The organism is Streptomyces sp. NPDC044704 (assembly GCF_056433525.1).
Window position 1 is genome coordinate 11,881 of record NZ_JBWKGY010000025.1, and the last position, 57,671, is coordinate 69,551.

The window sequence follows — 57,671 nt, forward strand, 5'->3', positions numbered from 1 at the left end:
ATGGCGCCTTGTCCGGAGCGTCTTGTCGGGCGGGGCAGGGCGCCAACAAATCACGTTTTAGCCCCGGCCGACCCCCCACCCCGTCCCCGCCCCCGGCCCGGGACGGTTTTGCGCCGATGGGGCATTCCGGCCCCGTCGGGCCAGATCCAGCCTCGCCGGCGTTTGAGGCGCGGGGTCTGGGTCGGAGCCCCAGGGGGCCCGGCCCCGCTGGGCAACCCCCGGCCGTCTCAGCCCCGCCGGCGTTTGAGGCGCGGGGGTTCGGGGGCGGAGCCGCCGGGGGCTTGGTCTGAGCCGCGCCGGCAGCTGAGGCGGGAACGGGGGAAGGGCGGGTAGGGGAACGGCCCGCGCAGCGGCACCCCCCCCGGGTCGGGCGGGTAGGCCCCAACGGCTCGCGCAGCGGCACACCCCCGGGTCGGGTGGGCAGGCCCGAACGGCTCGAGTAGCGGGACAGCCTCGGGTCGGGTGGGCAGGCGCGGGGTGCGCTCGGGTGGGGGTGGTCAGGGGGACGAGAGGGTGGCGCCCAGGCAGGCCGCGGCCACCATCAGGCAGGCCACCAGTTCCACCAGCACGCTCGTCCCCACCCCCCGCATCACCGCGCGGACCGACGCCCACGCCTCCCCGTGCGTGCCCAGCCGGCGGCGTTCGTGGAGGTAGATGCCGCCCATGAAACCCGGGACCGACCCCACCACCGGTACCAGGACGAAGCCGAGGACCGCGCCGCCGCCCGCGTACGCCGCCATCCGGCGGGTGACGCCCAGCCCCTGGACCCGCCTCGGCGGCAGCAGCCACTTCACGACCTGCACCACCAGCAGCAGGGCCGTCGACGCGACCAGCACCGCCCACGCCGTGGCCGACCGCAGGTGGAGCGCCCACCACAGCACGCCCGCCCAGACCAGCCAGGTTCCCGGGACGCCCGGGACCATCACCCCGAGCACCCCGAGCAGCAGCACCAGCCCCACCAGGAGCAGCTGAGGCAGATCCATCTGCCCAGCCTGACCGACCTGCGGCTATCGGGCCACCCAGCCCCGCTCGTACGCGTGCCAGCCGAGCTGGAGGCGTGTCGTGACCCCGGCCAGCTCCATGAGCCCCTTCACCCGCCGCTGTACCGTCCGCAGCCCCAGTTCCAGGTGCTTGGCGACGCTCGCGTCCGTCATCCCGGCCAGCAGCAGGGACAGGATCTCCAGGTCGGTGGTGTCGGGGCCGCCGTCGCCCTCCTCCGCGCAGCCCGTCGAGCCCAGCCGCAGCGGCAGCGACTCCCGCCAGACCGCCTCGAACAGGCCGCGCAGGGATTCCAGCAGCCCCGACGCGTGGACGACCAGTGCCGCCGGCTCCGCGCCGCGCGCCGTCAGCGGGACCATCGCCAGCGTCCGGTCGGCGATCACCAGCTTCGTCGGGACCTCGCCCGTCACCCGGATCCGCTCCCCGCGGGCCAGGGCCGTCGAGGCCTCGCGGATGCCGCTGGGCAGGGTCAGCACCTGGCGTTCGATGACCACGCGGTACTCCACGCCGCGGACGGAGGCCCGTTCCTCGGCCTCGTTGTCCGTTCCCGTCACCACCTGGGGCCGGCCGCTGACCAGCGCGCACACCTCTTCCGTCGCGCCCAGCTGGAGCTGGTGGAAGCGGTGCGCCACCGCGCTGGCCCCCGTCACCACCTCCACCAGGTCGTGGACGTCCGGCTCGGCGGCCTCGGCCCGGTACTCCTCCGCCAGCAGGACCGCCGCCAGCTCCGCCTGCTCCAGCTCGTGCCGCTGCTGGGTCAGGAGCGCGCCCAGTGCCACCCCGGGCGGCGCGGCCACCCACCGGCCCGGCCGCGCCGACGACTGGGCGGCCAGACCGTGGCGTTCCAGGTGCCGCAGCGCCCGTTCGGTCTGCGGCACCGGCAGCGTCAGCCGGTGCGCGAGGTCCGGTACCTCCGCCGCCCCCAGTGCCACCAGCGCGCGGTACGCCGACTCCTGCCCCTCGTCCAGGCCTATCGCACCCAGCAACCCGTCCACCCCACTCTCTGCGCCGTTCCTGGCGGGAAGCGGCCACGGCGCAAACCCGCCGCCGACATCATCGCCGCACCTTCCGCCTCTCTGCCAAGGTGACGCCACCGCAGCACCAACATCCGCCGGTCAGAAGCCATTTCCGCGGCAGCTATGCCGTGCAATGCAGCGGTTGGCCGGAATTCACCTGGGGAGAGCGATGCGCCCGATATCGCGCACGGCACTCGGGGCGGCCACAGCGGCCGTCCTCGCCGTCACCGCCGTCGGCCCGTCCGCGGCACAGCCGAGCGGCGGAGCGCCGGGACAGAGACCACTCGTCGGGAGCGGGGCGGCGGGCGGGCAGCCCACGGCGCCCGTCACCGTCACCCTCGTCACCGGAGACCGGATCCTGGTCTCCACGGACACCGCCGGACGCACCGCCGCCACCGCGATGCCCCGCGAGAACGGCTCCCAGCCGGTCGTGCAGACCCGTCAGAGCGGCGAGGACCTCTACGTCTACCCCGAGGGAGCCGTCAAGGCGCTCGCCGCGGGCAAGGTCGACGAGGAACTCTTCAACGTCACCGGCCTGATCCGGCAGGGCTACGACGACGCCCACAGCAAGAAGCTGCCGCTGATCGCCGTGTACGACGGCTCCGTCAGCGTCGCGCGCAACACCCCGCCCGCACCCCGCGGCGCCGAGCGTTCACTGGTCCTGGACTCCATCGGCGGTGTGGCCCTCGCCGCCGACAAGGAGCGGGCCGCCGACTTCTGGGCGGACATCTCGGCGGGCGGCACCTCCCGGGCCGCGGGCGGACTGAAGAAGCTGTGGCTGGACGGGAAGGTCCGGGCGAACCTGGAACGCTCCACCCGGCAGGTGAACGCCAACGCCGCCTGGGCCGCCGGACTCGACGGCGCCGGCACCAAGGTCGCCGTCCTCGACACGGGCACCGACCTCGACCACCCCGACCTCAAGGGCCGCGTCGCCGGGTCGAAGAACTTCACCGACTCCGACACGGACGCCGACCGCCAGGGCCACGGCACCCACACCATCTCCACCGTCGGCGGATCCGGAGCCGAGAGCGGCGGCGCCAAGAAGGGCGTCGCGCCCGGCGCCGAACTGCTCAGCGGCAAGGTCCTCAACGACCAGGGCTACGGCCTCGATTCGTGGATCATCGCCGGTATGGAGTGGGCCGTCGAGAGCAAGGCCGACGTGGTCTCCATGAGCCTCGGCGACCCTTCCCAGACCGCCTGCGACGACCCGCTCGCCGCCGCCGCCGAACGGCTCTCGCAGCAGGGCCCGCTCTTCGTCATCGCGGCCGGGAACTCCGGTCCGGGCAACAACACGGTCTCCTCGCCCGGTTGCGCGCCCAGCGCGCTGACCGTCGGCGCCGTCGACCGTGACGACAGCACGGCCTCCTTCTCCAGCCGCGGCCCCGCCGGGCTCGCGCACACCCTGAAGCCCGAGATCGCCGCCCCCGGCGTCGGGATCTCCGCCGCCGCGGCGGGCGGCCGCGGGGTGTACGCGTACCAGTCGATGTCCGGGACCTCGATGGCCACCCCGCACGTCGCGGGCGCCGCGGCCATCGTCAAGCAGCGTCACCCCGACTGGAACGGACAGCAGGTCAAGGCCGCCCTCGTCGGCTCCGCGAACACCAAGGTCCCGGGGGACGTACGGGAGACCGGAGGCGGCCGGCTCGACGTGAGGGCCGCCCTCGACGCCACCGTCACCGGCGCCCCCGCCGTCCAGGGCGGTACGTACAACTGGCCGCAGGACCGCAGCGACCGCACGAGCGTCGAGGTCCCGTACACGAACACGGGCACCCGGCCCGTCACCCTGGACCTCGCCGTCGAGACGGTCACGGGCAACGACGGCTCCGCCGTCCGCTCCCAGGTGGCCCGCCTCGACCGGCGTACGGTCACCGTCCCCGCCGGCGCCACCGTCAAGGTGCCGCTCCACCTCGACCCGGCCGCGAAGCTGGAGCGTTCCCAGTACGGGGACGTCACCGGCCGCGTCGTCGCCACCGCCGGCGGGGTGCGGGTCTCCACCCCCTTCTCCCTGTACGTCGAGCCGGAGACCGTCACCCTGCGCGTCAAGCTGATCGACCGCGCCGGCCGCCCGGCCGCCGGACCCTCCTCGCTGGACGTCATCGGCACCGACGACGCGAGCGGCGAGCGCCGCTTCAACGAGGGCTCCGTCGACCAGGTCTACCGGGTCCGCCCGGGCTCCTACTTCCTCTCCGCCTTCGTCGGCACCCCCGACGCGGGCGAGGGCGCCGAGCTGATCGACTCCCTCACCTACCTGGGGCGCCCGCAGACCGAGGTGAAGAAGGACACGACCGTCGTCCTCGACGCCCGCAAGGCCGGACGCCTGGCCGTCGAGGCCGACAAGCCCGTCGAATCCCGCAACACCACCCTCGGCTTCGCCCGCAGCTGGGACGACACCTGGCTGCACGCGGGCACCGCCATGGGCGGCCGGACGATCCGGGGCTACTACGCCTCCGTCGAAGGCCGCGCCAAGGAAGGGGAGTTCGAGTTCGGCAGCTACTGGCGGGCGGGCGCGCCCGTACTCGCCGAGCTGAAGGTGGCCGGCGGTCCGGTACTGCACCCGATCACCGCCTCCACCGGCAGCGACAACCTCGACGGAACCGGCAGCGCCCCCCTGGTCGACGCGGGTTCCGGCACCCCCGAAGAGCTCGCCGCGGCGGGCGCCAAGGGTGCGATCGCCTTGGTGAAGACCACGGACGGGGCCCTGTACGAGGTGGCGCAGGCCGCCAAGGACGCCGGGGCCAAGGCGGTCCTCGCCCACCGCGACGCCCCCGGCCGCTGGGTCGCGTTCACCGGCTACGCGGGCGGCACCCTGCCGGCCCTGGCCATCGAGTCCGGGGAGGGGAAGGCGCTCCTGGCCCGGCTCGCGGCGGGCAAGGTCACGCTGGCCTGGAAGGGCACCGCGAAGAGCCCGTACGTCTACACCCTGGCCTTCCCCGAGACCGGCGAGGTCACGTCGGGGCACACCTACCGGGTGCGCGACCGCGACCTCGGGCAGGTCGACGCCACCTACAACTCCATGGGCGTGGCAGCCGACTTCATCGACATCGCCGGGGCCTACCGGCCGATCGGCAGCGCCGTCTTCTTCGGCGGGATCGAGACCGTCGCGGCTCCGGGCCGGCGCACCGAGTTCTACTCCGCCGGGGACACCGCCTGGGACCAGCTGCTGTCCAGCAGCTTCCCCTGGGGCGAGTTCATGACGGGTGAGCAGCGGACGTACGTCAAGGGCCGCAAGACCGCAGTGAGTTGGTACGACGGGGTGACCGGGCCGGTCGCGCCCCGCGACACGGCCGGCAAGGAGACCCTGGCCGCCGAACGGCAGGGCAACCTGATCGGCTTCGCCCCCGCCATGTGGGGGGACGGCGGCCACTTCGCGCAGCCGGGCTCGTTCGGCGACATCGGCGGACTCCAGCTCAAGCGGGACGGCGAGGTCATCGGCGAGAGCTGGTACCCGTTCGGGGTGTTCGAGGTCCCGGCGGAGGCGGGCCGCTACGAACTGACCCAGTCCATCGAGAAGATCGGGCCGCCCGCCCGTACCTGGCAGCGCTCCACGGCGGTGTCGACGACCTGGGGCTTCACCTCGAAGCTCGACGCGGCGGCCTACTCGCAGGGACTGCCGGTCCTCTTCCCGCGGTACGCGGCCCCGCTGGACGGCATGAAGACGGTCGCGGCGGCGAACGGCCAGAGCATCGGGCTGAGCGTCACCGGGCACGCGGGGTACGCGCCGGGCGCGCTGAAGTCGGCGAAGCTCTCCTACTCCTACGACGGAGAGAACTGGACGCAGGCGCGGACCACCGAGCGCGGCGGCCGGTGGACGGCCGTCGTCGACCACGCGGGAGCCTCCGGCAAGGCGGTGTCGCTGAAGGTCGAACTCGCCGACGCGAACGGCGCCACGGTCACCCAGACGGTCACTCGGGCGTACGAAGTCCGTTAGTCCGTACGGGTAGAGCGGGGAGGGTCCACCGGGCGGCGGCCCGGTGGACCCTTTTCGCGCGTTCGGGGTTTTCCGCCGCCCGACTGGGCCGACAATGAGGGCATGAGTCAGCAGGGCGACGAGGACTGGTGGCAGAAGCTCTACGAGGATCCGGAAGCGGGACCCGAGCCCGATCCGGGGGACACCCTGGACCACCGGTTCCGCTCGGCGTCGGTCCTGGTGACCGACCCGGGGCCGCCCGCCCCCACCCGGATCCCGCCCCCAGCCCGGCCCCCGGACGCCGCACCACCCGGCGCCCCCCTGCCGTCACCCCGCTCGGCCCGGCCCCCGTCGGCACCGGCCGCCGACGCCCCGTCGGCCCCGCCCCGGCCGCCGGGGACCCCGGACGGGTCCGCTTCGGCCACCCCGGCCACCCCGGACGGGTCCGCTTACCCGGCCCCGGACCGGGCCGCTTCGGCCTCCCCGGCCCCGGACCGGGCGGCTTCGGCCTCCCCGGCCCCGGAGGTGGGGTCCGCTCCGGGCGGATCGGCCCCGCCTCCGGGTGCGGGGGAACCGCTGCTGCCGGGGCCCCGCCGGGCTCCGGCCGGTCCTCTCGCACCACGACCTCCCGCACCGCCGGCCGCGCCGCCCGTGGTGCGGGATCCCCGGGTGGCGGGGGCGACCGGGTACGCCCAGGGCGATGTGACGGTGCCCCCGGCCCTTCCGGACGAACCGCCCGCCCCGCCAGAACCGCCCGCCCCGCCCGGCGCCTTCGCGCCACCGCCCACCGGGCCCTCCCGGCGCCTCGCCGGCGACCCCGCCCCGGCCCCCGGGCGTGCCGACAGCCCGACGGCCGGCCCCGCCTCAGGTCTGGGCACCGATGGCTCCGCCGGGCCCGGCTCCGGCTCGGGCCCCGCCCAGGCACCCGCCTCCGGGGGCGGCAACGAGCTGCCAACCTGGCAGGGAAGTGCCCCGTCCGCCCCGCAGGCCCCGCCCGCCCCGCCCGCGGGGCCCGACGTTCCGCAGGCCCCGCTGCCGCTCCGGGCGACCGCCCCGTCTCCCGCGACCCCGCCGTCCGCACCGGCCGTACCGCCCGCCCCGCCGGTCGGGCCGCCCCCGCCTCCGGCCCCGGGAGCGGTACCCCCGCCCCCGCCGGTCGCACCGGCCGCACCACCCGCCCCGTCCGCCGCGGCGGTGCCACCGGCCGCGCCCGTCGGGGTGCCCGGGCCGGGCGCCCCAGAGGAGTCCCGTCAGGGGTCCGGCGGGCGGCCCGTGGTCAGCCATCTCGGGGACCGGGCCCCCACCTACGCCGCCGAGCCGGGCGCGCTGCCCGCCGCCGACCCGGCCGCGCTCGACGACCTGACCCCCGACACCGTGCTGGAGGGGGCCCGCTACGGGGCCTACACCCTGCGCGCCGCCTCCCTGCGCGGGGACTCCGCCCGCTACCGGGGCGAGGCCCGCCGGGACTGCCTGCTCACCGCCCGCTTCGGCAGCGGCGACGACGCCCTGGTCCTGGTGGTCCTCGCCGGCGGGGACCGGGCCGCCCCCGGAGCCCGGGAAGCCGCCGCCGACCTGTGCCACACCGTCGCGGCGGCCGTCGGGCGCAGCCGGGAACGGCTGGCCGACGACATCCGGGCCGGCCGCCGCGAGGCCCTCCGGTCGGGGCTCCAGCGGCTCACCGACCGGGGCTACGGACGCCTGCGCGCCCGCGCGGCCGAGCTCGGGCTCCCCGAGGAGGCCTGTACGGCCGGGCTGCGCGGCCTGCTCTTGCCCCTGGACCCGCAGTGCGCCCACCGGGTGTGCTTCGGCGCGGGCCCGGGCGGGGTGTTCCGGCTCCGGGCGGGCCGGTGGCAGGACCTGGAGCCGGGCGCGGCTCCCGGCCCGGGGACCGGCGCACTGACCCCGGCGGTCGCTCCCGCCCCGGCCGCCCCGTCCGGCACCGACCCCGCCTCCGGCAGCGGCAGCCTCACCGGCGGTTTCCGGTTCCGGGCCTCCGTGGCCCGTCCGGGCGACACCCTCCTGTTGTGCACCGGAGGGCTCGCGGAGCCGATGCGGGAGGAGGCCCTGCTCCCGGCCGAGCTCGCGGCCCGCTGGTCGCAGGAGGAGCCGCCCGGCCTCGCGGCGTTCCTCGCCGACACCCAGCTCCGCCTCAAGGGGTACGCCGACGACCGGACGGCCGCCGCGGTCTGGGAGGCGTAACGGCGGGGAACGTGCATGGATGGGAGCCGGACCCGGCAGAGCCGAACCGGAAAGGGCGCCCCCTTCATGGCGAAGCAGAACGTGGCGGAGCAGTTCGTGGACATCCTCGTGCGCGCGGGCGTGCGGCGGATGTACGGAGTCGTCGGCGACAGCCTGAACCCCGTCGTCGACGCCATCCGCCGGACCGGCGGCATCGAGTGGATCCAGGTCCGGCACGAGGAGACGGCCGCCTTCGCGGCGGGCGCCGAGGCCCAGGTCACCGGCAGGCTCGCCGCCTGCGCGGGCTCCTGCGGCCCCGGCAACCTGCACCTGATCAACGGCCTCTACGACGCCCACCGCTCGATGGCCCCGGTCCTCGCGCTCGCCTCGCACATCCCCTCCAGCGAGATCGGCCTCGGCTACTTCCAGGAGACCCACCCCGACCAGCTGTTCCGCGAGTGCAGCCACTACAGCGAGCTGATCTCCAATCCGAAGCAGATGCCCCGGCTGCTCCAGACCGCCGTCCAGCACGCCGTCGGCCGCAGCGGGGTCAGCGTCGTCGCCCTGCCCGGGGACATCGCCTCCCTGCCCGCCCCGGAGAAGGCGGTGGAGCACGCCCTGGTGACCGCGCGGCCCACCGTACGGCCCGGGGACGGGGAGATCGAGAAGCTGGTGCGGCTGATCGACGAGGCCGAGAAGGTCACGCTCTTCTGCGGCAGCGGCACCGCCGGCGCGCACGCCGAGGTGATGGAGTTCGCGGGCCGGGTCAAGGCCCCGGTCGGGCACGCGCTGCGCGGCAAGGAATGGATCCAGTACGACAACCCGTACGACGTCGGCATGAGCGGACTGCTCGGCTACGGCGCTGCCTACGAGGCCACCCACGAGTGCGACCTGCTGATCCTGCTCGGCACGGACTTCCCGTACAACGCCTTCCTCCCCGACGACGTGAAGATCGTCCAGGTGGACATCCGTCCCGAACACCTCGGCCGGCGCTCGCAGTTGGACCTCGCGGTGTGGGGGGACGCGCGGGAGACCCTGCGCGCCCTGAACACCCGGGTGAAGGCCAAGACCGACCGCCGTTTCCTGGACCGGATGCTGAAGAAGCACGCGGACGCCCTGGAGGGGGTGGTGAAGGCGTACACGCGCAAGGTGGAGAAGCACACGCCGATCCACCCCGAGTACGTGGCGTCCGTACTCGACGAACTCGCCGACGAGGACGCCGTGTTCACTGTCGACACCGGCATGTGCAACGTGTGGGCGGCGCGCTATCTTTCCCCGAACGGAAAGCGGCGCATCATCGGCTCCTTCAGCCACGGCTCCATGGCCAACGCCCTTCCCCAGGCCATCGGGGCGCAGTTCACCGACCGCAATCGTCAAGTGGTCTCGATGTCCGGTGACGGCGGCTTCTCGATGCTGATGGGAGATTTCCTCACCCTGGTGCAGTACGACCTGCCCGTCAAAGTGGTCCTCTTCAACAACTCATCCCTCGGAATGGTCGAGTTGGAGATGCTGGTTTCCGGCCTGCCCTCGTACGGAACGACGAACCGGAACCCGGACTTCGCCGCGATCGCCCGCGCGGCGGGCGCTTTCGGGGTCCGCGTCGAGAAGCCCAAGCAGCTCACGGGGGCTCTCAAGGACGCGTTCCGGCACAAGGGGCCCGCTCTGGTGGACGTGGTGACCGACCCCAACGCCCTGTCGATTCCGCCGAGGATCAGCGCCGAGATGGTGACCGGTTTCGCACTGTCCGCCAGCAAGATCGTGCTCGACGGCGGGGTGGGGCGCATGCTCCAAATGGCTCGATCCAACCTGCGCAACGTACCGCGCCCGTAAGTCCGCAGGAGTGCGGATTGCCCCGGGGGGCATGCATTCCGTAGACCTGTTCGAGAGTTGTGGATGCGGGGGAGGTACATCGCCGTGCGGGTGGGGGCGAATACCGGAAAGCTGTGGAAGAGAGGACGGCCGGTGCCGCGCGAACCGTCCGCCGGGGGCGGGGGGAGCACGGTGGGAAGCGCGCTGCGGATCCGGCGGAGCGTCGACCGGGCGGACCTGAAGGCCATCGGCGAGGTCCGGCGGTCCCTGCGGGAACTGCTGCGCCACCGGTGCCGGACGGAGGCCGCCGACGTCGCGGAGCTGTTGATCACCGAACTGGTCACGAACGCCCTCGTGCACACCGACCACGGTGCGGAGGTGTCCGCGAGCCTCGACGCCGCCACGTTACGGGTCGAGGTCCGCGACTACACCGCGCGCCGCCCCCGGCCGTACGTACCGTCCGCCGACGACGGTACGCACGGGAGGGGACTGGTTCTGGTGCAGGCGCTCGCCGACGCCTGGGGTGTGGACCCGCTGGCGCTGGGCCGCGGCAAGGTCGTCTGGTTCGAGCTGAACGCCGGGTAACCGGAGATCGCCGGACGGCGGGACGTGGACGTGGACGTGACGACGGGGCGGCCGCCCCCGGGATTCCCCGCGGACGGCCGCCCCGCCGTGTCGTGCGAACGGGTCCGGGCTAGCCGAACTGCTGCTCCAGATCCTTCAGTTTGCGCTCCAGTGAGTCGAGCCGGGGAATGGTCTGGGTGTCGTCCTCGGCGGTGAGGTCGACCGTCCGGGCACCGGACGGTTCAAGGGGTTCGGTTCCGTTGACGGCCTGGAGGGAGGGCCGGCGGCGCAGGGGCAGCTGTCCCGCTTCCGGTATGGCCGGCTCCGCGCCGACCGGCGCGGAGCCCGTCCCGGGGTTCAGCCCCGGCATGTCGACCTGCCGCGCCCGGGCCCGCCCGAACGCCCGGTTCTGCCGGCCCAGCGCCTTGATGTGCGCCCGGTCCAGCCGGTGTTGCTCCCGCCTGCGGTGGCGGTCCTGTTCCTTCTCCTTCTTGTCCTCGCGCACCTCGTCCACGGCCTCGTCGAGGGTGCGCACCCCCTCCAGCAGCATGAGCGACCACGCGCCGAAGGTCTCGCGCGGGGCCCGCAGCCAGCGGACCATGCGGATCTGCGGCAACGGCCGCGGGATCAGGCCCTGTTCGCGCAGCGCGGCCCGGCGCGTCTGCTTGAGGGCACGGTCGAACAGCACGGCGGCCGACAGCGACATCCCGGCGAAGAACTGGGGGGCGCCGTCGTGGCCGAGGCCGCGGGGCGCGTGCACCCAGTTGAACCAGGCGGCCGCGCCCGCGAACAGCCAGACCAGCAGGCGGGATCCGAGCGCCGCGTCGCCGTGGCTCGCCTCGCGCACGGCCAGCACCGAGCAGAACATCGCCGCGCCGTCGAGGCCGAAGGGAACGAGGTACTCCCAGCCCCCGGAGAGGTTCAGGTTCTGCCGGCCGAAGCCGACGAGCCCGTGGAAGGAGAGCGCCGCGGCGACGGCCGCACAGCAGAAGAGCAGGACGTACGAGGCGGTCCCGTAGACGGCTTCCTTGCGCCGTCGCCGTTCCTCGCTGCGTTCCCAGCTGTCCTCGGCCGCGGCCTTCTCGCCCTCCCGCTTGCCCCGGGCCAGTACCGCCACTGCCGCAAGTACGCCCAGGATCAACAGGCTGCCGGGCAGCAGCCAGTCCAGCGATATGTCGGTCAGTCTCATGCGGATGTCCCTTGCCTCGCGTATGCGGCTTTCCGGGCGCCATAGTGACGCAGCCGGTCCGTGGTGCACGCGGGTTTCGGGGCAAGTGGACGCCATCGGGGGGCGGGGCCCGTCGGATAGGGTGTTGTGACTCGAACTGCCGCTCGTGGCAGCGGGGTTGCGTTCGAATCCGCTTCATCCCTGGGGGTGGGTTCAGTCGGCGGCGGCCTCCGCCACGAGCCGGGCCACGCGTTCCGCGTCGCAAGTACGCGGGCAGGTCGCGCAGGTGTCCTCCGGCCGGATCGTGTAGAAGAAGCAGCAGCCGGCCCGGTCGCGGGTCTTCAGTTCCTCGCCGCCGGGGCCGCGCAGCGTACGGAAGCCCGCGCTCCCGGTGTAGGGGGCGGTCGAGCCGGGCAGCAGGAGCTCCAGCTCCCGCATCGCCCGCTGTTCCTCGCCCAGCAGCTCCCCGAGGTACCACAGGCCCTCGACGACGTCGTCGGTCGCCATCGCCCACAGGGCCCGGCGGCCGCGCCGCGTCCGCGGGCCGAAACCCTCCAGCAGCGGTCCGAGGTGCTGGGACACCGCTGCCCGCACCTCCTCGCGCAGGGACTCCTCGTCGGGCACGACACGGGCCCCGGGGAGTGCGGCCGCCGGATCGTCCGGCAGGCACGCGAAGGTCTCGACCCGTACGGACATCTGTCCGCGGGTCCGGTGGTAGGCCACCCGGTCGACGGGAAGCCGGGGTACCCGGCGGTCCAGGAACCAGGGGACCGTGATCAGCAGGCAGGCGGCCCATGCGTACCGGTGCAGACCGAATCCGGCCACCACGTCGGGCCGCCCGGGGGTGCCGTAGTCGCGCAGCACCTGGGCGTGGTCCCAGGCGAGGAACGCGTCGACCGCCTCCCCGCCCGCGGCGAGCTCGTCCGCGCCGGCCCATCCCACACCGCGAGGGAGGGGCTCGTGCGCGTCGTGCTCCGTGATCCGCAGCCCGGGGTGGACCGCCGTCAGGCGTCCGTACGCGTCCGCCACCGGAGAGCCGGCCGGGGCGGGTGCGGGCGGGAGCAGGACGTCGAGAGCCGTGCCGGTCATGGCGGACCACCGAATCGCGAGATCATTGGAAGGTAAGCCTTACCTTACCCGATATTCGGGGGTCTGCACCCACGGGGTCCGCCGTGATGTCGGCGCGGCCGCGCGGCGACCACGCCGCGCCGACAGCCCGGGACGGGCCGTATCTCCTGGCGGGCGGGCCTTCACCTATCCTCGGAACCGGTCGAGACCCGGAGGAGGACCGAGTGCACGAAGCGGCCCGCGCCACGGTGTCGGACAACCCGTCGATTCCCCGGCAGAAGGTACTGCGCCATTCGGTGCGCGCGCAGGTCCTGGAAGCCCTGCGGGCGGCCCTCGTGGACGGCGAACTGGAACCGGGGGAGATCTACTCCGGCCCGGCCCTCGGCGAGCGCTTCGGGGTCTCCGCGACCCCCGTGCGCGAGGCGATGCAGCAACTGGCGCTGGAGGGGGCGGTGGAATGCCTGCCCAACCGGGGGTTCCGGGTCCTGACCCGCACCCCCCGCGCCCTGGCCGAGCTGGCCGAGGTCAGGGCCCTGCTGGAGGTGCCGGTCATGCTCCGGCTCGCCCGCGGCGTACCGGCCCAGGTCTGGGAATCCCTGCGCCCCGCCGCCCTCGCCACGGCCGAGGCGGCCGCCGCGGGCGACCTGCCCGGGTACGCGGACGCCGACCGCGCCTTCCACCGGGCCGTGCTCTCCCTCGCGGACAACGCCCAGCTGGTCCGGGTCGCGGAGGAACTCCACCGCCGCGCCCAGTGGCCGCTCCCGGGCGCGCCCCGCGTCCGCCGCGCGGACCTGGTCGCCGACGCGGCCGAGCACTCGGCCCTCCTGGAGGCCCTGATCGCGCAGGACCTCCCGGTGGTGGAGTCGCTCGTACGGGAACACTTCGCGGGCGCCACCGCCTGACGGCCCCGGAGCCCGGCCGGGGCCCGGCCGCACCCCGTACGGGCGCACGGGACCGGCCCGCGCGCACCGCCGGGCGGGGGCTCAGGCCGGCGAGGGGTGCAGCTGGTCGGCGAGCCAGGTCGGGATCCCGCCCAGCAGGTGGAACAGGCGGCGGGCCTCCGCGCGCAGCCGGGCGGCCTCGGGCTCGGGTTCGGCCTCGGCCAGGGCCGCCAGAGCGGGGGCCGTGCCGACCAGGAAGCCCAGCTCCTCCCGGATCCGCAGGGACTCCGCGAAGCCCTTGCGGGCCTCGGCGACCTCGCCGTCCCGCAGGGCCAGCGCGGCCAGGTGCCGCCAGGTGAAGGACAGCAGCAGGGTGTCCTCGTGGGCGACCGCGCCCGCGTGGGCGCGCCGGTAGGCCGGCAGGGCCGCTTGCGGGGAGTCCGCCAGGTGCTCGGCGACCAGCCCCCGGCGGAAGTCCAGCAGGGGCCGGGTCCGGGACCCCGGGGACAGCAACGCCGCCGCGCGGCCGAGCGCGGAGCGCGCCTCGTCGGCCCGGTCGCGGACGCCGAGCACGGTGGCGGCGTACGCCAGCTGGCCCCGCTCGCACGCGGCCGCGCCCCGCTCGTCGTCGTCCCGGGCCACGGCCTCCGCGACGCGGAGCGCGTCCTCCGCCTCCGCCCAGCCCTGGCCGGTGAACAGGCACCGCTCCACGAGCAGCGCGGTGCGCTGCACGGCGGCGCCGGCGTCGTGCGCGTGCGGCGTCAACAGGGCCGCCGCGTCAGTCCAACAGCCGCGCGAACGCAGCCGCCATATCGCCCGCTGGAGGGGGTCGTCGCCCCCCGTTGATCCCGCACCGGACATGGCGGTATCCGCCACATTGCCCTCCCCGAAGCAACCAAGCAGCACGTCGTTGAGCCCTGGGGCGAAATGAGAGCACGGATCGGCTACATCGGCCAAGGGGTCGGGTGAACTCTTTCACAAAGTCCGGACGGCGCGTCAGCGGGCCCCGCCCGCCCGGCCGTCGCCGCGCGCCGCCCGCCGGGGAGGGGCGGCGCGGCCTTTCGTCAGCTCATCCGCAGTGCGAGGAAGAAGTCGAGCTTGTCCTCCAGCCGGGACAGGTCCCGCGCCGTCAGCTGCTCGATTCGCCCGACCCGGTAGCGCAGCGTGTTGACGTGCAGGTGCAGCCGGGTCGCGCAGCGGGTCCAGGAGCCGTCGCAGTCCAGGAAGGCCTCCAGCGTCGGGATGAGCTCCGCCCGGTGGCGCCGGTCGTAGTCCCGCAGCGGGTCCAGCAGGCGGGCCGTGAAGGCCCGGCGCACGTCGTCCGGGACGAACGGCAGCAGCAGGACGTGCGAGGCCAGCTCATGGTGGCCCGCGGCGCAGACCCGGCCCGGGCGGGCCGCGGCGACCCGGCGGGCGTGCCTGGCCTCCTCCAGCGCCCCGCGCAGCCCCTCGGCGGAGTGCACGGCCGCGCTGACGCCCAGCGTGAGCCGCCCGTCGTCGGCCAGACCGGCCGCCAGGGGCTCCCGTACGGCCGCCAGCAGCGCGTCGGCGTGCAACGCGGAGTCGGGGCCCTTGTCCTCCCCGGCCTCCCCGGAGAGCGAGGGCAGCGGCACGAGCGCGATGGCCTCGTCACCCGCATGGGCCACCGCGATCCGGTCGGAGGGTTCCGGCCCCGCCATCGACGGGTCGACCAGGATCTCCTCCAGCAGCGACTGGGCCACCGGGCCGCCGGGGATGTCCCCGCCGTCCCAGTCCACCCGCGCCACCACGACCTGCCAGTGCGGGGCGCCGCCCAGCCCGGGCAGCAGCACCGGGGCCGCGACCCGCAGGCGGGCCGCGATCTCGGCGGGCGCTGCGCCCGTCTGGACCAGCTCCAGCACCTCCTGGGCCAGCCTGCGGCGCACCGTACGGGCCGCGTCGCGGCGGTCCCGCTCGACGGCGATCAGCTGGGTGACGCCCTGGAGCAGGTCGAGCCGCTCGGCGGGCCAGTCGCCCGCGTCCGCCTCGACGGCCAGCAGCCAGTCCGAGAGGACGCTCTCGCGCACGTCACGGACGGCGGGGCCCGGGCCCCGGCCGTGTCCCCTGATCGGGAACAGGGAGTAGGTAATACCCTGGATGGACATCCGGTGCGGGCCCCTGCGGCCGGTCCGGACCGCCGCGAGGTGCTCGCTCGCCAGTGCCGCGCAGACGCCCGGAGCCAGCGGCTCGCCCGCGCCGGCGATCTGCCGGCCGGTGGGCGAGAGCACCCAGGCCCGGAGATCGAGGTCCGTGGTGAGCAGATCCAGCACCACGTCGGGTCCGCCCCCCGCCGGGCCCGATGTCATCAGCCGGCGGTGGCGGTCCACGACGGCCGCGAGATCGCCCGCGCGCTCCCCGGAGACCTGCCGCACCACGTACTCCGTGATGGTGGCGAATGCAACGTCCTCGTTCACCGCGAACAGCGGGAGCCGGTTGCGCCGACAGGCTGAAACGAGATCGTCGGGGATGTCCCCCAGCTCCGCCTCGCCCGCCGCGAGGCCGGCGACGCCCGCGCTCGCGAGGATTCGTACGAACGGCTCGGAGTCGGCTGAATTTCTTCGCCATGCCAGGCCGGTGAGGACGAGTTCTCCTCCGGAGAGGTATCGGCTGGGATCCCTCAGGTCGGTCGTCATGACCCCGCGGACCGTCCGGTCGAGTTCGTCCTCGCCGCCCAGCAGCCGCAGCCCCAGTGCCTCGGTTTCCAGCAGTGCGCGCAGCCGCATGATGTCGCCGCCGATCTGTCTCGAATGTTGCCGTTGGAAATCGGGCAGGTCGTCGCATCCTGCCTTTCATACGAATCTACAAGACGAGGGAGGCCGTCAGCCAACTCCTTCATGGTTTCGGTGACTGCACCCGGGGGACGCGTGGCTTGTGTACTGGCTCCACACCGCGTTAACAGCACGTGAACGACCAGTCGAGGGCCCTTCGGCCTCCTGGCTTGAAGTGAACGACACGATGAAGAAGAAGAGAGCCGCACATGGACTTCCTTCGCCCCGCCAGCTGGGAGGAGGCGCTCGCCGCTAAGGCCGAGTACCCCACAGCTGTGCCGATTGCGGGTGGCACCGACATCATGGTCGAGATCAATTTCGACCACCGCCGTCCGGAGTACCTCCTCGACCTCAACCGCATCGGTCTGCTGCGGGAGTGGGAGGTAGGCGAGGAGGTCACCAAGCTGGGCGCCTCCGTCCCGTACACCCAGATCATGGAGAACCTGCGCGGCACGCTGCCGGGTCTCGCGCTCGCCTCGCACACGGTCGCGTCCCCGCAGATCCGCAACCGCGGCGGCGTCGGGGGCAACCTCGGCTGCGCCTCGCCCGCCGGTGACTCCCACCCCGCCCTCCTCGCCGCCGGCGCCGAGGTCGAGGTCGAGTCGGTCCGCGGCGCGCGGCTCATCCCGATCGACGAGTTCTACACGGGCGTGAAGCGCAACGCGCTGGCTCCCGACGAGCTCATCAAGACCGTTCACATCAAGAACGCGTCCGGCCCGCAGCAGTACTCGAAGGTCGGCTCCCGCAACGCGATGGTCATCGCGGTGTGCGCCTTCGGTCTGGCGCTGCACCCGGACTCGCGCACGGTCCGCACCGGCATCGGTTCGGCCGCGCCGACCCCGATCCGGGCGAAGGCCGCCGAGGAGTTCCTGAACGCCGCGCTCGAAGAGGGCGGCTTCTGGGAGTCGGGCAAGGTCATCACCCCGTCGATCGCCAAGCAGTTCGGTGAGCTCGCCTCCGGCGCGGCCAACCCGATCGACGACGTCCGCGGCACGGCGAAGTACCGCCGCCACGCGGTAGGCATCATGGCTCGCCGCCAGCTCGTCTGGACGTGGGAGCAGTACCGCGGCACCACCGGCCGCTCGCTTGAAGGGGCTGCGTAACCATGCGCGTCAATTTCACTGTCAACGGACGTCAGCAGGAAGCCGACGACGTGTGGGAGGGCGAATCCCTCCTCTACGTCCTGCGCGAGCGCCTCGGCCTCCCGGGTTCGAAGAACGCGTGCGAGCAGGGCGAGTGCGGTTCCTGCACCGTCCGTCTCGACGGCGTGCCGGTCTGTTCCTGTCTGGTCGCGGCCGGTCAGGTCGAGGGCCGTGACGTCGTGACCGTCGAGGGCCTGGCGGACTTCGCCAAGCAGCGCGAGGAGCACGGCCACGGCGGTGCCTGCGGCACCGGCGGCGGCTGCGGCAGCAAGGGCGTCACCACCGACGAGGCCAAGCGCTGGGCCGCCAAGCCCGGTGACTCCCAGACCGGTGAGGGCGTCGAGCTCTCCACCATCCAGCAGGCGTTCATCGACGCCGGCGCCGTCCAGTGCGGCTTCTGCACCCCGGGTCTGCTCGTCCAGGCGGACGCGCTGCTGGAGGAGAACTCCGACCCGTCCGACCAGGACATCCGTGAGGCCCTGTCCGGCAACCTCTGCCGCTGCACGGGCTACGAGAAGATCCTCGACGCGGTCCGCCTCGCGGCCGCCCGTCAGGGAGAGGCGGTCTGACCATGGCTCAGAACACCCGCACCGTGCCCGCAGGCGCTCCTACGAACGTCAGCCAGAAGCACCAGAAGGGCGGCATCGGCGAGTCCGTGCTCCGCCCGGACGGCACCCTCAAGGTCACCGGCGAGTTCGCGTACTCCTCGGACATGTGGCACGAGGACATGCTGTGGGGCCAGACCCTGCGCAGCACCGTCGCCCACGCCGAGATCGTCTCCATCGACATCTCCGAGGCGCTCGCCATGCCCGGCGTGTACTCGGTGCTGACGTACGACGACCTGCCGGCCGAGATGAAGAACTACGGCCTGGAGATCCAGGACACCCCGGTGCTCGCCAACGGCCGGGTGCGCCACCACGGTGAGCCGGTGGCCCTCGTGGCCGCGGACCACCCGGAGACCGCCCGCCGCGCGGCCGCCAAGATCAAGATCGACTACCGTGAGCTGCCGCTCGTCACGGACGAGGCCTCTGCCCTCGCCCCCGACGCGCCGCTGATCCACGAGGGCCGCGACGACCACCACATCGGTCACGTCCCGCACCCGAACATCGTGCACCGGCAGCCGATCATCCGCGGCAACGTGGAAGAGGCCCGCAAGCGCGCCGACGTCATCGTCGAGGGCGAGTACACCTTCGGCATGCAGGACCAGGCCTTCCTCGGCCCGGAGTCCGGTCTGGCCGTGCCCTCCGAGGACGGCGGCGTCGAGCTGTACGTCGCCACCCAGTGGCTGCACTCGGACCTCCAGCAGATCGCCCCGGTCCTCGGCCTCCCGCCGGAGAAGGTCCGCATGACGCTCTCGGGCGTCGGCGGCGCCTTCGGCGGCCGCGAGGACATCTCGATGCAGATCCACGCCTGCCTCCTGGCCCTGGCCACGAACAAGCCGGTCAAGATCGTCTACAACCGCTTCGAGTCCTTCTTCGGCCACGTGCACCGCCACCCGGCGAAGCTCTACTACGAGCACGGCGCCACCAAGGACGGCAAGCTCACGCACATGAAGTGCAAGATCGTCCTGGACGGCGGCGCGTACGCGTCCGCTTCCCCGGCGGTCGTGGGCAACGCCTCCTCGCTCTCGGTGGGTCCCTACGTCCTGGAGGACGTGGACATCGAGGCGATCGCGCTCTACACGAACAACCCGCCCTGCGGCGCGATGCGCGGCTTCGGCGCCGTCCAGGCCTGCTTCGCGTACGAGGCCCAGATGGACAAGCTCGCGGCGAAGCTGGGCATGGACCCGGTCGAGTTCCGTCAGCTGAACGCCATGGAGATGGGCACGGTCATGCCGACCGGCCAGGTCGTGGACGCCCCGGCGCCCGTCGCCGAGCTGCTGCGCCGGGTCAAGGCCCGCCCGCTGCCGCCCGAGCGCCAGTGGGAGACCGCCGGCGAGGGCGCGGACGTCCGCGCGCTGCCCGGTGGCCTGTCGAACACCACCCACGGCGAGGGCGTCGTCCGCGGCGTCGGCTACGCGGTCGGCATCAAGAACGTCGGCTTCTCCGAGGGATTCGACGACTACTCGACCGCCCGCGTACGGCTCGAGGTCATCAACGGCGAGCCCGTCGCGATGGTCCACACGGCCATGGCGGAGGTCGGCCAGGGCGGCATCACCGTCCACGCGCAGATCGCCCGTACCGAGCTGGGCGTCACGCAGGTGACCATCCACCCGGCCGACACGCAGGTCGGCTCCGCCGGTTCCACGTCCGCCTCGCGGCAGACGTACATGACCGGTGGCGCCGTGAAGAACACCTGTGAGGCCGTCCGCGAGGCCCTGCTGGAGATCGGCCGCCGCAAGAACGGCTCGTACCACCCGGCGTGGGCCACCGCCGAGCTGCTGCTCGAAGGCGGAAAGGTCGTCACCGACGGCGGCGAGGTCCTCGCGGACATCGCCGACATCCTGGAGGGCGAGGCCATCGACCTCGAACTCGAGTACCGCCACCACCCGACGGTCCCCTTCGACCTGGTCACCGGCCAGGGCAACGGTCACGTCCAGTACACGTTCGCCGCGCACCGCGCGGTCGTCGAGGTGGACACCGAGCTCGGCCTGGTCAAGGTCGTCGAGCTGGCGACCGCCCAGGACGTCGGCAAGGCGCTGAACATGCTCTCCGTGGTCGGCCAGATCCAGGGTGGTACCACCCAGGGCCTCGGCGTGGCGATCATGGAAGAGATCATCGTGGACCCGAAGACCGCGAAGGTGCGCAACCCCTCCTTCACGGACTACCTGATCCCGACCATCCTCGACACCCCGACCATCCCGGTCGACGTCCTGGAGCTCGCCGACCCGAAGGCCCCGTACGGCCTGCGCGGCATGGGCGAGGCGCCGACCCTCTCGTCCACCCCGGCCGTCATCGCGGCGATCCGGCAGGCGACCGGTCTGGACATCAACAAGACGCCGATCCGTCCGGAAGCCCTCACCGGCACCCTCTAGGACGGCGTGGTCCGGGGGCCGCGAGGCCCCCGGACCCCACTTCCCCCGGATTTCCGGGCGGTGCGACAGGGAACGTCACACTTTCGGTCGCACCGCCCGGAGCACGAAGTACCGCACCGCTCGCGGTCCTCGCACCTGGCAGTACCCCTGCAGAAACCCCCACGTAGTACCAGCGGTCACCCCCGCACTACCCGCAGTACACGCAGTGAACATTCGCGTCGCCTCGGGCCGTCACCCCGGGTCGTGCAGCCAAACGCAGTTTCCCAAATCCCGTGTCTCCAATCTTTATGCGGGTGCCCCTTTGAACCTTGGGAGTTAGGCACCATGACCCAGTCATCAGTGGAGCCCAAGACCAGTGCGGAGGAGGCCGGCGACGGCTCTCTGAACCCCGCCGGGCGTTCTTGGCTCGACCGGTATTTCCACATAACGCACAGAGGATCCAACGTCGGCAACGAAGTTCGTGGCGGTATCACGACCTTCATGGCCATGGCGTACATCCTGCTGCTCAACCCCCTGATCCTCTCCGGCAAGGACGTCGCCGGAAACACCATGGCCCCCGCGGCCCTGATCACGGCCACCGCCTTCGCGGCGGCCCTGACCACGCTGCTCATGGGCTTCGTCGGCAAGGTGCCGCTCGCGCTCGCCGCCGGTCTCTCCGTGTCCGGCGTGCTGGCCTCGCAGGTGGCACCGCAGATGACGTGGCCGCAGGCCATGGGCATGTGCGTGATGTACGGCGTCGTGATCTGTCTCCTGGTCGTCACCGGCCTCCGAGAGATGATCATGAACGCGATCCCCCTCGCGCTCAAGCACGCGATCACCATGGGCATCGGCCTCTTCGTGGCCCTCATCGGCCTCGTGAAGGCCGGCTTCGTGGGCCGCGGTCCCGAGTTCGGCCCCCCGGTCCAGCTCGGCGCGGTCGGTGAGCTCGCCGGCTGGCCCGTCCTGCTCTTCTGCGTCACCCTGCTCGCCATCTTCATGCTGCAGGCCCGCAAGGTCCCCGGCGCGATCCTGATCGGCATCGTCGGCGGCACCGTCCTCGCCGCGATCCTGAACGCGATCGTCGACATCGACCCGAAGGCCTGGAAGAACGGCCCGCCGGAGCTCGCGGGCTCCGCGGTCTCCATGCCGGACTTCTCGCTCTTCGGCAAGGTCGAGTTCGGCGGCTGGGGCGACGTCGGCGTCATGACGATCGGCATGATCGTCTTCACCCTGGTGCTCGCCGGCTTCTTCGACGCGATGGCCACCATCATCGGCGTCGGCACCGAGGCCAAGCTCGCCGACGACAAGGGCCGCATGCCGGGCCTGTCCAAGGCCCTGTTCATCGACGGCGCCGGTGGCGCCATCGGTGGTGTCGCGGGCGGCTCCGGCCAGACCGTGTTCGTCGAGTCCGCCACCGGCGTCGGCGAGGGTGCCCGCACGGGCCTCGCCTCCGTCGTCACCGGCCTCTTCTTCGCGGCGTGCCTCTTCTTCACCCCGATCACGCAGGTCGTCCCCGGCGAGGTCGCCTCCGCCGCCCTGGTCGTCATCGGCGCGATGATGATGCAGAACGCCCGCCACGTGGACTGGTCCGACAGCGCGACCGCGATCCCGGTCTTCCTGACCGTCGTGATCATGCCGTTCACGTACCAGATCACCGCCGGTGTCGCCGCGGGTGTCATCTCCTACGTGGCCATCAAGGTCGCGCAGGGCAAGGCCCGCGAGATCGGTGCCTTCATGTGGGCGCTGACCGGCATCTTCCTGGTGTTCTTCGCCCTCAACCCGATCGAGGGCTGGCTCGGGGTCCACTGACCCGACCCGGAACGTACGAGAACCGTTCCCTCCACGTATCAGATACTGGAAACCGAACCCCTCCGAGGAGGCCGCACATGCTGGACATCGCCGAAGAACTGAACCGGTGGGTCGAGCAGGGACGTGACTTCGCCGTCGCCACGGTCGTGGCGGTCGGCGGGAGCGCGCCCCGGCAGCCCGGAGCCGCGCTCGCCGTCGACGGCGAGGGCACGGCGATCGGCTCGGTTTCCGGTGGATGCGTGGAGGGCGCGGTGTACGAGCTGTGCCAGCAGGCGCTCGAAGACGGCGAGACCGTCCAGGAGCGCTTCGGGTACAGCGACGACGATGCCTTCGCCGTGGGCCTGACCTGCGGCGGCATCATCGACATCCTGGTCACCCCGGTACCCGTCGGCTCCCCCCTGCGCCAGGTGCTGGCGACCGCGCTGGCCGCCGCCGCCCGCGGCGAGGCGGCCGCGGTGGCCCGGATCGCCGAAGGCCCCGCCGAGCTGATGGGCCGCGCCGTCACCGTCCGCGCCGACGGCTCCTACGAGGGCGGCTTCGGGGGACACCCCGAACTGGACCGCACCCTCGCCGAGGAGGCCCGCGCCATGCTGGACGCCGGCCGGACCGGCGTGCTGGAGATCGGCGCGGACGGACGGCTCTGCGGGGAGCCGCTCAAGGTGCTCGTCGAGTCCAGCGTCCCGCCCCCGCGGATGGTCGTCTTCGGCGCCATCGACTTCGCCTCCGCCCTGGTGCGGATCGGCAAGTTCCTCGGCTACCACGTGACCCTCTGCGACGCCCGGCCCGTGTTCGCCACGAAGAACCGTTTCCCCGAAGCGGACACGATCGTCGTCGACTGGCCGCACCGCTACCTGGAGGCCCAGGCCGAAGCGGGCTCCCTCGACGGCCGCACCGTCCTGTGCGTCCTCACCCACGACGCCAAGTTCGACGTCCCGCTCCTCGAACTGGCCCTCAAGCTCCCCGTCGCCTACGTCGGCGCCATGGGCTCCCGCCGCACCCACGAGGACCGCAACAAGCGGCTCCGCGAGGTCGGCGTGACCGAGCTCGAACTGGCCCGGCTGCGCTCCCCGATCGGCCTGGACCTCGGCGCCCGCTCCCCGGAGGAGACCGCGCTGTCCATCGCCGCCGAGATCGTCGCGAACCGCCGCGGCGGCACCGGGGCGGCCCTCACCGGCGCGCGCATCCCGATCCACCGCGACACCTCGAACTCCGTGATCGGCAGGATCGGTTCCGTCGCCTGAAGCGAGACCTGAAGCGGAGCTGGAGCGGGACCTGACAGCGAGACCCGGAGCGCCGGCCGGTCCGGCGCCGGGTCCCAGGGCACGACCCCCGCGGGTCGTGCCCTTCCGCCGTTCCCACCGGCTCCCGGGACGGGCCGGATGCGCCGAAAACCGGTCACATCCACAGATCCGGCCATTAAGGGGTGACCGGTCCCCGATGACCGATTAGTCTCCGGATCATGGTGGACATCCGCGAGGTACCCGAGGCCGACATCGACCGCGCCCAGGAGCTCGCCTACCTGGTCTTCCACGACCGCCCGGAGTCCGAAGGACGCGCACGGCACCGCGCCCTCCTCGGCCGCTGCTCGCGCATCGGCGCCTACGACGGTGACGCGCTGGTCGGTTTCATGGCCGCGCACCACTTCCGGCTCTCGGTCCCCGGCGGCGACCTCGGCTGTCCCGGCCTCACCTTCGTGTCCGTCGCGCCCACCCACCGCCGCCGGGGCGTCCTTACCGCCCTCATGGACGAACAACTGCGCCGCGCCGCGGCGGCCCGCAGCCCCCTCGCCGCGCTCTGGGCCTCAGAGGCCGCCATCTACGGCCGCTTCGGCTACGGCGCCGCCACCCAGGGCGTCACCATCGAGATCGACTCCAGCAGGCCCCTGGCCCTGCGCATCACACCCGACCCCCGCCCCCTGCGCCTCGTGGACCCGGCCGACGCCCTCGCCGTGATCGGCCCCCGCCACGAGGCCGCCCGCGCGGTCCGGGCCGGCCGGCCGAGCCGCAGCCCGGAACGCTGGGCCGAGGAGTGGCTCTGCGAACAGGACGAGGAGGACGAGGAGTTGGGCCCGCCCCGGATCATCGTCCTCGGTGATCCGGGCGAACCCGTCGCCGGCTACGTCCTGTTCCGCACCAAGCCGGAGGACGACACCGCCGGCCCCGGCCGCAGCCCGGGCCTGGTGCGCGTCGACGAACTGGAGGCCGACACCCCGGCCGTGGCCGCCGCCCTGTGGGACTGCGTCAGCTCCCTCGACCTGACCGGCCGGGTGCGCGCCTGGGGCCGGCCGGCCGACGACCCGCTCCTGCACTTCGCCGCCGACCGGGACCAGGTCAAGGTCACCGCCCAGTTCCCGGCGCTCTGGCTGCGCCTGGTCGACGTACGGGCGGCGCTGACCGCGCGGGACTGGGCGGCACCCGTGGAACTCGTGCTGGACCTGGCCGACGTGCGCAGGCCCGCGAACGCGGGGCGGTTCCGGCTCAAGGCCGGCCCGGACGGGGCGACGTACGAGCCGGCCCGGGCGGACCCGGACCTGGTCCTCGACGTACGGGAGCTGGCCGCCTGCTACCTCGGCGGGACCCGGACGACCGAGCTGGTGGCCGCCGGACTGGTCGACGAGCGGACGCCCGGCGCGGCGGCCGCCCTGGACGCGGCCCTGCGCACCGAGCCGCTGCCGCACACGGCCGACGAGTTCTGAGCCCCGGGCGGCGGGGGCGGGCGAGCGGTCCGTCCCCGCCGCCCGGGGACCCGTACCGCGGTCAGGCGGGCAGCGAGATCCTGGCCGCCGACATGCCGAACCCGGGGCTCAAGACGCCCGTGGACAGCCCGTCGCCCAGCCGGTGCAGGTCCTCCGCGCGGTAACGGCGGCACTTCTCGTGCCAGTTGAGGATCCCGGCCAGCCAGTCCTGGAGCTCGCCGACGTACGCGTCGAGACCGGCCCGGGCGCCGGCGTCCAGTTTCCAGTCGTCGTACAGCAGCGGCAGCTGCGTCGCCACGATGTGCTCGAACTCCTCCGTGCGCTGCGTCATCAGCGCGTGGCAGATCCGCAGCGCCTCCGGATAGCCGATGTCGAAGAAGTTCCGGGTGACGAGGATGTAGTTGTGGACCTCGCCCTCGACCTCCACCTCCTTCTGGTAGGAGAAGACGTCGTTGATCAAGCAGGCGGCGTCGGCCGCCGCGTTCTCCAGCGATCTGATGGTCCCGGAGGCGTAGATCTCGTCGGGGATGCCCCGGCCCGCCTGCCCCAGCCGGCACAGGTACATCGTGAGGTGCGAGCCGAAGGTGTGGCGGCGCATCTCCGCGTAGTCCACCGGGTCCGGGACCCGGTTGCGGATCAGGTTCTCCATCTCCCACACCCAGCTCTCCAGCATGCTCACCAGGGTCGCGCGGAACTCGGCGCGGACCGCCGGTGCCATTCCCTCACTGGTGCGCACCCACAGGTCGGCGAGGGATCGTTCCATCGCCGTGGCCGGCACGGGCTGTTCGGCGTGGTCGACCGGGATCATCGACACGAGGCGGGCGGTGGTCGCCTGCGCCGCCGGGAGGTTCTTGGACTGGGCGAACACCACCGGGTAGTAGTCGTCCCCGTACGTCCCCCAGGTGAGCCAGCACGCGTTCAGCAGCAGCGCCTCGGGGGTGGCGTCGGGGTCGATGCCGGCGGAGCAGAGCGCGAAGTCGTAACCGCGGAGCTTGTCCTCGTTCCAGATCGCGGAGCCGGGATCGCCGGGCTGGGGGTCCAGCAGGCCCATGGCGCGGGCCCAGGCCACCGAACCCTCGCGGGCGTGGTCGAGGTGGGGGCTCAGGGAGAGCCGGAACGGCATGTAGACGTCCGGGATCACGGACGGGCCGGTGGGCTCGAAGGGGACGTGGGTGAAGGAGCGCCCGCGCAGCTCCATCGAGCGGCGGGTGAACAGCGCTCCCAGGTCGAGGGCGGTGGTGCCGAGGCCCGAGGGGAGGAAGGGCAGGGTGAGCGGGGTGGTGCGCCGGGCCTCCTCGTTCATGTAGCGGCTGGAGACCATGTGCCACTCGTGGCCGCCCGACTGCCAGTCCTGGAGCCCCTTGGTGTAGGCGAGGACGGCGGCGATCTCGGCCGGGCCCATCGCATGGTCGGCGAAGAGCTGGGGGAGCTCGGCGAGGGCGGTCTGCTCGAACTGCTGGAGGCGGGAGGTGAGCAGGTCGTTGGAGGCCTCGGCGGCCTCCTGGGTGGTGCAGCCGAGGAAGGTCTCCAACACCAGGATGGCGTTGGAGAGTTCGCCCTCGTCGGCGACCTCGCGCTGGTAGGAGAAGATGTCGTTCCTGATGTGCACGGCGTCGGAGAAGGCGTCGCGCAGCACGCCCAGCGGCCGCGAGTGCGCGACGCGGGCCGGCACCTCGGCGGAGACGTACTCGACCAGGCCGGCCGACCAGGGGGCGCCGCCCACCTTGCGCCGCATCTCGATGTATTCGAGGGGGTTCGCCACCCGGCCGATGTCGATGTTGGCCAGTTCCCACATCGACTCGTCGAGGAGGTTCTTCGTCGACAAGGAGAACCGTTCCCGCCAGTCCATCGACATGGCCGGGACGGTACGGGCCCACAGGTCGGCGAGCCCCGCCTCGACGGGGTTGGTCGCCTCGGGGAAGCCGTCGGCCAGGTCCATCGGCATGAAGGCGGCGAGCCGGTCCAGGTAGGCCTTGGCGCCGACGCGGTCCTGGGAGCGCTTGTACATCTCCAGGAAGTGGTCGTCGAAGAAGAAGACCCACACGTACCAGTCGGTGACCAGCGCCAGCGCCTCGCCGTCGCAGTCGGGGTGGGTGTAGGAGCAGAGCAGGGCGTAGTCGTGCGAGTCGAGGTCCTTCTCCTCCCAGACGCCGGAGCCCTCCAGCATCCCGAAGTCGCGCGCCCAGCGCTTGGTGTGGACCCTGGCGTCCTCCAGGTGGGGGTTCAGTCGCGCCGGATAAGGCACATAGAAATCCGGCAGTTGAAACGGCTGCGTCACGACGGGGTCGGCCTTTCGTCCATGGCTGGGGGGACGGCGGACCCGGCCCCCCGCACGAGATCAGCACTGCCCTACCCCTGGTGCCCGTGGGATAAGGGGGAGTTCACCGCTTCAGGTGACGCACGGCTCTTTCCGCGGCGGCGCGGCCCGAAGGGGGATACGAGGGGCGGCCCGCGGGGCGCGCCTTCGTCCCGCCTCCGGGAGGCGGGACGCGAAGAGGCCGTCCCCCCGCCCGGTCATCGGGCGGGGGGACGGCCTCCGTCGTGGAAACCGGGCCCCGGGCGTGCGGCGCTACTCCGCCTCACCCTCCAGGTTGCCCTCCGTGTCCAGGTAGACCTGGCGCAGGGATTCGAGGATCTGCGGGTCCGGCTTCTCCCACATGCCGCGGGACTCCGCTTCGAGGAGGCGTTCCGCGATGCCGTGCAGGGCCCACGGGTTGGCCTCCTCCAGGAAGGCGCGGTTCTCCGGGTCCAGGACGTACGTCTCCGTCAGCTTGTCGTACATCCAGTCGGCGACGACCCCGGTCGTGGCGTCGTAGCCGAACAGGTAGTCGACCGTCGCCGCGAGCTCGAAGGCGCCCTTGTAGCCGTGGCGGCGCATCGCCTCGATCCACTTCGGGTTCACCACGCGGGCACGGAAGACGCGGCTGGTCTCCTCGACCAGGGTCCGGGTCTTCACGGTCTCCGGGCGGGTGGAGTCGCCGATGTACGCCTCCGGGGCCGTGCCGCGCAGCGCGCGGACGGTGGCCACCATGCCGCCGTGGTACTGGAAGTAGTCGTCCGAGTCCGCGATGTCGTGCTCGCGGGTGTCCGTGTTCTTCGCCGCGACCGTGATCCGCTTGTAGGCGGTCTCCATTTCGGTGCGGGCCGGACGGCCCTCCAGGCCGCGGCCGTACGCGTAACCGCCCCACACCGTGTATACCTCCGCGAGGTCGGCGTCCGTACGCCAGTCGCGGGAGTCGATCAGCTGCAGGATGCCGGCCCCGTACGTGCCCGGGCGCGAGCCGAAGATACGCGTCGTCGCGCGCCGCTCGTCACCGTGCTCGGCCAGGTCCGCCTGGGCGTGGGCGCGCACGAAGTTCGACTCCGCGGGCTCGTCCAGGGAGGCCGCGAGACGCACCGCGTCGTCCAGGAGGCCGATCACGTGCGGGAACGCGTCACGGAAGAACCCCGAGATGCGCAGCGTCACGTCGATGCGGGGACGGCCCAGCTCGGCGAGCGGCACCGCCTCGATTCCGGTGACCCGGCGCGAGGCCTCGTCCCACACCGGGCGGACGCCCAGCAGGGACAGCGCCTCGGCGATGTCGTCGCCCGCCGTCCGCATCGCGCTCGTGCCCCACAGCGACAGGCCGACGGACGCCGGCCATTCACCGTTGTCGGTGCGGTAGCGGTTCAGCAGCGACTCGGCCAGCGCCTGGCCCGTTTCCCACGCGAGGCGCGACGGTACGGCCTTCGGGTCCACCGAGTAGAAGTTCCGGCCGGTCGGCAGCACGTTGACCAGACCGCGCAGCGGCGAGCCCGACGGGCCGGCCGGGACGAAGGCGCCGTCCAGCGCGGCCACCACGTGCGCGATCTCGTCCGTCGTGCCCGCCAGGCGCGGGACGACCTCGCGCGCCGCGAACGACAGGACGTCGGCGACGGCCTGCGCGTGGCCCGCCGCGACCGCGGCCACCGCGTCGAGGGACCAGTGCGCGTCCTCCATCGCCTGGACCAGCGCGCGGGCCTGCTCCTCGACGGCGTCCGCCGAGGTGCGCGTCGCCGCCGACTCGTCCAGGCCCAGCGCCTCGCGCAGGCCGGGCAGGGCCGTCGTACCGCCCCAGATCTGCCGGGCGCGCAGGATCGCGAGGACCAGGTTGACGCGGGCCTCACCGGTGGGCGCGCCGCCGAGGACGTGCAGGCCGTCGCGGATCTGGGCGTCCTTGACCTCGCACAGCCAGCCGTCGACGTGGAGCAGGAAGTCGTCGAAGCCGTCGTCGTCCGGGCGCTCTTCGAGGCCGAGGTCGTGGTCGAGCTTCGCGGCCTGGATCAGGGTCCAGATCTGGGCGCGGATCGCCGGGAGCTTGGAGGGGTCCATCGCCGAGATCTGCGCGTACTCGTCGAGGTGCTGCTCCAGGCGCGCGATGTCGCCGTACGACTCCGCGCGGGCCATCGGCGGCACCAGGTGGTCGACCAGCGTGGCGTGCACGCGCCGCTTGGCCTGCGTGCCCTCGCCCGGGTCGTTGACCAGGAACGGGTAGATGAGCGGGAGGTCACCGAGCGCGGCGTCGGGGGCGCAGGACGCGGACAGGCCGGCGTTCTTGCCCGGCAGCCATTCGAGGTTGCCGTGCTTGCCCAGGTGGATCATCGCGTCGGCGCCGAAGCCGCCGTCCTGCGCACGCGCCTGGATCCAGCGGTACGCCGCCAGGTAGTGGTGCGAGGGCGGCAGGTCCGGGTCGTGGTAGATCGCGATCGGGTTCTCGCCGAAGCCGCGCGGCGGCTGGATGAGGACGAGGAGGTTCCCGCGGCGCAGGGCGGCGAGGACGATGTCGCCCTCCGGGTTCGCGGAACGGTCCACGAACATGTTGCCGGGGGCCTCGCCCCAGTGCTGCTCCACGCTCTCGCGCAGCTCGGCGGGGAGCTCGGCGAACCAGCGCCGGTAGTCGGCGGCCGGGATGCGGACCGGGTTGCGGGCCAGCTGCTCCTCCGTCAGCCAGTCCTGGTCGTGGCCGCCGGCCTCGATCAGCGCGCGGATCAACTCGTCGCCGTCACCCGAGACCAGCCCCGGGATCTCGTCGGCGGGGCCGAAGTCGTAGCCGCCCGCGATCAGGGTGCGCAGCAGCTCGACGGCGCTGGCCGGGGTGTCCAGGCCGACCGCGTTGCCGATGCGGGAGTGCTTCGTCGGGTACGCGGACAGCACGAGCGCGATCTTCTTGTCGCGGCGGTCGATGTGCCGCAGCCGGGCGTGACGCACGGCGATCCCGGCCACGCGGGCGGCCCGCTCGGGGTCCGCGACGTAGGCGGGCAGGCCGTCCTCGTCGATCTCCTTGAAGGAGAACGGGACGGTGATCAGACGGCCGTCGAACTCGGGGACGGCGACCTGCGTCGCGGCGTCGAGGGGGGACAGGCCCTCGTCGTTCTCCTCCCACGTGCCGCGGGAGCCGGTCAGGCACAGGGCCTGGAGGATCGGCACGCCGAGCGAGGCGAGCGCGCCCGCGTCCCAGGACTCGTCGTCGCCGCCCGCGGAGGCGGTGGCCGGGCGGGTGCCGCCCGCCGCGAGGACGGTCGTGACCACCGCGTCGGCGGCGGACAGCGCGGCGATCAGCTCCGGCTCGGGGGTGCGCAGGGAGGAGACGTACAGGGGCAGCACCTGCGCGTCGTGGGCCTCGACGGCCTCGCACAGGGCGTGCACGAACGCGGTGTTGCCGCTCATCTGGTGGGCGCGGTAGTACAGCACCGCGACGAGCGGGCCGGCGGTCCGCCCCGGCGTGCGCTCCAGGGGGCCCCAGGTCGGGGAGGCGGCGGGCGGCTCGAAGCCGTGGCCGGTCAGCAGGACCGTGTCGGAGAGGAACCGGGCCAGCTGGTCGAGGTTGGCGGGGCCGCCGTGCGCGAGGTAGCCGTGGGCTTCGGCGGCGATGCCGATGGGGACGGTCGAGGCCTCCATCAGCTGCGCGTCGGGGGCCTGTTCGCCGGTCAGGACGACCACCGGGCGGGTCTGGCCGGGGGCCAGCAGCAGGTCGAGGCCCTCCTGCCAGGCGCGGAGGCCGCCGAGGAGGCGCACGACGACCAGGTCGACGCCGTCGAGGAGGCCGGGGAGGTCGTCGAGGGGAAGGCGGGAGGGGTTCGCGAACCGGTACGGGACGGGGCCGTCCGCCGTGTTCGACGCGCGGGCGCTGAGCAGATCGGTGTCGGACGTCGACAGCAGCAGGATCATGCGGCGGCAGGCCTTCCTCGGGGTTTCCGCGCCCCGGGCAGTGAGGACAGCGGGAGTTCCTGACTCACCCCACGGGTTGCTCCGCGGGGTTCACAGTGGCGGGACCGCGCCGGAATCGCACCGGGCTTCCTCCCATGTCGCCGTCCTCGGCGACGACGGGCCGAACGGTCCGTCGGAAGGTCATCCTAGGCGGCGGGGTCCCCGGGCGGGAGCGGGGGTGACGTGTCGCTCCGCGGGGGGTGCGGGGGTGGGGGCTGCGGGGGTGTGCGGGGTGTGCGGGTGCGGCGCCGTTGCGGGGGGGGGGGGCCCCCCCCCCCGGGCCCCCCCCCCCGCGGGCGGGGGGGGGGGGGGGGGGGGGGGTGGGGGGGGGGGGGGGGGGGGGGGGGGCGGGGGGGGGGGGGGGGGGGGGGGGGGGGGGGGGGGGGGGGGGGTGTGCGGGTGCGGCGCCGTTGCCGGGGCGCTGCCCCGGACCCCGCGCCTCAAACGCCGGCGGGGCTGGGTTTGGCGGGTCGGGGTGGGCGAGGAGTGTGCGGGCGCCGCGATTTCGGGCCGCCGGGTGCCGGGTGCGGGGTGTGCGGGTGCGGCGCCGTTGCCGGGGCGCTGCCCCGGACCCCGCGCCTCAAACGCCGGCGAGGCTGGGTTTGGCGGGTCGGCGTGGGCGAGGAGTGTGCAGGCGCCGCGATTTCGGGCCGCCGGGGGCCGGCTGGCGGGTGCTGGGTACTGGGGCGCCGCCCCGGACTCCGCGCCTCGTACGCAGGCGGGGCTGGGACGTGGCCGACCGGGCCGGACGTGGGGGTGGTGGGAGTGGGCTGCCGGGTGTCCGGGGGCTGTTCCGGGGACGCTTCCCGGGGGACGGGCGGGTCGGGGGTGGGCGGGATGTGGCTGGTCCGGGGCGTGGGGGTGGTGACGGACACAGGTCGGGGCGGGGAGATCGTGGGTATGCTCGCGGCCATGCCCCAGCCCCCTTCCGCCGCATCGTGGGACGAGCCCGTCATACGGGACCGCGGTGACGCATGCCCCGGCGCGCTGCGCCTGCACGCGGCGGACGACGGCCGGCTGGCGCGGGTCCGGATCCCCGGCGGGCTCCTCACCGCCCGGCAGGCCTCGGTGCTGGCGCTCGCCGCCGACCGGTTCGGGGACGGCCACCTGGAACTCACCTCGCGCGGCAACGTCCAGCTCCGCGGCCTCACCGACGACTGCGGAGCCGGGCTGGCGAAGCTGCTGGAGGCGGCCGGACTGCTGCCCGCGCCGAGCCACGAGCGGGTGCGGAACATCGTCGCCACCCCGCTGTCCGGGATCTCAGGGATCCCGGCCCTCTCGGTCGACCCCGGCACGTACGCGACCTGCGGAGACCCCGGCGCACCCTCGGGCCCCGGCGTCTCCGCCCCCTTGACGACTTCCGACGCTCCGGGCGTTTCCGGTGTCCCTGGGACCGCCGGTGCTCTGGGCGTTTCCGGTGTCCCTGGGACCTCCGATGCTCCCAGCGTCTCCGGTGCCCCCGGGCGCTCTGCGACCCCCGGGCTCTCCGGGACCCCCGGGCTCTCCGGGACCCCCGGGCTCTCCGGGAGTGCCGGGACCTCCGGGACCTCCGGGCGCTCTGCGACCCCCCGGCTCTCCGGGACCTCCGGGCTCTCCGGGACCTCCGGGCTCCCCGCGCCCCCCGGAACTTCCGGGCCCCCCGAAAGTGCCGGGTCTTTCGGGCCCCACGGGCTCTCTGGGACCTCCGGGTCTTCCCTGGCCCCTGTGCCTGCCGGTGCCCCTGTGCCTTCCGGGGCCAGTGAGCCTTCCGAGACCATCGTGCCTTCCGGGACCCCTGGGCCTTCCGGGACCCCCAACACCCCCAGCGCATCCGGCAAGTCGGGTGGGGGTGGTGGGGTGCGGGCCGATGTGGTGCCGTGGGTTCGGGAGCTGGATCGGTTGTTGTGCGGGAGCAGCCGGGTGGTGGGGTTGTCCGGGCGGTTCCTGTTCGCTCTTGACGACGGGCGGGGGGACGTCGCCGCGCTCGATCCCGACGTGACCGTCCTCGCGCTGCCCGCGGGCCGGGCTCTGGTCCGGTTCGGGGCGGCCGCCGATGCCGTCGAGGTCGCCGCGCCGGACGCGCCCCGCGCCGCGTTGCTCGCCGCCGAACACTTCCTGGACGCCGTCGACTCCGCCGGCACCCGCGCCTGGCGGGTGGCCGAGCTGCCCGCCGAACACCGGCCGGCCGCCGCCGCGTTCGCCGTCCGCCTGCGAGCCGCCGGGCTCCCGGCGGCGCACGTGCCCGCGGTGGACTGGCCGTACGCCCCGCCGCCCCGTCCCTGGGGCTCCGGCACGGGCGACCAGACACCCCTGTGCGTGCTGCCGCCGCTGGGCCGGCTGAGCTCCGAGCAGTGGCGGGTCCTCGTCGAGGTCGCCGACCGGGGCGACGGACAGCTGCGGATCACCCCCTGGCGGACCGTCGTCCTGCCCCGGGCGAGCACCCGCAGGCCCGTCAACGGCGCCGCCCGCATCGAGGCCGCCGGACTGGTCCTCGGCCCCGGCGGCCCCTGGGAGTCCGTCACCGCCTGTACGGGGCGGCCCGGTTGCGCCAAGTCGCTGGCCGACGTACGCGCCGACGCGCGCGCCGTCGCGACCGCGTCGGCCGGCGCCCTCCCCGTCCACTGGTCCGGCTGCGAACGCCGGTGCGGGCACCCCCGCGGCGCCCTCTGGGTGGACCTCGTCGCCACCGGACCCGACCGGTACGAGCTCTCCGCGCCGGGGCGGCCCCCCGCCCCCGTCCCCCTCTCCGATCTGGCGTCCGCCCTCAAGACCGCACGAACCGCACGCGGCGTCCACCGCACCGGTACCAGCACTTCCCCCTCAGAACCGCAGTGATGAAGACAGTGAAGAAATGAGCGAGTACACCGTGTTCGAGTACGAGAAGGACGGCGCGGCCATCTACCGCCAGTCCTTTGCCACGATCCGCGCCGAGGCGGACCTCTCCGGGCTGCCCGCCTCGGTCGCCCAGGTCGCGGTGCGCATGATTCACGCCTGCGGCATGACCGACCTCCCCCAGGACCTCGGCTACACCCCCGAGGTGGTCCTGCGGGCCCGCGCCGCGCTGGAGGCCGGCGCGCCGATCCTGTGCGACGTGCAGATGGTCGCCAGCGGCGTCACCCGCAAGCGGCTGCCCGCCGACAACGAGGTGATCTGCACCCTCTCCGACCCGGCCGTGCCGGAACTCGCCGCGAAGATGGGCACCACCCGCAGCGCCGCCGCGCTCGAAGTGTGGCGTGACCGGGGCCTGTTGGAGGGCTCGGTGATCGCCGTCGGCAACGCGCCGACCGCCCTGTTCCGGCTGCTGGAGATGATCGAGGAGGGGGCTCCGCGCCCCGCCGCCGTCATCGGCGTGCCCGTCGGTTTCATCGGCGCCGCCGAGTCCAAGGACGCCCTCGCCGCGCACCCCTCGGGCCTCGACCACCTGATCGTGCGGGGCCGGCGGGGCGGCAGCGCCATCGCGGCCGCCGCCGTCAACGCGATCGCGAGCGTGGCCGAATGAGCGCCGGACGTCTGTACGGCGTCGGGCTCGGCCCCGGCGACCCCTCCCTGATGACCCTGCGGGCCGTCGAGGTGATCGCCGAGGCCGACGTGATCGCCTACCACAGCGCCCGCCACGGCCGTTCCATCGCCCGCTCGATCGCCGCGAAGCACCTGCGTGACGACCACGTCGAGGAGCCGCTGGTCTACCCGGTCACCACCGAGACCACCGACCACCCCGGCGGCTACCAGGGCGCGATGGAGGAGTTCTACGAGGTCTCCGCCGCCCGCCTCGCCGCGCACCTCGACGCCGGCCGCACCGTCGCCGTGCTCGCGGAGGGCGACCCGCTCTTCTACGGCTCCTACATGCACATGCACAAGCGGCTCGCGCACCGGTACGAGGCCGAGGTGATCCCCGGCGTCACCTCGGTGAGCGCCGCCGCCGCACGGCTCGGCACCCCGCTCGTCGAGGGCGAGGAGGTGCTGACCATCCTGCCCGGCACCCTGCCCGAGGAGGAGCTGACGGCCCGTCTCGCCGCCACCGACTCGGCGGTCGTGATGAAGCTCGGCCGGACCTTCCCCGCCGTCCGGCGGGCCATGGAGAACAGCGGCCGCCTCGCCGAGGCCCGCTACGTGGAGCGCGCCACGATGGAGGGCGAGCGCACCGGGGTCCTCGCGGACACCGACCCGGACAGCGTGCCGTACTTCGCCGTCGCCGTCGTGCCCAGCCGGATCGGCAACCCCGGCAGCGTGCCGTCCGGCCCCGGCGAGGTCGCCGTCGTCGGCACCGGCCCGGCCGGCCCGCTGTGGCTCACCGCCGAGACCCGGCGGGCGCTGGCCGACGCCGAGGTGCTCGTCGGCTACACGACCTACCTGGACCGGGTCCCCGCCAAGCCGGGGCAGGTCCGGCACGGCTCCGACAACAAGGTGGAGTCCGAGCGGGCCGAGTTCGCCCTCGACCTGGCCCGGCGCGGCAAGCGGGTGGCCGTCGTCTCCGGCGGCGACCCCGGGGTCTTCGCCATGGCCACCGCCGTCCTGGAGGTCGCCGGACAGCCCGAGTACGCGGACGTTCCCGTACGGGTCCTGCCGGGGGTGACCGCCGCGAACGCGGCGGCGGCCGCGGCCGGCGCCCCCCTCGGCCACGACTACGCGACCATCTCGCTGTCCGACCGGCTCAAGCCGTGGGAGGTCATCGCGGAGCGGCTGCGCGCCGCGGCCGCCGCCGACCTGGTGCTCGCCCTCTACAACCCGGGCTCCCGCACCCGCACCTGGCAGGTGGCCCAGGCCCGGGAGCTGCTGCTGGAACTGCGCCCGCCGCAGACCCCGGTGGTCGTCGCGCGGGACGTGGGCGGCCCGGAACAGTCGGTGCGGATCGTGACGCTGGACGCGCTGGAGCCGGCCGAGGTCGACATGCGGACGATCCTGCTGATCGGCTCCTCGCAGACCCGGGTCACCGAGCGGCCCGACGGGTCGCGCGTCACGTGGACCCCGCGCCGCTACCCGTGAGCCGGACCGGCGGTTGACGGTGCGGTGCGGGCGTTCCCGTACCGCACCCGCGGGCCGGGCCCGCCGTACCGTACCGGCCGGTTCAGCCCGCGCAGCCCGACAGGTCGTCGGCGCAGCCCTCGACGCTCTTGGGGTCGAGGGTCAGCAGCTGCCAGGAGATGACCCCGGCCGGCGGCGAGTCCTCCTTCGGCGCGGGCTCGATGTGCGCCGTCAGCGCGTTGCCCGCCGGGAAGTTGAGCCGGGTGACCTCACCGGCGGTGCACGGCACGTCGAACGAGCGGTCACCGGAGCCGCCGTCCCGGGACACGACGAGACTGACCCGGGGGACCTCCTCGCTGTCGCAGGCGATGTCGAAGCGGTACGGGCGTTCCCCGCCGGTCTCCAGGTCCTTGTTCAGCCCGGCGGCGAGGAATCCGGTGCCGCGCATCGTCACCCGGCCCTCGCCGGCGTTCTTCTCCAGGGTCTCGTCGGCCCGCTGGAGGGCGTCGTCGGGCTCCCACCCTTGGGGCGTCGCTTTCTCGCCGCATCCGGTGACGAGTGTCGCGGCGGCGAGGATCAGGACGAGGGAGTGACGTATCCGCATGGCCTCAGACTAGAGGGTACGGAGCGCGGTTGGGGGCTGGTGGGTGCCGGTATCGCGGCCGGTGGGAGCGGGCTGCGCGCCGTTTCGGTCAGGACTCGGCGGTGTGCACGGAATGTTCGCTTCCCGCACCCGGGCCGGCGGCGCCGGCCACGGCGGTACCGAGCCACCTCAAGGCGTCCTCGACCGATCCGGCCTCGACGACCCCCGCGGGGACCGCGGGGCGGCGTACGACGACGACGGGGATCCCGGCCTCGCGGGCGGCCGTCAGCTTCGGGGCGGTCGCCGAACCCCCGCTGTCCTTGGTCACCAGTACGTCGATCCGGTGCCGGGCGAGGAGTTCCCGTTCCTCGTCCAGGCCGAACGGGCCGCGCGCCAGCAGCACTTCCAGCCGCGGCGGCACCGGCCCGGCCGGGGGATCCACCGAACGCACCAGGAACCAGGTGCCGGTGAGCTCCGCGAACACGTGCAGGCCCGTGCGCCCGGTGGTCAGGAACGCCCGTCCGCCGAGCCGGGGCAGGAGCGCTGCCGCCCCGGCGAGGGAGTCCGCGAACGTCCAGTCGTCGCCGGGCCCCGGCGTCCAGCCCGGGCGGCGCAGCGCGAGCAGCGGCACCCCCGACAGGGCCGCCGCCCCGGCCGCGTTGAAGCTCATGCGCTCCGCGAACGGGTGCGTGGCGTCGATCAGGTGGGTGACGCCGTGCGCGGCGGTCCAGGCCGCCAGTCCGGCGGCCCCGCCGAACCCGCCGATCCGGGTCCCGCCCGGCGGCAGCACGGGGGCGGCGACCCGGCCCGCCAGCGAGGTCGTCACCCGGTACGCGTCCTGCCGCGCCAGTGCCTCCGCGAGGCGGCGGGCCTCCGTCGTACCGCCCAGGATCAGGACGTGCCCGAGCGGGCCCCGCTCCCGGCCCGGTTCAGCAGGCATGCCGGTCGCGCTCGGCGGAGTAGAGGTGGCTGTCGCGGAACTGCTCGGCGCCCAGCGTGCGGCCCACCAGGATCACCGCGGTGCGCACCAGGCCCGCCTCCTTCACCTGTCCGGCGATGTCGGCGAGGGTGCCGCGCAGCACCAGTTCGTCGGGTCGGCTGGCCATGGCGACCACCGCGGCCGGGCAGTCGGCCCCGTAGTGCGGCAGCAGTTCCTCGACGACGCGGTCCGCGTAGCGGGTGGCCAGGTGCAGGACCAGCAGCGCACCGCTGCGGCCGAGCGTGGCCAGGTCCTCGCCGGGCGGCATCGGCGTGGCCTGCTGGGCGATCCTGGTCAGGATCACGGTCTGGCCGACGGTGGGCACGGTCAGCTCCCGCTTCAGCGCGGCCGCCGCCGCGGCGAAGGCCGGAACGCCCGGGACGACCTCGTACGGGATGCCGGCCGCGTCCAGGCGGCGCATCTGCTCGGCCACCGCGCTGAACACCGACGGGTCACCGGAATGCAGCCGGGCCACGTCCTGGCCGGCCGCGTGGGCCCGTACGAACTCGGCGGTGATCTCGTCCAGGTTCAGCCGCGAGGTGTCCACCAGGCGGGCGCCGGCCGGGCATTCGGCGAGCAGCTCGCGCGGGACGAGACTGCCCGCGTACAGGCAGACGGGCGCGGCGGCCAGGGTCCTGGCGCCGCGCACGGTGATCAGGTCGGCCGCTCCGGGGCCCGCCCCGATGAAGTACACGGTCATGTCCGGTCCGCCTCTGCCTCGTCTGCGTTGTCCGTCTCGTCCGCCGGGGTTCCGGCGGGCTTCGTCACCGACCACTGGGTGACGGCCATGGCCTGCCGCCAGCCCGTGAAACCGCCGACCGGCACGGCGTGCGCGACGGCCAGCTTCACCAGGTCACCGCCGTGGCGGCGGTAGCGGTCGGTGAGGACCGCCTCCGACTCCAGGGTGACCGTGTTGACGACGAGCCGTCCGCCGGGCGCCAGCGCCGTCCAGGCCGCGTCGAGCAGGCCCGGGGCGGTCAGTCCGCCGCCGATGAACACCGCGTCGGGAGCGGGCAGCCCGGCCAGGGCGGCGGGCGCCGCGCCGGTGACCACGCGCAGGCCGGGGACGCCGAGGGCGGCCGCGTTGCGGGCGATGCGGGCGGCCCGCTCCGGGACGCGCTCCACCGCCACCGCCCGGCAGGACGGGTGCGTACGCATCCACTCGATGCCGATCGAACCGGAGCCGCCGCCGATGTCCCACAGCAGCTCGCCGGGGGCCGGGGCCAGGGCGCACAGGGTCGCGGCGCGCACGTGCCGCTTGGTGAGCTGTCCGTCGTGCTCGTACGCGGCGTCCGGCAGGCCGGGGGTCGCGCCCAGCCGCGGGGCCGGGTGCGCGGGATCGCGCCGGCAGTCCACGGCGACCACGTTGAGCGCGTCGCCGGGCGGGTGCGCCCACCGCCGCGCGGTGCCCCCGTACGTGTCCTCGCGTTCGGAACCGAGCTGTTCCAGCACCCGCATCCGGCTCGGGCCGAAGCCGCGCTCCCGCAGCAGCGCGGCGATCTCGGCGGGGGAGCCGGGGCCCGCGCTCAGCACCAGCACCCGCCGCCCCTCGAACAGGGCGGCCGCCAGCCGGGCCACCGGCCGGCCGACCACGGTGACGACCTCGGTGTCCTCCACCGGCCAGCCCAGGCGGGCGCACGCGTAGGAAACGGAAGAGGGGTGCGGGTGGACCAGCAGCCGCTCCGGGCCCAGCTCCTCGCTGAGCGCGCGGCCGATCCCGTAGAACATGGGGTCCCCGCTGGCCAGTACGGCGATCCGGCGGCCCGCGTGCTCGGCCGTCAGCTTCGGTACCGCGGGGCGCAGCGGGCTGGGCCAGGCGACGCGCAGGCCCGGGCACGTGCCGGCGGGCAGCAGGTCCAGCTGGCGGGGCCCGCCGATCAGTACCTCGGCGCGGGACAGCGCGGACCGGGCGGCGGCGGTGAGCCCGGCCCAGCCGTCGGCGCCGAGGCCGACGACCGTGACGGGGTGGGAGGGTGCTGCGGAGCTCACTGCGCGGTACCTCGGGGAACGGGAGAAGGAGCGTGCGGGGGATGGACCCGCAGCTTACTGGGGTGCAGCCCCGGCTCCAGTGCCAGGGTGACCGCCACCGAGGCGGCGGCCAGCGCGGTGATCGCGACAGCCGGCGAGGTGTACTGGGCGAGGGTTCCGGCGAGCGCGGCGCAGACGCCCTGCATCGTCAGCATCCCGGCCGAGTGCAGCCCGAGGGCCTGGCCCTGGGTCCCCTCGGGGAGCAGGGGGACGAGGCGCTCCTGCATGAGCAGCCCGGCCGAGTAGCCGACGGAGGCGACGGTCACCGCGGCCGCGGCGACGGCCGGGCCGGGCTCCAGCGGGAACACCAGGTAGGGCACGGCGAGCAGCAGCCGCAGCGGGGCCGCCAGCCGGATCCGCAGGCGGGCGGGCAGCCAGCGCCCGGCGACGGTGTCCCCGACGAGCATGCCGGCGGCGGCGCAGCCGAAGAGGAGCCCGGCGTGCGCGGGGTCGTAGGGGACGAACAGGGACTCGCAGCCGACGATCAGGCCGTTGGGCACCCACAGGGCCAGGTAGAGGTGCCGTCGTGCCGGGTCGGAGAGCAGCAGGACGTTGACCCGCCAGGTCCGGCCCGCGGAGGGCCGCCCGCCCGCCCGGGCGGGCCGGTGGCGCAGCCCGAACCGGACGGTGAGCGCGGCGGCCAGTCCCAGCGCGGCGGCGGCCAGCAGGGCCCCGCGCGGGGAGAGGGCGGCGAGCAGCACCCCGCCGAGGGCGAAGCCGGCGATCTGCGTGACGCCGCCGCAGACGGCGAGCAGGGACCGGCCGGCGAGGTAGTCGCCGGGCGGCAGGATCTCGGTGAGCAGCCCGTACCGGACCCCGCCGGCGAGGGAGTCGGCGAGGCCCTGCCCGAGGAGCACGGCGAACACCGCCCACCAGGGCAGTCCGGGCACGGCGAGCACGGCGGTGCCCGTCGCGGCGAGGGCCGCGAGGGCGCCGAGGGCGGCCCGCGGGGGCAGCCGGTCGGCGGCGGACAGCAGCAGGGTCGCGCCGAGCACCTGGGCGAGGGAGGGGCCGAACATGGCGAGGGCGGCGAGGAGCGGGCTGCGGGTGCGGTCGTAGACGAGCACGCCGAGGGCGAGTCCGCCGACGGTGGAGGCGCCGGTACGGAGCGCGGCGGCGGCGAAGAACGGCGTGAACTCGGGGACGCGCGCGAGCGAGCGGTAGGTGCGGGGCATGCGGGGAGTCTCGGTCCGGCCCCCGGAGCCGCCTAATGTTTCGCGTACCGGCGAAACCTCCGCCCTCCCGGCACCGGGCCGCGGGGGCAGGGGTACGCGGCGGGCGCGTGCGCGGGCGCGCGGCCGGCAGGGGGAGGCGGGGCGCATGGGCTGGTGGCGGATCGACACGGACGCGCTGGCGGGGAGCCGGTTCGTGGTGTCGGCGCTCGCGGAGACCACGGCGGCGCTGATGGCGCTGCACTGGCGGACCGCGACGCATCCGGCCGAGCGGGCGTGGCTGGCGGACCGGCTCCCGCACTACCGCGCCCACCTGGCCGCCGAACCCCTGACCGGGGAACTGGTACGGGCGGCCTTCGGCCGGCTGTGGGTCGCGGGCTACCTCACCCCGCCGCCCGACGGGCGCACCTTCGAGGAGGAGCTCGCCGTGGTCCGCGCCACCCCGGACGCGGTGGTGCGTACCGACCTCCGTGCCGCCTCCGGGCTCCCCGAGGGCCTCGCCCGCGCCCGGGGGCTGGGTCCGAGGACGGCCGACCTGCTGGAGTGGGTGTGGGCGGAGGCCGTGCGCCCGGACTGGGAGCGCCGCCGCCGGGTCGCCGAGGCCGACGTCCTCGTGCGGACCCGGCACCTCGGCCAGGGCGGCTTCGCCGACGCCCTGTCCGGGATGCGGCCGGGGATGGCCTGGCTGGGCGGGGGCAGGCTGCGGATCAACCTCCAGCAGCGGCGGCCGCGGGAACTGTCGGGGGAGGCCGGGCTGGTCTTCGTCCCCGTCACCCCGGGACACGGGTGGGTCGCCTGGACCGGGACCCGCCGGCACGCGCTGGTCTACCCCTGTTCGGGGCAGCTCACCCAAGGGGCCGCGGCGGCCGCCCCGCAGGCACTGGTCCGGCTGCTGGGGCCGGTCCGGGCGAAGGTGCTGGTGCTGCTGGAGAGTCCGAAGTCCACGACGCAGCTGGTGGCGTTGACCGGGTACAGCCTCGGCGCGGTCGCGGGCCAGCTGAAGGTGCTCCTCGCCGCCGGCCTGGTCCTGCGCCGCCGTACGGGCCGCACGGTGCTCTACAGCCGCGTCGCGGCCGGCGACGTCCTCGTCGCGGCGGCCACCCCCGGCTGACTCCGCCGGGAGCGGAGGGTGCCGGTTCCACCGCACGCGCGTCGGGGCCCCGCGGACCCGTCCGAGCGCCCCTGGGCGCCCCCCGGACGCCTCCGGGCGCCCCGGGGCGGGGCCTGACCGCGCCGCCGGGACCGCCCGACAATCGGGAGCATGGACGACACTCCGGACAACCACCCAGAAGCCCGGGACGACCACGCGGTGGTCCTGGGGGCCGGTCTCGCCGGGCTGCTGGCGGCGCGGGTGCTCGCGGAGCGGTTCCCCCGGGTCACCGTGGTCGAACGGGACGAACTCCCCAAGGAGGGGCCGCGGTTCCGCCCCGGGCTGCCGCAGTCCCGGCACGCGCACGTGCTCTGGTCGCGGGGCGTCGACGTGATGGAGCGGCTGCTGCCCGGCCTCACCGCCGAACTGACGGCGGGCGGCGCCGCCCTGCTGGAATCGCCCCGGGACTTCCTGTGGCTGAGCCCGGCCGACTGGTTCCGTCCCGTACCCGGCGCCCCCGTCCTGCTGGGCAGCCGCGAGCTCATCGACTGGTGCGTGCGGCGGGCCGTACTGCGCGACGTGCGGATCAGGGTCCTGGACGGCCGTGCGGCCAGCGGTCTGCTCGCCGGGGAGGACGGCCGCTCGGTGGCCGGGGTGACCCTGCGCGGCGGCGAACCGCTGGCCGCCCGGCTCGTCGTCGACGCCACCGGCCGCACCTCCAAGGCCCCCGCCTGGCTGGCCGCCCTCGGCTACCCCTGCCCGGCCGTCACCCGCTACGACTCGCACCTCGGCTACTCCAGCCGCCTCTACGCCGCCCCGCCGGACCCGGCCCGCCGCTGGCACGGGATGTACGTCCAGGGCCGCCCGGACCTTCCGCGCGGCGGGGTGCTCGTGCCACTGGAAGGGGGCCGCTGGCTGGTGACCCTCATCGGGAACGGGGCGCACGCCCCCTCCACCAAGGACGAGGAGTTCCTCGGCTTCGCGCGGAGCCTGCGCAGCCCCGCCCTCCACGACGCCATCAGCGGGGCGACGCCCCTGTCGGACCCCGCCGGATTCCGGGGCACCGCCAACGAACGGCGCCACTACGAGCGCATGGACCGCTGGCCCGAGGGCTTCCTGGTGCTCGGTGACGCGGCCTGCCGCTTCAACCCGGTCTACGGGCACGGGATGACCGTCGCCGCCCTCGCGGCGCAGGCCCTGGACGGAGCGCTCGCCGGACTGGACTCCGAGCGGATCCCGGGCGCCGCCCGCCGCGTCCAGCGGGTCACCGCGGCCGAGGCGTCCGTCGCCTGGCAGATCGCCACCAGCGAGGACATGCGCTACCCGCAGACCGAGGGCCCGCCGCCCGACCGCGCCACCAGGATCCTCCAGCGCTACATGTCCCGCGTGATGGTCGGCGCCAACACCGATCCGGCGCTGTCCGCCCGCTTCTTCGGGGTGCTTTCGCTGTCCGCCCCGCCCAACACCCTGCTCACTCCCGGGACGATGGTCCGGGTCCTGTCGAAGTGGCGGCTGCCGACCTCCCCGACGGCCCCCGCCTACCCGCCCCACCAGCCGCCGCCGGACCCCGCGTAGACCGGGTCATCCGGCCGGGGCCGCGGCAGCGCGCTCGTACAGGGCGCGGGCGTCCTCGCCGAGGTAACTGCTGTACGAGGTCACCTCGTCCCCGCCGCCGTCGCGGCCGCCGATCACCCCGATCAGGGTCCGGTCCCCGGTCAGGACGGGGCCGCCGCTGGTCCCGTTGGGCACGTCCGCGCAGTCCAGCCGCAGCTGCGCCGGCCCGGCGGACACGGCCGTGTTGGCGCACCCGAGCGGTTCCTCCGCGTCGTTCGGGTAGCCCACCAGGCGGGCCGGGGCGGGCAGCCGGGGCCCGAAGCCGGCCGTCAGCGCCCCGGTGACCTCCTCCAGCCGCGCCCCGGGCTCCCCCGCGCGGCGCACCCGCAGGAAGGCCACGTCGTGGTCCGGGTCGGCGGACCGTACCCAGCGCGGGTCCACCTCGACGCGGGTCGGCACCCAGACGCCGTAGGGGGCCGCGCCGTCCCGGTAGCCGGGCACGAACACGAGGTTGGTGCGGAAACCGCCCTGGTGCACGCAATGGGCGGCGGTGACGATCAGGTCCCCGCCGGGGGAGTGGACCACGGACGCGGAGCAGTGGTGGTCGCCGTCCCAGTCGAGGCCGGGCGAGAAGAGCGCCCCGATCGCCGGCTCGGCGACGACCGGCCGGGCCTCCAGCGGCTCCGAGGGCCGCCACGCGGCGGCCGGGTCCTGCCCGGTCGCCGCGAGCGCCCGCGCCGGCGGAGCCTCCGCGCGCAGGGCCTCCCGTACGTCCGCGCCCGCCCGGTCCGCGAGCCCGGGATCCTGCATGTAGCTGCCGCGCTCCGGGTCGCCGTCGGCGACGGGCCCGAGCAGCGCGCGCAACTCGCCCCGGTAGGCGAGCCCGCAGGCCACCAGGACGCAGCAGACGCCGGCCAGCAGGAGGACCCGTACGGTCCGTCGCTCCACCTTGCCCGGCATCAGGCACTCCCGCCCTCGATGATCGTCCGCCGCACCGTCCGACGGGCGCAAAGGCGACACGGGTTCCCGAATCGGAACGTGTCCGTGCTCACAGCCGTCCCCACCCAACCGGCCGGATCCGGCGGGGACGGTCTAGAACGAGGTCCAGGTGAAGGCGACCTTGTCGCCCGTTCTGATCTTGAACTGGCAGCCGCCGACCGGGGTGGGGGTGCCGTTGACGGAGATGCTCCAGTAGGCGGAGCCGCCGCCGGAGACGTTCTTCACCGTGTCCACGGAGAAGTCGTCGAAGGACGGGTACCAGGCGCCGTCCCAGGTGAACCCGTGCACGCGCGCCGCGTCGTCGAGGGCGGCGGTCGGGGTGGGCACCGCGGTCGCCTGCTGGCCGCCGTTGGTGCCGTCGCACTTGTGGGTGCCGCCGGTGGCGGTGGTCACCTCGTGGCCCTTCGTGATGACCAGGCCCTTGAACAGCCGGCCTTCCGGACCCTGGACGGTGAGCTGGACCAGGACCGGCGTGTTGGTGCGCGGGGCCGTGGTGTGCGCGACCGCCGGGGAGGCGGCGCCGAGGGCCAGGCCGAGGGCCGCGGCCGTGACGGCGGTGCGGCGGACGAGCATGCTGCTGCGCATGGGGAAGTGCCTTTCTTCGCGCTGTAGTCCATGACAGGGGAAGGGGTGCGGCGTCGCGCGGCAGGTGCTCCGACTCGCGGCCCGCCATCCCGCGAGGGGATGACGGGCCGCACACGGTTGCAGGTCAGCGCCGGATTCCCACCGGCTTCCCCTGGACGCGCACGCATTCAGTTGTCTGTGCACGGTCACTATAGGGGCGGCGTGTGGTCAACGGGACGGGCTCACCTGCAAGGTGACCCGGGCCCCTCCCGAGGTCTCCTTCAGTACCTCGATCCGCGTACCGGTGTCCGGGACCTTCACCCCGACCTGGGGCAGGTCCGCGTTCCAGTACGCTCCGTGCCGGTCGTCGAAGACCGGCACGCCCGGACGGGAGGGCACCACCAGCGGAACCCCCGCCTTGTGGAGGACGATCCGCGCGCTCGCCCGTGTCGAGAACGGCGCGTCGAACGTCTGGGCGCGGGCGTTCAGCAGGGTGCCGTCCTTGAACCGCAGGGGATCCGGCCGCGCGTCCACCGGCAGCAACAGGCCGCCACCCGGGTGGGCCTTGGTGGTGTTGTCGCTGTAGGCGGTGTCCCACAGCCAGATCAGCACGCCCTCCTGGTACGGGTAGAACTCCACCTTGTCGCCGGAGTGGCCGAAGTTGTACGGCCCCGATGCGAGCAGGCTGCCGTAGCCCGTGTACCGGCGGTTCTCGGCGAAGTAGGCGCGCGGGTGCTCCGCGATGCCCGTACGGCCCTCCGTACGCGACCACTTGAGCGCCGTCCAGCCGTTCGCTCCCTGTTCGGCGCCGTCGCGCAGGAGTTCCCGCCCGCCGTCCGCCGTGATCCGGATGTCGTCGAAGGTGACTCCGCGGCCGTGCGTGTTGGAGTCCGAGGTGACGCGCAGCCGCAGCTGTACCGTGCGGCCCGCGAAGGCGTCGAGGGGGACGGAGAGTTCGGTCCACGCGGGCGAGGTCCCCGAGATCCCCTTGTCCGGGACGGGCGCGCCGTCCACCGTGCCGCCCAGCGCCGTCCAGTGGGCGCCGCCGTCCGTGGAGGCCTCCACCGTCAGGAAGTCGAAGTCCTGCTCGATGTCGTACCAGAGCCGCGAGGACAGCCGGGTGGACCCGGCGGGCACCTCGACCGTGCGGGTCAGGGTGTTGTCCATGAAGTCGCCCGTACCGCTCCACCACTGGCTCGAGCCCTCGTACGGGTCCGTCAGCCCGGTCCGGGTCACCGACGGCGGCAGGTGCACCAACAGCGCCTGCGGATCGGCGGTGTTGTAGCCCGAGACGCCCAGCACGGCCCGCGTCCGGCGGCCCGCGTCGGCCTCCGTGTACTCCAGCCAGCCCAGCTGGAGCTTGCTCCACGGGTCGAGGTCCCCGGGGAACTCCCCGGTGGAGCCCGCGCCCTTGCCGAGGTAGGAGGCCGAGGACATCAGCGACCAGAAGTTGACGCTGTTGTCCCCGTCCGAGCTGTACAGGTCCGGCAGCCCCAGATCGTGCCCGAACTCGTGCGCGAACAGTCCGGCCCCGCTGTTCTCGCCGCCCGTCAGGTAGTCACCGGCCCAGATCCCGGTGTCCCCGACCGGGGTGCCGCCCGCCTTGTTGCCCTCCGGGCCGGCGCTGCCCGCCTGGTTCCAGTACGCGAACCAGCGGTGCGCCCAGACGGCGTCCTTGCCCTGCGCGCCGCCGCCCCAGGTCTGGTCCTTGCCCGCGTGGACGACGACCAGGTGGTCGAGGTAGCCGTCGGGTTCGTCGAACTCGCCGTCGTGGTCGGCGTCGTAGCGGTCCCACACGTCGTACTCGGCGAGCTGCGCCTTGATCTGCGCGGGCGTACGGCCCTTCGCGCGCTCGGCGGCGTACCAGGCGTCGGTGGCGTCGCGGATCATGTCCCAGTTGGTGCGGCACTGGCCGGGTTCGGAGCAGTTGTCCGTACCGTAACGGGCTTCGTTCCAGGGCAGTTTGACCCAGTCCGAGACGGTGCCGTCCAGGTCGTAGCGGCCGGAGGACTGGAGCCGGTAGTAGGCCCGCATGCCGGCCGACTGCGGATCGGTGGAGAAGAACTGCCGCTGGTAGAAGGACCGGTCGAAGTTCTTGCGCCACAGGGTGTGGTTGTCGTCCGCGGGCGGCTTGGGGATGGTGTTGTGGCGCGGGCCGGGGGTGCCGCCGAAGCGCGGCTTGCCCTCGAACTCGGTGGTCGTGTCCACCTGGTCGCCGAACTCGGCGAGGATGACGAAGACCTTGTCCTTGCGTTCGCGGGCCAGTTCGACGTACCGGTTCCCGACCTTGGCCGTACGGGGGAGGGTGCCGTCCGCCTCGGCCCGCAGTCCGGCGGCCGGGGCGGAGCCGCCGGAGGGGCCGGCCGCGATGCCTTCGAGGGCCTGGCGGCGCAGTGCCTGGCGTTGCAGTTCGAGAGGGGCGGGCGGCGGGGCGGCGGCGTGCTCGGCCCGGGGCCCGTCGGCCGCGGCCGGGGCGCGTGGCGGCGGGGCGGCCAGGGCGGGGGTGGACAGGAGGGCGAGGCCGGCGAGGGATATCGCCGCTCCCGCCGCGACAAGTCTGCGCAACGGAGGTGACCTTTCGGGGAGTTCGGGGAAATCGGGGAGTCCGGCGTGCGAGGCCGAAGCCCGGAGCGCAGGTAATATTTCACATGTGACAGGTCACGGATAGGGGTGGGGCCGGCCGGTCCGAGCCGAGCGGCGTGCGATCAGCGGCGCAGGGCCACCGCCGCGCAGTGCCCCTCCGGTACCCGTACGTCCGTCAGGGACCAGCCGGGCGGCCCGGCCGGGACCGGACCCGAACCCACGTAGTCCGCCGCCGGGTCTTCCGACAGGCCCACCCCCAGCCCCTTGAGGTAGGCCTCCTTGCGCGTCCACACCCGGGTGAAGGCCAGGGACCGCTCCGCGGCCGGGAGCGCGGCGAGCTCCGCCGCCTCCCTCGGGTGCAGTACGTCGGCCGTCTCCGCGATCACGCCCGGGGCCACGAGTTCCTCCACGTCCACCCCGACGGGGGCGTCCGCGAAGGCCAGCAGGCTGAGTCCGGTGCAGTGCGACAGCGAGAAGTGCAGTGCGCCGCCCGGCAGTACGGGCCGCCCGTGCGGCTCGTCGCAGTGCGCGCACGGCGCCCGCTCGATGGTCACCTCGCGCGGTCCCAGGCCCAGGTAGGCGCCGAGCAGCCGGCGCAGGGCGACGTGCGCGCAGACGTAGCCGTCCCGGTCGGCGGCCCGAACGAACTCGGCGGCCCGCGCGAGTTCCTGGGCGTCCAGCGTCCCGGGAGCGTGCCGGGCCGCGTGCCCGCGGTAGGCGCTGGTGTCCACGAGCCACAGCTGCGGACTCGCGGGCACCACCACGGCCCGGGCGGGGCCGGGACCGGTCAGCCGCCGCGGAACGAGCGTCCCGCCGAGGGCGGTCGCAGCCATGGCGTCCCCCTCACACCGAGGCCGTGACGGCCGGTTCCACCGCGGCCGGCTCCTCGCCGTGCACGGGGTGGCGCAGGGCCAGCACCGCCGCGACCGGGGAGACGAACGCGATGGCCCCGCACACCAGCCAGGTCGTCTGGATGCCGAGGACCAGCGAAAGGGAGCTGAAGACGGCGATGGAGATCGGGGCGGTGCCGATCCCGGCGAGCGAGAGGGTGGACATCGCGGCGCCCATCCGGTCCTCCGGGGCGGACTGCTGGTAGAGGGTCACGATCGCCGGGCCGTTGAGACCCGACAGCAGGCCGACGCCGGCCGCGACGACCGTGAGCGACAGCACCGACGGCATCAGCGCCATCACCACGATCCCGGCGGCGAGCCCGGCCCCGGTCACGACGAGCCGTACGAACATCGGGATGCGGTGCGCGAGCGCCGCGCCGAGCGCGCTGGAGCCCAGGGCGCCCACGCTGAACGCCGCGAGGACGACACCGACCGCGCCCACGCCCCAGCCGCGCTCGGAGACCAGCAGCGGCAGGGCCACCTCGGCCGGCCAGCTGAACGCCAGGTCGAGGCAGAGGGCGGCGACGAACATCCAGCGCAGCCGCGGGTGCCGGGCCAGCAACCGGAACCCGTCCCCGGACCGCTTGACCAGCGAGACCCCGGGCTCCGGCTCGGGGCGGACGAACCCGTGGGTGACGTGCAGCAGGCACCCCAGCCAGACCGCACCGGTGACCGCGCCGGCCAGCAGGGCCACCCACAGCTCCCCGACGGTGATCAGGAAGGCACCGGCGGGGGCACCCAGGATGGGGGCCACGCGGAGCACCATGGCGTACAGGGAGTTGGCGCGGGCCAACTGGTCGCCCCGGGCGAACATGGGCAGCAGGACGCCCGACGCCGGTCCGGCCAGCCCCAGCAGGACCCCCTCGACCAGGGCGATCACCACCAGGGGCCACAGCTGCTGGGTGCCGGCCGTGACCACGGCCCCGACGGCCAGCAGCACCACCCGGGCCGCGGTGGTGCGCAACAGGACGAAGCGCGGGCCCAGGGTGTCGGCGACGGCCCCGCCGAAGATCAGCATGAGGGCGCGGGGCACGGTCGCGGCGAGCATCAGCAGGGTGACGGCGCGGGTCCCGCCGATTTCGACGGCCGTCCAGTTCATGGCGATCAGCAGGGCGAAGCTGCCGAGCTGGACGGCGGCCTGGCCGCCGACGAGGGAGCCGACCCGGCCCCACTGGACCCGCTCGGGGGCGGGGGGCCGGACGGGCTGCGGTACGGGGGTGTCCATGGAGCACCTTTTCTGAGAGGCGGGGTCAGGGCGGGGTGGGGCGGGGCGGGAGCGGTCAGGGCCGGGGCCTGGCCGCCAGGGCGCGGGTCACGGCGCGGCGGGCGGCGCGGGTCAGGTCGGCGGCCCGGGGCGCCCGGCCGGGCGTACGCAGCTCCAGGTGCCCGCCGAGGTGGCCGAGCCCGGCTTCGGCGAGGGCCCGGCGGGCGGCGGGGCCCGCCACCCGCCCGGCAGGCCCGGACCGCACGGTGACGCCGGGGAGTTCCCCGAACCGGAACCGGGCCCGTACGGGGCCGCCGCGCCGGCCGGGTGCGACGGCGGAGGCCCGGGCGCGGGCCGGCCGCGCGCTCACGCCGGTTCTCCGACCGGGAGCGGGGCCGCCGGGGCGGGTTCGCCGGGCGACCACAGGTCCTGCGGGGTCAGGTCGGCGGGCCGGTACTGGCCGACGGCGCTGATCAGCAGCCGGGCCTCCAGCGCGAGGGCCTCGACCAGCCGGACCAGCCCCGCCCGCGGATCCTCGTCCACGGCGAGCAGGGCGGCCCGGCCCAGACCCACCGCGGTCGCCCCCAGGGCCAGGGCCCGCACCGCGCGGCCGCCCTCCCACATGCGGCCCGAGGCCAGCAGGGCCGCGCCCGGCGGGCGTTCGATGCGCCGCAGGCACTCCCCGAGCGGCAGACCGGCCCCGTCCAGGAACACCCGCGGCGCCCAGCCGGTGCCGCCCTCGGCGCCGTCGACGGTGACCGCGTCGGCGCCCGCCGCCCAGGCCGTCGCGGCGGCCCGGGCGACGTCCCGCCCCGGGTGGAACTTCACCCAGGTCCGGGCCAGCGGGAAGTTGTTCCGCATGAACCGCAGCTGCTGGCGCAGGATCTCCTCGGTGAAGGTCCCCGGGGTCGCGCACCGCAGCTGCCGCCCGGCGGGCTCGCCCAGCAGGTCCCGTACGGCGAACCGGCCGGCCAGCCGCTCGGCTTCGGCCGCGCCGACCACCGTCATGCCGCCGAGCCCGGGCTTCGCGCCCTGGCCGGTCTTCAGCTCGAAGCCGAGCCGCCCGGAGTCCCGCAGGGCGCGGGAGCCCGGGTCGCTGTAGAGCAGGTTCCACACCTCGGAGTCGGCGTCCTCGGTGGACTGCTGCACCACCACCCCGCCGACCCCGTCCGCGAGGTCCTCCGCGTACGCCGCCACCCGCTCCAGCAGCGCCGACCGGCTGCCGTAGCCGTGCACCGGCACCATGTTCTCGCCGATCACCAGCGGAATGCCGAGCCGCGCGGCCTGCCGGGCGGCGGCCGTGCCGAGGTCCCCGCTGCCGGCCCGGGTGGAGCCGAACGCCGAGAGGTAGAGGGGGAGTTCGGAGGCGAATCCGCCGACCGGGGTGCGCAGGTCCACGTCCTCGTACGAGGGCTCCCGGCCCAGGTCGATCAGCTTCTCCAGCCGCCTCGGCATGAACACCGGCGGGGCCAGGCGCAGCGCGTCCAGCCAGTCCCCGGCGCGCGGTCCGCCCGGTCCGCCGGGTCCGCCCGGTTCGGGGGCGGCGCCGAACAGCCGCGTCCCGTACCCGTCGGCGGCGGGGAACACCTCGGCCGTCCCCAAGCGCGCCCGGGCCCGTACGGCCTCCTCCGGGAACCCGGCCGCATCCAGTGCGCCGCTCACGGGGCGATCACCCCCGGCAGCTTCGGGTAGGCGCTGACCTGCCACAGGGCGTCCAGCCCGGTCAGGAAGCGCACGAGGCGCTGGAGGCCCATCCCGAAACCGGCGCTGGCCTCGATCCCCTCGCGGGCCAGCTCCAGGTACCAGGCGTACTTGGCCGGGTTCTCCCCGCTCTCCCGCATCCGGGTCACGATCGCCGCGTAGTCGCTCTCCCGCTCGCTGCCGCTGACCAGTTCGCCGTACCCGCCGTGCGCGATCAGGTCGAAGTTCCGCAGGACCCCGGGCCGTTCGGGGTCCTCCCGGTCGTAGAACCCGCGCGATCCCTTCGGGTAGTCGTTGACGAAGAACGGCCGGTCGGCCTCCAGGGACAGCACCCGTTCGCCCGCCCAGTCGATCTCCGCGTCCGGGCTCTGGCCGTGGCCCCGGCCCAGCAGCCGCGCCACCGCCTCCGCGTGGGTCAGGGAGTCGAACTTGCCCTGCCGGAGCTCGGCGAACTCCAGCTCGTCCCGCCCGAGTTCGCGCAGCACCTCGGGAACCGCCGACCAGACGTGTTCCACCACGTGCGTCAGCAGCCCGGCCGCGACCTCCTGCGCGTCACGGCGGGTCCCGCCCGCCAGCTCCACGTCGATCTGGTGGAACTCCACCAGGTGCCGGCCCGTGGCCGCCGTCTCCGGCGGCTCCACCCGGACGTTCGGAGCGATGTAGAACAGCCGGGGGAAGCCCTTCAGCGAGGCCTGCTTGTAGAGGATCGCGCTGGTCATCAGCTTGTACGGCTGCCCGTAGTAATCCACGTCGAGCGCCTTCGCGCCGCGCCCGCCCGGATCGGTGACGGGGCCGATCAGCGGCGGCAGCAACTCCACGAAGTCCTCGCCGCGCAGGAACTCCCGCGCCGCGTAGAGCACTTCCTGCTGCACCAGCATCGCGGAACGCAGCTGCGGGGAACGCAGGTGCTCACCGAGCGGGGGAGGGGTCCGAAGCTCCATGTCGACTCCTGTCGGTCTGTGGGTGGTCGGCCGGCCGGTCAGCCGGTCGTTCGGTCGTGTGCCGTGCGGGCCGCGGGCCCGAGGCGCGGCCCGGTGGGGGCCGCTCACCGCGCGCCGTCGCCTCCGCCCGGCGCGCCGTACGCGTCGTAGCGCCGGGACACCCCGTGCAGGGCGGCGAGGAGCCCGTCCGAGGTCAGGGCCGCCGCCCGGCCGGTACCGGACGCCCGCGCGCCCGCCGTCGGGAAGGACACGGCCGGCATGGCGCCGGTCTCGGACCAGCGCAGCCGGCCGTCAGCGTCGACGAAGCTCCGCGAGCGGCCCGCGTTGTCGGGGTGCAGGCAGTACGGGACGTCCAGGACGCCCCGCGCGAACGCGGCCCGCAGCGCCCGTCCGAGGTCCTCGTCGAGCTCCAGTACCGCCTCCACGAAGGCCCGGGCCTCCCGGTACACCTCGCTGTCGGCCCCGTCCCGCGCCACCCCGCCCGGACCGGCGGGAGAGGGGGCGTCCGGGCGTTCGCACAGGGCGGCCGCCGCCGCGGCCGTCTCCAGCGCCCGTACGTTCTCCAGCACCGTCGGGATCCGGTGCGCCTCGGCGGCCGTCTTCACGATCAGCCGCTGCGCCCCGGACCGTACGGCCAGGCGCGCCGAGGCCTCCAGCAGCCGGGTGGCGCCCCGCGCGGTGTGCGGGAACACCCCCATGTACGTGTAGAGCACCACGTGCCGGTCCACCGCGGCGGGCAGGAACTCCCCGGCCAGCCGGCGCAGCGCCCGTACGGCCTCCGCGTCCTGAGCGGGGTCGGTCTGCTGGGCGTAGCTGAGGGAGACGCTGCGGATGCCGTGGCGGACGAAGAACATGCCCTCCAGCAGGCTCAGCGCCACCAGCAGCCCGGGCGGGCAGAGCTGGCCGAGCATGCAGCCGCCGAAGCTCTCCAGATGCGGTGTCCGGGGCGCGGGTACGAGCGAGGCCAGCAGTTCGCAGCAGCGGGCCCAGTTCTCCACGGACTCGGCGAGCGGGGTGCGTCCGTAGGGCAGGCAGTACGAGACCGGTCCGCCCTCGGTGGCGTCGAGCCCGGCGGCGGCCAGGGCCCGCACGATCGCCTCGGGCCGGGAGGAGCCGTGCCGGACCTGTACGGGGAAGCCCGGGCCGGCGACCCCGTCCAGCAGGGAGCGGGTGAGCGCGGCGGGATGGGTGGCGATCGGGTAGCCGTTGAGGGCGGTGCCCTCGGCCACTGCGGCGCGGGCGGCGGCCGTGTCGCCGACGCGGGTGTAGCTGTCGATGGTGAGGGTGCCGACGGTGGTGGCGACGGCGGCCTTGGTGCGCTCCAGTCCGGCCCGCATCCGGCGCGGGTCGCCGAACCCCATCCGGGGCTGGACGACGAGCCGTCCGGCGGCGGCGGCGCGGGCCACGAAGCCCCCGAAGGAGGTGTCGGGTTCCGGGCCGCCCGGCTCCCGCTGCACCCCGGGGACCAGCAGGGCGGCGCCGCCGGTCATGCCACGGCCCGCGAGGCGGACCGGCCGGCGGCGAGCGCCGTGAGGTAGTCCCGCAGGGCGGCCACGTTCCCGTCGTCGAAGACGGCGTCGCATCCGGCGTCGAGGAGCCGGGCGCGCTGCTCGGGGTCGGCCACCCCGGCGACGCCCAGCTTGCCGCCGATGACGACGGGCAGGGTCAGGCCGGCCCGGCGCACGGACCGGACGGCGCCGAGCCCGTCACGGTAGCCGTGGCCGTTGACGCTGCTGATGACCACGAGGTCCGGCCGGGCCGGGCCCTCGGCCGCGCAGGCCCCGGTGAGCAGGTCGTCCGGTACGCACGGCCCCAGGTTGTGGACCCGGTGCCCGAGCTCCTCCAGGAAGAGCTGGAGGTAGACGAGGTTCCAGGTGTGGGAATCCGATGCCGTGCCGCTCAGCAGGATGTCCATATTCCGTCGTCGCATGCCGAGAAATATAGAAAGCGGCGGACCGCCCGAGGGGAAGTTGCGGCGGCAGTATCAGGGAATTAAGGCTGTCCCGGAATGTGAAAAACAGGGAAACACGGAAACGAGAAGGCCGTGCCCCGCGGTGCGGGGCACGGCCTTCTCCAGAGGCGCCGGCGGCTTTCCGGAATTCCGGTCAGGAGTACTGGGCGACCAGGCTCCGGGGCCGGATGTCGGTCCAGTGCGCCTCCACGTACGCGAGCGCGTCCGCCCGCGTCCCCTCGCCCCACACCACGTCCCAGCCGCCCGGGACCTTCGCGAACACCGGCCACAGGGCGTGCTGCCCCTCGGCGTTGACCACGACGCGGAAGGTGCCCTCGGTGTCGTCGAAAGGATTGGTCATGACAGACTCCTCAATTTCTCGGAAAGGATACGGCCGATCATCGCGAGCGGTTCCGGCTCGCCCATTCTGGTGTGCGGAACACCGATGAGGTGGTTTTCCACCCGGCCTTCCACGTACGGAATCCAGTGCCGGGCCAGGGTGTTCTCCGTTTCCCCGTCCTCCAGCGCCGCCAGGAACAGCAGATCCGTGGCGACCGGGCGCGGGGCGTACAGGTTCATGATTTCGGCGTGGTCGATCGAGGCGCCGATCACCGACCGGATCTCGGCGTCGGAGAACGCGCCGAGCACCGGGTCCTTCAGCCGGACCAGCCCGATCAGCGCGTCCACGTCGAAGGGGGCGTCCTCGGGGCCGTCCAGGGCGTCGCCGACGAGCATGTCCCGTTTCTGGGCGGGCGTCATCCGGCGCCGCTCGGGCTCCGTCGGCAGCAGGTGCACGTCCATCATGGCCAGCAGTTCGGTGCGTTCGCCGAGCTCGGCGAGCCGGACCGCCAGCGCGTGGGCCACGGTGCCGCCGAAGGACCAGCCGAGGAAGCGGTACGGGCCGTGCGGCTGGACCCCGCGGATCAGCGGGAGGTAGTCCTCGACCATCTCCTCCACCGTCTCCGGGGAGTGCCCGAGCTCGCTCAGTGCCCGCGCCTGGATCGCGTACAGCGGCTGGTCCGGCCCGAGGTGGCGGGCCAGCCCGGCGTACGGCCAGCCGACGCCCGTCCCCGGATGCAGGCAGAACAACGGCCGCTGCGCACCCCGGGTGCCGAGCGGCAGCAGCACCCCCATCGGGTCGAAGCCGGTGGGTTCGTCGCCCAGCAGGCCGGCCACCGTCGGGGTCCGGAACAGGTCGCGCACCCCGGCCTCCAGGCCGAGCACGGTCCGCATCCGGCTGACCAGGCGCACCCCCAGCAGCGAATGACCGCCCAGGGCGAAGAAGTTGTCGTCGATGCCGACCCGTTCCAGGCCCAGCACCTCGGCGAACAGCGAGCACAGCACCTCCTCGCGCGGGGTGCGGGCCGCCCGCCCGCCGCCCCGTACGGCGGGCGCGGGCGCCGGCAGGGCCGCCCGGTCGGGCTTGCCGTTGACGGTGAGCGGGATCGCGTCGAGCAGTACCGCCGCGGAGGGCACCATGTGCTCGGGGAGTTCGTCCGCCGCCCAGCGCAGCAGCCCGGACTCGGTCAGGGTGTGCCCGGCGCGCGGCACGGCGTACGCGACGAGCCGTTTGCCGCCGGGGCCGTCCTCGCGGACGGTGACGGCGACCTGCCCGACGCCCGCGTGCCGGGCGAGGGTCTCCTCGATCTCGCCGGGCTCGATCCGGAAGCCGCGCAGTTTCACCTGGCCGTCGGCCCGCCCGATGAACCGGAGTTCACCGTCGGGCGTCCAGTGCGCGAGGTCGCCCGTGCGGTACATGCGGCTGCCGTCCGCCGCGAACGGGTCCGGCAGGAACCGTTCGGCCGTCAGGCCCGGCCGGCCGAGGTAGCCGCGCGCCACCTGGGTGCCGGACAGGTACAGCTCGCCGGGCACCCCGACGGGCACCGGGCGCAGCCGCGGGTCCAGGACGTGGGCGCGGGTGTTGTCGAGGGCCGCGCCCAGGTACACGCCGCGGACCTCCCGTTCGGTGAGCGGGAAGCGCTGCTGGTGCGAGGCGAAGGTGGTCTCCGTCGGCCCGTACGAGTGGACGAGGACCGTGTCGGGGCAGTGGTCCAGCACCCGCTGGAGCGCGCTGGGGGAGGCCACGTCCCCGCCGGTCCACACCTCGTCGAGGAGCTTGAGGGTGTCCAGGCCCTCGTCGGCCATGATGTGGAACAGGCCCATGGTGAAGTAGGCGGCGCTGACCTCGTGGGTGCGGATCGCGTGGTCCAGCTCCGCGACGTCGGTGCCGTCCCCGGGGGCGATCACCAGCTGGCCGCCGTTCAGCAGCGGCACCCACAGTTCGTAGGTGGAGGCGTCGAAGCCGATCGCCGAATGGACCAGCATCCGACGGTGGTTGGCCAGGTCCCAGCAGCGGTCGGTGACCAGGTCCACCACGTTGCGGTGCGTGACGCCGACGCCCTTGGGGCGGCCCGTGGAGCCGGAGGTGAACATCACGTACATCAGGGAGTCCTCGCCGACGACGACGCCCGGATCGGTCACCGGATAGCCCGGCACCGGAGTGTGCACCGACAACACCCGCACACCGGCGTCGAGTTGTGCGCGGACCGCGGGCAGCTCCGCCTGGGCCTCGCCCACGAGCAGCACCCGCGCACCCACGTCCTCCATGATCATGCCGACGCGGGCCTCCGGCAGCCGAGGATCCAGCGGCACGTACGCCGCCCCGCACTTGAGCACCGCCAGCGCCGCCACCAGCAGGTACGGGGTGCGCTCCAGCAGCAGCCCCACCGCCGCCTCCCGGCCCACACCCGCCTCGATCAGCCGGTGCGCCAGCGCGTTGGCCCGCGCGTCCAGCTCGGCGTAGGACAGGGTCTCCTCGCCGTAGGAGACGGCGGTCCGCCGCGGCGTACGGCCGGCCTGGACCGCGAACCTCTCGTGCGCCAGCCCACGGACGGCCCGAGGCGCGGCCGTGTCGTTGTACCGGACGACCAGCCGGTGCTCCTCCTCGTCCGACAGGAGCCGCACGTCCCCGATCCGCTGCCCGGGATCGTCCGCCACGGCCCGCAGCGTCCGCGCCACGTGCGCGGCCAGCACGGCCGCCGTGGCCCCGTCGTACAGGTCCGTCGCGTACTCCAGTACGCCCTCCAGCCCGCCCGGAGCGCCGCCCGGCGTCCCGTCGGGATCCCGCAGCTCGTGCAGGGAGAGCGTGAGGTCGAACTTGGTGAACCCGGAGTCCGTGCCCACCGCCGACCCGGCCAGCGCCGACGGGCGCGGCGCCGCGGTCTCGGCGGGATGGACCTGCACGACCGCCTGGACCAGGGGGTGGTGGGCGGTGGACCGCACCGGGTTCA

The 57,671-nt window shown here is 74.2% G+C and carries 41 protein-coding genes, 1 pseudogene and 1 riboswitch (1 of these 43 running past the window's edge); of the genes and pseudogenes, 17 read left to right on the forward strand and 25 right to left on the reverse strand.

All coding sequences use genetic code 11. The features are described 5' to 3' along the window. Positions 1-497: 497 nt before the first annotated feature. A complete protein-coding gene (locus AC07B0_RS35850; protein WP_356883634.1) occupies positions 498-983 on the reverse strand; it encodes a DUF456 domain-containing protein in 486 nt (161 codons plus the stop codon). 24 nt (positions 984-1,007) lie between these two features. Beyond that, complete coding sequence (locus AC07B0_RS35855; RefSeq protein ID WP_356883636.1) at positions 1,008-1,985, reverse strand: helix-turn-helix domain-containing protein; 978 nt, start codon at positions 1,983-1,985, stop codon at positions 1,008-1,010. Between the two features lie 199 nt (positions 1,986-2,184). Between AC07B0_RS35855 and AC07B0_RS35860 the strand changes: the two genes are divergently transcribed. From AC07B0_RS35860 to AC07B0_RS35875, 4 genes are all read left to right on the forward strand, one after another. Beyond that, a complete protein-coding gene (locus tag AC07B0_RS35860) occupies positions 2,185-5,943 on the forward strand; it encodes a S8 family peptidase (RefSeq protein ID WP_478900063.1) in 3,759 nt (1,252 codons plus the stop codon). Between the two features lie 102 nt (positions 5,944-6,045). After that, positions 6,046-8,121 (forward strand): protein phosphatase 2C domain-containing protein, encoded by a 2,076-nt coding sequence (locus AC07B0_RS35865; protein ID WP_478900064.1) that lies wholly within the window; start codon positions 6,046-6,048, stop codon positions 8,119-8,121. A 66-nt stretch (positions 8,122-8,187) separates the two neighbouring features. Then, on the forward strand, positions 8,188-9,930 hold the full coding sequence (locus AC07B0_RS35870) for a pyruvate dehydrogenase (protein WP_478900066.1): 1,743 nt from the start codon (positions 8,188-8,190) through the stop codon (positions 9,928-9,930). Positions 9,931-10,101: 171 nt separating this feature from the next. Then, on the forward strand, positions 10,102-10,494 hold the full coding sequence (locus AC07B0_RS35875) for an ATP-binding protein (RefSeq protein ID WP_356883644.1): 393 nt from the start codon (positions 10,102-10,104) through the stop codon (positions 10,492-10,494). A gap of 109 nt (positions 10,495-10,603) precedes the next feature. Here AC07B0_RS35875 and AC07B0_RS35880 read toward each other — a convergent pair whose 3' ends face one another. Beyond that, positions 10,604-11,662, reverse strand: a complete 1,059-nt coding sequence (locus AC07B0_RS35880) for a DUF2637 domain-containing protein (RefSeq protein WP_356883646.1) — start codon at positions 11,660-11,662, stop codon at positions 10,604-10,606. A 192-nt stretch (positions 11,663-11,854) separates the two neighbouring features. After that, a complete protein-coding gene (locus AC07B0_RS35885; protein WP_478866042.1) occupies positions 11,855-12,730 on the reverse strand; it encodes a (2Fe-2S)-binding protein in 876 nt (291 codons plus the stop codon). An 86-nt stretch (positions 12,731-12,816) separates the two neighbouring features. On the opposite strand from AC07B0_RS35885, the gene AC07B0_RS35890 reads away from it, so the two are divergent. Then, positions 12,817-13,611, forward strand: coding sequence for a GntR family transcriptional regulator (locus AC07B0_RS35890; RefSeq protein ID WP_469382932.1), 795 nt, complete (start codon positions 12,817-12,819; stop codon positions 13,609-13,611). An 81-nt stretch (positions 13,612-13,692) separates the two neighbouring features. On the opposite strand, the gene AC07B0_RS35895 is transcribed toward AC07B0_RS35890, so the two are convergent. Both AC07B0_RS35895 and AC07B0_RS35900 read right to left on the reverse strand, forming a co-directional pair. Beyond that, positions 13,693-14,451: a hypothetical protein gene (locus AC07B0_RS35895; protein WP_469382991.1), complete on the reverse strand. Its 759-nt coding sequence runs from the start codon at positions 14,449-14,451 to the stop codon at positions 13,693-13,695. 203 nt (positions 14,452-14,654) lie between these two features. After that, positions 14,655-16,331 carry a PucR family transcriptional regulator gene (locus AC07B0_RS35900; RefSeq protein WP_356883652.1) on the reverse strand — a complete coding sequence of 559 codons (1,677 nt, stop codon included), beginning with the start codon at positions 16,329-16,331 and terminating at the stop codon, positions 14,655-14,657. Positions 16,332-16,585: 254 nt separating this feature from the next. On the opposite strand from AC07B0_RS35900, the gene AC07B0_RS35905 reads away from it, so the two are divergent. The 6 genes from AC07B0_RS35905 to AC07B0_RS35930 all read left to right on the forward strand — a co-directional run bounded on the left by AC07B0_RS35905 (position 16,586) and on the right by AC07B0_RS35930 (position 24,975). Beyond that, complete coding sequence (locus AC07B0_RS35905) at positions 16,586-17,479, forward strand: FAD binding domain-containing protein (RefSeq protein ID WP_356883654.1); 894 nt, start codon at positions 16,586-16,588, stop codon at positions 17,477-17,479. 2 nt (positions 17,480-17,481) lie between these two features. After that, positions 17,482-18,087 carry a (2Fe-2S)-binding protein gene (locus AC07B0_RS35910; RefSeq protein WP_356883656.1) on the forward strand — a complete coding sequence of 202 codons (606 nt, stop codon included), beginning with the start codon at positions 17,482-17,484 and terminating at the stop codon, positions 18,085-18,087. 2 nt (positions 18,088-18,089) lie between these two features. Beyond that, positions 18,090-20,492 (forward strand): xanthine dehydrogenase subunit D, encoded by a 2,403-nt coding sequence (gene pucD / locus AC07B0_RS35915; RefSeq protein WP_356883658.1) that lies wholly within the window; start codon positions 18,090-18,092, stop codon positions 20,490-20,492. A 324-nt stretch (positions 20,493-20,816) separates the two neighbouring features. Then, positions 20,817-22,280, forward strand: coding sequence for an NCS2 family permease (locus tag AC07B0_RS35920; RefSeq protein ID WP_356881890.1), 1,464 nt, complete (start codon positions 20,817-20,819; stop codon positions 22,278-22,280). A 77-nt stretch (positions 22,281-22,357) separates the two neighbouring features. Beyond that, entirely contained in the window at positions 22,358-23,521 is a 1,164-nt protein-coding gene (locus AC07B0_RS35925; protein WP_478900068.1) for an XdhC family protein, read from the forward strand. A gap of 218 nt (positions 23,522-23,739) precedes the next feature. Beyond that, positions 23,740-24,975, forward strand: a complete 1,236-nt coding sequence (locus tag AC07B0_RS35930) for a GNAT family N-acetyltransferase (protein ID WP_356881894.1) — start codon at positions 23,740-23,742, stop codon at positions 24,973-24,975. Positions 24,976-25,036: 61 nt separating this feature from the next. Here AC07B0_RS35930 and AC07B0_RS35935 read toward each other — a convergent pair whose 3' ends face one another. Both AC07B0_RS35935 and cobN read right to left on the reverse strand, forming a co-directional pair. After that, a complete protein-coding gene (locus AC07B0_RS35935; RefSeq protein ID WP_478900069.1) occupies positions 25,037-27,253 on the reverse strand; it encodes a terpene synthase family protein in 2,217 nt (738 codons plus the stop codon). Positions 27,254-27,544: 291 nt separating this feature from the next. Further along, on the reverse strand, positions 27,545-31,162 hold the full coding sequence (gene cobN / locus AC07B0_RS35940) for a cobaltochelatase subunit CobN (RefSeq protein ID WP_478866045.1): 3,618 nt from the start codon (positions 31,160-31,162) through the stop codon (positions 27,545-27,547). A gap of 40 nt (positions 31,163-31,202) precedes the next feature. Next, a riboswitch (cobalamin riboswitch) is annotated at positions 31,203-31,329 on the reverse strand. Between the two features lie 772 nt (positions 31,330-32,101). Between cobN and AC07B0_RS35945 the strand changes: the two are divergent. From AC07B0_RS35945 to AC07B0_RS35960, 4 genes and pseudogenes are all read left to right on the forward strand, one after another. Next, positions 32,102-32,482: pseudogene (locus tag AC07B0_RS35945) on the forward strand (cobalamin biosynthesis protein CobG); the annotation flags it as partial. 618 nt (positions 32,483-33,100) lie between these two features. Beyond that, positions 33,101-34,015, forward strand: coding sequence for a precorrin-3B synthase (locus AC07B0_RS35950; protein ID WP_478900080.1), 915 nt, complete (start codon positions 33,101-33,103; stop codon positions 34,013-34,015). Between the two features lie 16 nt (positions 34,016-34,031). Next, a complete protein-coding gene (locus AC07B0_RS35955; RefSeq protein WP_356881902.1) occupies positions 34,032-34,679 on the forward strand; it encodes a precorrin-8X methylmutase in 648 nt (215 codons plus the stop codon). Beyond that, the gene (locus AC07B0_RS35960) at positions 34,676-36,163 is read left to right on the forward strand and encodes a precorrin-2 C(20)-methyltransferase (protein ID WP_356881904.1); all 1,488 of its coding nucleotides are present in this window, start codon (positions 34,676-34,678) and stop codon (positions 36,161-36,163) included. The genes AC07B0_RS35955 and AC07B0_RS35960 overlap by 4 nt, the downstream gene beginning before the upstream one ends. An 82-nt stretch (positions 36,164-36,245) precedes the next feature. On the opposite strand, the gene AC07B0_RS35965 is transcribed toward AC07B0_RS35960, so the two are convergent. From AC07B0_RS35965 to AC07B0_RS35985, 5 genes are all read right to left on the reverse strand, one after another. Continuing rightward, complete coding sequence (locus AC07B0_RS35965; protein ID WP_356881906.1) at positions 36,246-36,746, reverse strand: hypothetical protein; 501 nt, start codon at positions 36,744-36,746, stop codon at positions 36,246-36,248. An 88-nt stretch (positions 36,747-36,834) separates the two neighbouring features. Then, positions 36,835-37,665: a cobalt-precorrin-6A reductase gene (locus AC07B0_RS35970; protein ID WP_478900070.1), complete on the reverse strand. Its 831-nt coding sequence runs from the start codon at positions 37,663-37,665 to the stop codon at positions 36,835-36,837. Further along, positions 37,655-38,404: a precorrin-4 C(11)-methyltransferase gene (cobM, locus tag AC07B0_RS35975; protein WP_356881910.1), complete on the reverse strand. Its 750-nt coding sequence runs from the start codon at positions 38,402-38,404 to the stop codon at positions 37,655-37,657. Before cobM ends, AC07B0_RS35970 begins: the two co-directional genes overlap by 11 nt. After that, positions 38,401-39,693, reverse strand: a complete 1,293-nt coding sequence (gene cbiE, locus AC07B0_RS35980; RefSeq protein WP_478866048.1) for a precorrin-6y C5,15-methyltransferase (decarboxylating) subunit CbiE — start codon at positions 39,691-39,693, stop codon at positions 38,401-38,403. Before cbiE ends, cobM begins: the two co-directional genes overlap by 4 nt. After that, positions 39,690-40,907 carry an MFS transporter gene (locus AC07B0_RS35985; RefSeq protein ID WP_469382955.1) on the reverse strand — a complete coding sequence of 406 codons (1,218 nt, stop codon included), beginning with the start codon at positions 40,905-40,907 and terminating at the stop codon, positions 39,690-39,692. Before AC07B0_RS35985 ends, cbiE begins: the two co-directional genes overlap by 4 nt. Positions 40,908-41,052: 145 nt before the next feature. Here AC07B0_RS35985 and AC07B0_RS35990 point away from each other — a divergent pair, with 145 nt between their 5' ends. Both AC07B0_RS35990 and AC07B0_RS35995 read left to right on the forward strand, forming a co-directional pair. Continuing rightward, positions 41,053-42,015, forward strand: a complete 963-nt coding sequence (locus tag AC07B0_RS35990) for a transcriptional regulator (RefSeq protein WP_478866050.1) — start codon at positions 41,053-41,055, stop codon at positions 42,013-42,015. A gap of 150 nt (positions 42,016-42,165) precedes the next feature. Further along, positions 42,166-43,569 (forward strand): NAD(P)/FAD-dependent oxidoreductase, encoded by a 1,404-nt coding sequence (locus tag AC07B0_RS35995; RefSeq protein WP_478900071.1) that lies wholly within the window; start codon positions 42,166-42,168, stop codon positions 43,567-43,569. 6 nt (positions 43,570-43,575) lie between these two features. On the opposite strand, the gene AC07B0_RS36000 is transcribed toward AC07B0_RS35995, so the two are convergent. From AC07B0_RS36000 to AC07B0_RS36055, 12 genes are all read right to left on the reverse strand, one after another. Beyond that, the gene (locus AC07B0_RS36000) at positions 43,576-44,508 is read right to left on the reverse strand and encodes a trypsin-like serine peptidase (protein ID WP_478866052.1); all 933 of its coding nucleotides are present in this window, start codon (positions 44,506-44,508) and stop codon (positions 43,576-43,578) included. 132 nt (positions 44,509-44,640) lie between these two features. Continuing rightward, on the reverse strand, positions 44,641-45,132 hold the full coding sequence (locus AC07B0_RS36005) for a DUF4430 domain-containing protein (RefSeq protein WP_356881921.1): 492 nt from the start codon (positions 45,130-45,132) through the stop codon (positions 44,641-44,643). A gap of 207 nt (positions 45,133-45,339) precedes the next feature. After that, a complete protein-coding gene (locus tag AC07B0_RS36010) occupies positions 45,340-47,676 on the reverse strand; it encodes an immune inhibitor A domain-containing protein (RefSeq protein WP_469382964.1) in 2,337 nt (778 codons plus the stop codon). Positions 47,677-47,816: 140 nt separating this feature from the next. Continuing rightward, entirely contained in the window at positions 47,817-48,527 is a 711-nt protein-coding gene (locus AC07B0_RS36015) for a 4'-phosphopantetheinyl transferase family protein (RefSeq protein WP_478866054.1), read from the reverse strand. Positions 48,528-48,537: 10 nt separating this feature from the next. Beyond that, positions 48,538-49,809 carry an MFS transporter gene (locus AC07B0_RS36020; RefSeq protein WP_356881927.1) on the reverse strand — a complete coding sequence of 424 codons (1,272 nt, stop codon included), beginning with the start codon at positions 49,807-49,809 and terminating at the stop codon, positions 48,538-48,540. Between the two features lie 55 nt (positions 49,810-49,864). Next, complete coding sequence (locus tag AC07B0_RS36025) at positions 49,865-50,158, reverse strand: hypothetical protein (RefSeq protein WP_356881930.1); 294 nt, start codon at positions 50,156-50,158, stop codon at positions 49,865-49,867. Beyond that, positions 50,155-51,450: a glutamate synthase-related protein gene (locus AC07B0_RS36030; protein ID WP_478900073.1), complete on the reverse strand. Its 1,296-nt coding sequence runs from the start codon at positions 51,448-51,450 to the stop codon at positions 50,155-50,157. Before AC07B0_RS36030 ends, AC07B0_RS36025 begins: the two co-directional genes overlap by 4 nt. Further along, positions 51,447-52,430, reverse strand: coding sequence for an asparagine synthetase A (locus tag AC07B0_RS36035; RefSeq protein WP_478900074.1), 984 nt, complete (start codon positions 52,428-52,430; stop codon positions 51,447-51,449). The genes AC07B0_RS36030 and AC07B0_RS36035 overlap by 4 nt, the downstream gene beginning before the upstream one ends. Before the next feature lie 104 nt (positions 52,431-52,534). Then, the gene (locus AC07B0_RS36040; RefSeq protein WP_478900075.1) at positions 52,535-53,920 is read right to left on the reverse strand and encodes a methylaspartate mutase; all 1,386 of its coding nucleotides are present in this window, start codon (positions 53,918-53,920) and stop codon (positions 52,535-52,537) included. Next, positions 53,917-54,345 carry a cobalamin B12-binding domain-containing protein gene (locus AC07B0_RS36045; RefSeq protein ID WP_356881952.1) on the reverse strand — a complete coding sequence of 143 codons (429 nt, stop codon included), beginning with the start codon at positions 54,343-54,345 and terminating at the stop codon, positions 53,917-53,919. The genes AC07B0_RS36040 and AC07B0_RS36045 overlap by 4 nt, the downstream gene beginning before the upstream one ends. Before the next feature lie 190 nt (positions 54,346-54,535). Then, complete coding sequence (locus tag AC07B0_RS36050; protein ID WP_356881938.1) at positions 54,536-54,742, reverse strand: MbtH family protein; 207 nt, start codon at positions 54,740-54,742, stop codon at positions 54,536-54,538. Then, positions 54,739-57,671, reverse strand: partial view of an amino acid adenylation domain-containing protein gene (locus AC07B0_RS36055; RefSeq protein WP_478900076.1) — the end only. 4,207 nt of this gene lie beyond the right edge of the window; the window shows 2,933 of its 7,140 coding nt (coding positions 4,208-7,140); the start codon falls outside the window, past its right edge; its stop codon occupies positions 54,739-54,741. The genes AC07B0_RS36050 and AC07B0_RS36055 overlap by 4 nt, the downstream gene beginning before the upstream one ends.

Excerpts from the sequence above, each read along its gene's own strand:
- AC07B0_RS35850 (WP_356883634.1), bottom strand. The coding sequence starts at position 983 with ATGGATCTGCCTCAGCTGCTCCTGGTGGGGCTGGTGCTGCTGCTCGGG.
- AC07B0_RS35860 (WP_478900063.1), top strand. The coding sequence starts at position 2,185 with ATGCGCCCGATATCGCGCACGGCACTCGGGGCGGCCACAGCGGCCGTC.
- AC07B0_RS35865 (WP_478900064.1), top strand. The coding sequence starts at position 6,046 with ATGAGTCAGCAGGGCGACGAGGACTGGTGGCAGAAGCTCTACGAGGAT.
- AC07B0_RS35870 (WP_478900066.1), top strand. The coding sequence starts at position 8,188 with ATGGCGAAGCAGAACGTGGCGGAGCAGTTCGTGGACATCCTCGTGCGC.
- AC07B0_RS35880 (WP_356883646.1), bottom strand. The coding sequence starts at position 11,662 with ATGAGACTGACCGACATATCGCTGGACTGGCTGCTGCCCGGCAGCCTG.
- AC07B0_RS35885 (WP_478866042.1), bottom strand. The coding sequence starts at position 12,730 with ATGACCGGCACGGCTCTCGACGTCCTGCTCCCGCCCGCACCCGCCCCG.
- AC07B0_RS35890 (WP_469382932.1), top strand. The coding sequence starts at position 12,817 with ATGTCGGCGCGGCCGCGCGGCGACCACGCCGCGCCGACAGCCCGGGAC.
- AC07B0_RS35895 (WP_469382991.1), bottom strand. The coding sequence starts at position 14,451 with ATGTCCGGTGCGGGATCAACGGGGGGCGACGACCCCCTCCAGCGGGCG.
- AC07B0_RS35900 (WP_356883652.1), bottom strand. The coding sequence starts at position 16,331 with ATGCGGCTGCGCGCACTGCTGGAAACCGAGGCACTGGGGCTGCGGCTG.
- AC07B0_RS35905 (WP_356883654.1), top strand. The coding sequence starts at position 16,586 with ATGGACTTCCTTCGCCCCGCCAGCTGGGAGGAGGCGCTCGCCGCTAAG.
- AC07B0_RS35910 (WP_356883656.1), top strand. The coding sequence starts at position 17,482 with ATGCGCGTCAATTTCACTGTCAACGGACGTCAGCAGGAAGCCGACGAC.
- pucD (WP_356883658.1), top strand. The coding sequence starts at position 18,090 with ATGGCTCAGAACACCCGCACCGTGCCCGCAGGCGCTCCTACGAACGTC.
- AC07B0_RS35920 (WP_356881890.1), top strand. The coding sequence starts at position 20,817 with ATGACCCAGTCATCAGTGGAGCCCAAGACCAGTGCGGAGGAGGCCGGC.
- AC07B0_RS35925 (WP_478900068.1), top strand. The coding sequence starts at position 22,358 with ATGCTGGACATCGCCGAAGAACTGAACCGGTGGGTCGAGCAGGGACGT.
- AC07B0_RS35930 (WP_356881894.1), top strand. The coding sequence starts at position 23,740 with ATGGTGGACATCCGCGAGGTACCCGAGGCCGACATCGACCGCGCCCAG.
- cobN (WP_478866045.1), bottom strand. The coding sequence starts at position 31,162 with ATGATCCTGCTGCTGTCGACGTCCGACACCGATCTGCTCAGCGCCCGC.
- AC07B0_RS35955 (WP_356881902.1), top strand. The coding sequence starts at position 34,032 with ATGAGCGAGTACACCGTGTTCGAGTACGAGAAGGACGGCGCGGCCATC.
- AC07B0_RS35960 (WP_356881904.1), top strand. The coding sequence starts at position 34,676 with ATGAGCGCCGGACGTCTGTACGGCGTCGGGCTCGGCCCCGGCGACCCC.
- AC07B0_RS35965 (WP_356881906.1), bottom strand. The coding sequence starts at position 36,746 with ATGCGGATACGTCACTCCCTCGTCCTGATCCTCGCCGCCGCGACACTC.
- AC07B0_RS35970 (WP_478900070.1), bottom strand. The coding sequence starts at position 37,665 with ATGCCTGCTGAACCGGGCCGGGAGCGGGGCCCGCTCGGGCACGTCCTG.
- cobM (WP_356881910.1), bottom strand. The coding sequence starts at position 38,404 with ATGACCGTGTACTTCATCGGGGCGGGCCCCGGAGCGGCCGACCTGATC.
- AC07B0_RS35985 (WP_469382955.1), bottom strand. The coding sequence starts at position 40,907 with ATGCCCCGCACCTACCGCTCGCTCGCGCGCGTCCCCGAGTTCACGCCG.
- AC07B0_RS35990 (WP_478866050.1), top strand. The coding sequence starts at position 41,053 with ATGGGCTGGTGGCGGATCGACACGGACGCGCTGGCGGGGAGCCGGTTC.
- AC07B0_RS35995 (WP_478900071.1), top strand. The coding sequence starts at position 42,166 with ATGGACGACACTCCGGACAACCACCCAGAAGCCCGGGACGACCACGCG.
- AC07B0_RS36000 (WP_478866052.1), bottom strand. The coding sequence starts at position 44,508 with ATGCCGGGCAAGGTGGAGCGACGGACCGTACGGGTCCTCCTGCTGGCC.
- AC07B0_RS36005 (WP_356881921.1), bottom strand. The coding sequence starts at position 45,132 with ATGCGCAGCAGCATGCTCGTCCGCCGCACCGCCGTCACGGCCGCGGCC.
- AC07B0_RS36015 (WP_478866054.1), bottom strand. The coding sequence starts at position 48,527 with ATGGCTGCGACCGCCCTCGGCGGGACGCTCGTTCCGCGGCGGCTGACC.
- AC07B0_RS36020 (WP_356881927.1), bottom strand. The coding sequence starts at position 49,809 with ATGGACACCCCCGTACCGCAGCCCGTCCGGCCCCCCGCCCCCGAGCGG.
- AC07B0_RS36035 (WP_478900074.1), bottom strand. The coding sequence starts at position 52,430 with ATGGAGCTTCGGACCCCTCCCCCGCTCGGTGAGCACCTGCGTTCCCCG.
- AC07B0_RS36040 (WP_478900075.1), bottom strand. The coding sequence starts at position 53,920 with ATGACCGGCGGCGCCGCCCTGCTGGTCCCCGGGGTGCAGCGGGAGCCG.
- AC07B0_RS36045 (WP_356881952.1), bottom strand. The coding sequence starts at position 54,345 with ATGGACATCCTGCTGAGCGGCACGGCATCGGATTCCCACACCTGGAAC.
- AC07B0_RS36050 (WP_356881938.1), bottom strand. The coding sequence starts at position 54,742 with ATGACCAATCCTTTCGACGACACCGAGGGCACCTTCCGCGTCGTGGTC.